A 57,671-nucleotide genomic window follows, 5' to 3' on the forward strand; every position below is an offset into this window, starting at 1 on the left:
TCTTCCAGAATGCCTCTCGCCGTCTCAAGCGGCTCCAAATCCCAGAGCACATAAGGGGAATTGCGGGCGACAAGTTCATTTACTCCGCCGACGGCCAGGACCCGCCCTTTGCTGATAATTGCCACGCGGTCACACAGCAGCTGAATCTCACTGAGCAAATGGCTGGACACGAATACGGCAAGACCGCCTTCAGCCAGCTCGCGGATAAATTCGCGCAGCTCCTTGATGCCTTTGGGGTCCAGCCCGTTCGTCGGTTCATCCAGAATGAGCAGCCGCGGGCGTCCAAGCAGTGCTTGAGCTATACCGAGCCGTTGCCGCATACCCAGCGAATAGGTGCTTACCTTATCATGGATGCGCTGATCCAGCCGGACAATCTCCACCACCTCGGCAATCCGGTCCGTACCTACTCCAGGCTGCATCCGGGCAAAGTGCTGCAGATTTTCCCAGCCAGTTAAATAGGTGTACACTTCCGGGTTCTCTACGATACAGCCAACGTATTGGAGCGCTTTTTCGGGATCACGGTTGACATTGTAGCCGCAGACGGTAATGGTTCCTTCAGTCGGTCGGATCAGATCCACGAGCATCCGGATGGTAGTCGTTTTTCCGGCGCCGTTCGGACCCAGGAAACCAAAGATTTCCCCCTGCTTCACGTCAAAGGTAACATCGTCGATGATCCATTTGCGGCCTATTTTTTTGCGGACCCCATCTACGGACAATACAACGTTTCCGGTGCCTCCGCCTGTCTCTTTTGTCATATCCAACAACTCCTTGCCCGCATTCAATTCTGCATTAAAAACCTCTAATCCTCTTATCGAACAGCTTGTATAATCCGTTCACTGATCCGCTGATAGCCGTCGCCGTTCGGGTGAAAATGATCGCCTGAGAGATACTTGTCCAAATGGCGGTTAAATAAATCAAAGGTTGGCACAAGGGTCATATTGCTGTGTGTATTAATAATATCCATGGCGGCATTATTCCAGGCTGTTACCGCCTGATTCCCGGGCACGAGCAGGTCCTTAATATCTCCGAAGGGATTGTATAGACCCACATAAAATATTTGCGCCTGCGGATTAATCTCGGAAATCGTCTGCAGGATCTCACCCAGCCGCTTCGCGGCATCCGGCAATGCTGCCAGCAGCGATTCCGGCGTTAACTCATCTTCGCCCGGCTTAGGCGTGGAAGTAACCAGAGCGCTGTTTTTCCCGTCAATGGTTCCTGTTGCATGAACTGAGCTTGCAGCATCCTGATTCTCAGCGGCTGCCGATGGAGACGGGCCTGGTGTTGCCGCTCCCTGGCCTTCTGTCGCATTTCCCAGAATCTCCGAGCCCCGGAACAGATCATTACCGCCAATGGAGACGAGAATAATATTGGCCTGCCGCAGGGCGTAACGGACTCCCTCTTCTTTAAGCTTGGTTTGCAGTCCGGCCGTTGTCAGTCCGTTAATCCCCATATTGCCAAGCAGCTCAGCAGATCCTCCGTCAGCCGACAATCCGTCCAGGGTGCGCTTAACAAAACCGCTTCCGTCGTTGTCACCTGTTCCCTTGGCAAGCGAATCACCCAGCGCTAGAATCCTCATCGAATCTCCGGCTGCCGCAGTAGGAACAGCTGTCTCTTGAGGTAAAGCGGTTGACAGAGCTTCTCCCTGGGGGTTAAGAATATCGCCTACTGCAGAAACAAATCCCACAATCAATATTATTGTTGCTGCTATGGAAATCAGGCTCACACTTCGCCAGGTCCATTTGGAATCCTTCAAAGCTATCCCTCCGTACGTTCTATTCTCCATTGTTCCACATTTTACAAACTTCTTAACTATGTAATTAAACATAATTCTTCTATACGCATTTTGCAAATACACGGGACGCCTTCCTACATGCACGGATCCCTCCCTCAGGAGAGCTTACGGCCTTACGAATAAATGCTAATATGCAAAAAATAGGAGCAGCCTATACACGCAGGAAAAAGTGGCCTTCTCTAACGCAGAATTATTGAAAAAGATTAGAGTGAGGAGTACCCTAAAGAAGAAGCGGAACCGGGCATAATCGCTCTGCATTCATAATTACCGGGATTACAAACCGCTACAACACTTTTCAGTTTCTTTTAATATAAAACCTGTATGCTGGAGGAAAACTACGTTCATGAGAGGTGAATGGAATGCCTAACATTTGGATGCATCTGGAGTACGGTAAGCAGCTTGCGGAGGAATTCAGGAATGAATTTTCTTTTCTGGCGGATATGGAGACCTGTCCTGAACTGTACCAGCTAGGCTGCCAAGGACCTGATTTCCTGCTGTATCACAGCTTTCTGCCTTGGAAAAAAGAGACCCGGGCGCTCCGGCTCGGCGATCTTATGCATACTGAGAACTGCGGTCCTGTACTGATCGAATTCTGGAAACGGGCCATGTCCCTACCCCCTGCCGACCTGAAGAATGTGCAGCAATATTTCCTGGGCTTCCTCACCCACCATCTGTTGGACCGTAATCTTCATCCTTATATCAACTGGAAAGCAGGCTACAAGCACCGTGACCATCAGCGTTTCGAGATCGTTCTGGATACGCTGTTCATGAAGCGGCTAAAAGGGATTGATACCTGGCGGCATGCGGTCTGGAAAAAAATCAATGTCGGCTCCCATCTGCCTCTCCCGATTCACACCATTCTTCACGAAACTGCAGCTGCATGGTATCCTGAGACGAAAAAACTGCCGGCTGAAATGTGGCATGAGGCCTATCTCGATATGCTCCTGGCGCATAAATGCCTGTACGATCCGAGGGGCTGGAAGAAATCGCTCCTGCGGGGCAAAGTCCGCCGTCTTTTCTCACAGCAGCTGTCCCCTGCCGAGGAGAAGCTCGATTACTTGAATGAAAAACATGGCGAATGGCGACATTCGGCGCTCTACTCGGAGGTGCGGACCGAAAGCGTCTGGGAGCTGTGGGAGGAAGCACTGTCAGAAGGACGGACGGTACTGCGTGCTCTCGGCTCGTGGCTGAACAGTTCAGTACCGGCCGAGGCTTCCCGGGCACTGGAGAAGTTCAAAGAGGTGCTGGGCGACCGCTCGTATGACACAGGTAAGGATTGCAGCAGCAAGCTTAAAAATCTGTACGCCGAACCGATCTGGGAAGTAGGAATTATCTCCTGAACCACTCTTCTGACTTCCTTAGAAATATCCGTATTAACGAACCGCCCAGCCAAAAAGGGACTGATCCAGCCAGCCATCTTATGGCCAACTGAACAGTCCCTTTTGGGTTCTCCACTTAGTTAGTATTGCTTATTTGCCGATGAATTCCTGTACCCAGTAGTTATTATCATAACCTACACCAATGTAGTTGAAGTTCGCGCTTAAAATGTTGGCACGGTGACCTTCACTGTTCATCCAGGCAGTCATGACCTCCTGTGGTGATTTCTGGCCCATGGCGATGTTCTCGCCTGCTGCCCGGTACGTAATACCGAAAGTCGCCATCATATCAAAAGGTGAACCGTACGTAGGTGAAGTATGGGAGAAATAATTATTCGTACGCATATCTGTTGCCTTAGCAGCTGCCACCTTATTCAGGCTGTCCAGCGCACTGACCGGAGACAATCCGGCTGCGGCACGTTCTTTGTTCACAAGGCCGACAATCTGCTTCACATACGTGGCTTGGGTGCTAACTGCTGCAGCCGGAGCTGCTGTTGCCGCAGGTTTAGCTGTCGGTGCCGGTGTTGCTGCTGGTTTCGCCGTTGCTGCTGGTGCTGGTGTCGCAATCGGTGCCGGTGTTGCTGTTGCAATCGGTGCGGGTGTAGCTACGGGTGCTGATGTTACTACCGGCTTTTCTGTTGCTGCAGGAGCCGTTGTCTTCTGAGGTACAACTACCGGTTTGAATTTAAATACTGTTACTGTCGTACCGTTAAAAGAAAATGCCTTATCGCTATATTGAGTGAAATTTTGCATGAATTGGGCAAAGCTCGTAGTTGTTCCTTCAACTGCGTTGCTAGTTGCAGCGTCCGCTTGTAAGGGTAGAGAAATGCTCAGCGCCATGACAGCTGCAACGCTACCACCTATCATTGCTCTTACAGTCTTGCTCTTCATTCTGCCATCTCCTTGTTCTGGTTGTTGGATTTGCTGTGATGCCAAGAGTGTTGGCGGCAAATATTACAAAGTTGTAATCTGTTCCTCAGTCATTGTAGCATAGATTCTTTTAATTGTGCGCCTCTAAGTTTTTCCATCACTAGACTCTAAGAAGGCTTGTCCGGTTAAGAGAGGATACCTATGCATCTGCACATGGTTAAGAAGACTGTCCTCCTTACACAGGAGCGGCAGTCTTCTCGTCATTTCAAGCTTCTTATTGTATTTATCGGCTCAGCAGACTGTTTCACTTAATGAAAAGACTGCCAGAAGTCTCCTTCGGTGGAGATCAGGCCCATAATCTCCGCATATGGAATACGGAAGGTTGGAAATCCTGCTGCGTAGGGTGCGATCTCATAAGGTGCAAAATACAGGTAAAGCGCAGCTTCATCCACATAAAAAGGCTGATCTGCCGTAATTCCTTTGTACGTATCCGGGAAAACGTAAGAGTACTGCGGGTCGGTAGCAATCTGCTTGCCGACAATCTCGCTGAGCTTCTCCACATATTTGCTGCCCGGCTTGAATAAGTCGCTGAGCGTGTAGAACCTGCCGCTGCTCAGATTGATATGCTCATAGATCCGGGTAGGCATGCCGTGTGCCGCACCAAACGGGAATTTATAGCCGCTGAGCTCAAGTACAAGCAGATTTTTACGGAAGAATTCTACGGCAAAATCACCCGTGTAGCTGAAATCCTGCGCCGGCCCTCCGCTTCCCACCCCCTCGGCAAGGGAAAGGCTGCGCAGCTTGTCATTAACGGCTCTGGAAACTTCTGTGCTGGCAATCCCCTCTATTACCGGATAATAAACCAGGTAGTCCCGGTTTGGTTTATATTTCTTCTCCAGCACGGAGTAAGGCGGCCGGAGCGGGATAACCCCATTTTGGCGCCACACCTGCTTGCCCTTGCGGTCGTAATAGGCTGTCCGCTGATCAACATCTGCGCGGATCAGGCTGCCGCTGAAGGAGAGTGTGCCTGCTCCGGCAATAACGGGTGGCTGCGATGCTTTTTTGCCGCTTTTGTCAATAAAATAGGTGTCTTTAGCATCATACACGGAGGCCAGCCCATGCTGATAATTGTTCACCCCGAGCAGCGGATGATTGCTGAGAATTCTGCCAGTTACGGCATCGGCAATGACATATCGGGACCCGCGGTACGGCTGGTCTGCATAGACCGGAGTTCCTAAAGCGACCCGGTTTTCACCGAGCTGTTGCACTTCATAATAGTTGGCCGGCACAATCTGCTTGCCCTGCTTATCGATTAATCCGTAGGCGTTACCATAATCCTCCGCTGTGTTAATGACCGCTCTTCCCTCCGAAAACGGCATCGCAGCTGTAAATTGCGGTTTGATTGCGACACTGCCATCGAGATTGAGATACCCGTATTTACCGTTCTCCGTCTCCTGATAAGCCAGCAGTCCATCCCCCGGATTGCCGACATAAGGATGTTTGTACGTATGCAGAACAGTACCCTTAGGATCTATCAGCGCATATTCACCCTCGCTTACTTTGACTAGTGCTGTACCGTTCATGAAATCGCCCGCATCCAGATACACCGGGGGCAGGACTTCTTTGCCCTGCGCATTCAGATACCCGTAGCTTGAATTTCCTGTTGTACTCTGTTTAGAAAAAAGCGCCCGGCCTTCGTGCAGCGAATTCAAATAGTCATACCGCGCAGAAGTTACCTCTTTACCTTTTTCATCTATGAAGGTGTAGCCCTTTGCATCCGAAACGACCGCCAGACCTTCCGCAAACGGAGCGATAAACGAATAGACAGGTTTCACTTTCTCGCGCCCGCTGCTGTCAATCAAACCGCTGCTGTCCCTGCGCTGAACAATGGCCAGACCGTTATCCTGAAAATCCTCGGCATAATCATACCTCGGTTCAATCACCGTCCGCCCTTCGTTGTTGATATATCCCCACAGCGTCCCTTCCTTTAGCTTAAAAGGCGCCGGATGGAGCACTTCTGCCCGCAGTCCGCTTCCTTCCCACTCAGTTAGGAGGTAGATTGGTTCCAGCAGTTTTATGGAGTAATCTATACGGTACAAACCCTCCTCTGCGGGGATCGTGACGAACAGATCATCATCCGCACGGATGAAATCCTCATCCTGCTGGGCAACAGCTTCGTTCCACCCGATCCCGTCCCACTTCCACACTTCCGCCTGCAGCGGGCCGCTATCCATTCCTTTTGCCAGCTCATTCAGCTTAATCCTCAGCATTCCAGTCGCTCCCTTACAAAGGCTTTTGCCTATAGAATATGAGGGGGAGGGGGAAAGGGTGTTTATGTGCCTAAGGGGGTGCAAAACGAGATCTGGGGAAAAGATGAGGATATAGCCGTGACTGCGCGGATGTTTGGACTTCCGACCGCTGTTGTCTTCGGATTTCTTCAATTTATACCGCTGGCAGCGGGTGAAATCCGAAGACAAAGGCGGACGCTATCGCTCCTACAGTTCCAAAATCCGCTCCGTCACTTTCCCTCATCTTTGGGGAACGGCTTAAGGGCAGCACAAAAGCACCCTTGTGGTGGGTGTTGGCCGGGTGGGTCAAGGGCAGCTGCGCTTTGCCCTTTCCGGTTAATTGCTAAGATAAGAGTATGGTTGTGACTGCGCGGATGTTTGGACTTCCGGCCGCTGTTGTCTTCGGATTTCTTCAATTTATACCGCTGGCAGCGGGTGAAATCCCAAGACAAAGGCGGTCGCTACCGCTCCTACAGTTCCAAAATCCGCTCCGTCACTTCCCCTCATCTTTGATGAACGGCTTAAGGGCAGCACAAAAACACCCTTGTGGTGGGTGTTGACCGGGTGGGTCAAGGGCAGCTGCGCTTTGCCCTTTCCAGTTAATTGCTAAGATGAGGGGATAGTTGTGACTGCGCGAATGTTTGGAATTCCGGCCGCTGTTGTCTTCGGATTTCTTCAATTTATACCGCTGGCAGCGGGTGAAATCCGAAGACAAAGGCGGACGCTGTCGCTCCTACAGTTCCAAAATCCGCTCCGTCACTTTCCCCTCATCTTTGGGGATGACTTAAGAGCAGCACAAAATAGCTCCAGCAGGGCGAGATAATCACTGACTGTATCTGTCAATTATCATGATGTACACTTCAAGTAGGAGGCGATTCAATTGAACAATAAAAATAATGAAAAACCGCTTATGTTCTTTGGCGAACAACAATCTTTCGAGAATTGGCTTGAGAACAATCATGACACTTCACCGGGAATCCGGTTGCAAATCGCGAAAAAAAATTCCGGTGTGGTTTCTGTATCCTATGATGAAGCACTTGAAAGTGCATTGTGTTACGGATGGATTGACAGCCAGAAGGAAAAGTTTGATGAAAAAACGTGGGTTCAACGATTTACTCCGCGTGGGGATAAGAGCATCTGGTCGAAAGTGAATAAAGAAAAAGCAGAGCTTCTTATCAAAAATGGAAGAATGCAGCTCTCTGGATTCAAAGCGATTGAAGCTGCCAAAAAGAACGGACAATGGGATAAGGCCTATGAATCGCAAAGTATCGCCTCTATGCCTGAGGATTTCGCTATTGAACTGGAGCGTAATCTCAAGGCGAAGGCCTTTTATGATACGTTGGATAGACAAAATAAATATGCATTCCTATTCAGAATCCATAATGCCAAGAAGCAAGAAACCCGTGCGAAACGAATTCAACAGTTTATAATGATGCTTGAAAAAGGCGAAAAAATTTATCCCTAACCAATCATTAGCGATTCTGAAGAGTTCCTTCGAACAACATTACTAAATAATCGATGAATCTATAAATGGGGCTGGAAAAATGAATAATGATAGAAACTGGACCGTTTTATTTATTGGCGGAGCATCAGGAATAGGGAAATCAAGTCTTGCTTATGAAATGGCTCGATTTTATGGCGTGAATGTCTTGGAAGTAGATGATGTCCATCTATCAGTAAAAACAGTTACAACTAAGGATCATTTTCCGGCAATTCATTATTGGGCTTCTGGAGTAGACTGGAAGGACATTGGAATTGACGGCAATGTAAATTGGCTGATTGATGTAAGCAAAGAAATATTCCCTGTCTTAAGAGAACTCGCAAACCGGCATATTGAAGATAAATTGCCTATTATAATTGAAGGCGATTTTATCTATCCTGAATTTACATTATCGTTCGATAACCCAGAGGTAAAATCAATATTTGTACATGAGCCAGACAAAAGCCAAATATTGCAGAATTATTTATCAAGAGAAGGTGGCGAATTCCAACATTTTAGAGCTGAAGTAAGTAGTTCATATGGAGATTGGATAGCAGATACCTGTAATCAGAACGGGATACAATTAATTGAATCAAGACCTTGGGACACTGCCTTAAGCAGAGCCGTAAAGTGTTTATTGTAATGTCTGGTCCTGCCCGTAAGTTTAACGGCATCCACGATTTGACACCTGCTCAATGAAAAAGGGAACAGCTACCGTGATAGTCTGATCCCAGGTTATATTAATTCCCTTTTGTTGACCGCTATCACTACAATGCCTCCAAAACCTTAAGCTGCACTCCTTTTGTATGCGCGCACTGCAAACAGATAAGCGACGATCATTATCCCTAAGCACCAAGCCAAAGCGACCCATATATCATTGCCCACGGGCTGACCGGAGAGCAGCGCACGTATCGCCTCCACGATCGAGGTCACCGGCTGATTTTCGGCAAAAGCGCGAACGGCCTTCGGCATCGAGTCGGTCGGTACAAAGGCCGAGCTGATGAACGGCAGGAAGATCAGCGGATAGGAAAAGGCGCTTGCTCCCTCTACTGTTTTTGCAGACAGACCGGCAATGGCCGCGATCCAAGTCAAAGCCAGTGTAAACAGCACTAGTATACCTGCTACGGCAAGCCAGGACAGTACCCCGGCCGACGAGCGAAAGCCCATAAGGAGCGCTACAAGAATGATGACGGCAACAGAAATGACGTTGGACACCACTGAAGTCAGCACATGCCCCCACAGCACTGTGGAGCGCGCAATCGGCATGGAGTGGAACCGCTCCATAATGCCCCGTTGCTTATCCAAAAACAGGCGGTATGCCACGTAGGCCACCCCGCTGGCAATAGCCATTAGCAGTATGCCAGGCAACAGGTAGTTCACATAATTATCCGTGCCGGATTGGATGGCGCCGCCAAACACATAGACGAACAGCAGCATCATTGCAATCGGAGTGACGCAGACCGTGAAGATGGTGTCCATACTCCGGAAAATATGGCGCATGGAACGTCCGAGCATCACTCTCAAGTCGCTGATAAAATATTTTTTTGCGGCTTCCATTAGATGGCCTCCTTGTTGCCAATGATTGCGAGGAATATCTCCTCGAGTGTCGGCTGTTTTTCAACATATTCTACCTTTGCGGCTGGAAACAGCTTCTTCAGCTCCGCGAGCGTGCCGCCGGCGATAATCCTGCCCTCATGCAGAATGGCAATTTGGTCGGCAAGCTGCTCAGCTTCCTCTAAATACTGCGTGGTCAGGAACACCGTCGTGCCGCTGCCCGACAGCTCCTTAACAATCTTCCAAACCTCGATACGTGCCTCGGGGTCCAGCCCGGTGGTTGGCTCATCAAGAAAAATGACCTGCGGTTTTCCCACTAGGCTCAATGCGATATCGAGCCTGCGGCGCATCCCCCCCGAGTAAGTAGATGGCTTACGGTCGGCGGCCTCGGTTAAGCCGAAACGGTTCAGTAAATCGTCAGCAACTTGACGCGGCTGATCCAGATGCCGCAGCTTGGCAATCATGATCAGATTTTCCCGCCCGGTCAAAATCTCATCCACCGCCGCAAATTGCCCGGTTAGACTAATCGATTGCCTTACGAGATCCGGCTTGGAGGCAATATCGAATCCATTAACAGTGACGGTTCCGCTGTCCGGTTTGAGCAGCGTACTGAGGATTCGGACAATCGTCGTCTTACCCGCGCCGTTAGAGCCAAGCAGGGCAAAAACCTCACCACGCTTCACATCAAAATCTACACCCTTTAAGACTTCATTGTTCTTGAAGGACTTTCGCAGACCTTTAACTTGAATTGCTTTCTCCATCCGAGATTCCCCCTTTACTTTGTTTTATCCGTTGCCTTTTTGATGGCCTTGTTCACTTCCTGGTTAGCGGATTCTTGATAAATATCAGCGTAAGTCTTGGAGTCCTTGATCAGTTCATCGCAGAAAGCGGCCACGTCACTTCCAGTCACTTCAAGCACGCCTCTACCCAAGGCCGCGCCCTCTTCAAAAAGATCAATAATTCCCGATAGCAAACCCGTTCCTTCGGTTAATTCAACAGGGCCGACTTTAAACAGATATTTTTGAATTTCTTTATAGACAATCTGATAATCCTGCGGGAGCGCTTTGACACGCGCCACATGCGCCCGCCACTCTTTTTTACCTTCGATGATATCCCGTATTCTCATTGTATCGTCCTCCTATTTACCTAATTTTTTGGCGACATTATTGTTGAGCTGCTCGCGCCACTTGTCGCGGTAGGACTTAGCCCCTTCTTCGCCGGCAAGCGCCGAACAGAAGCCTTTGATATCCTCACCTAGAACTTCTTGGACACCCTGACCATCTGCCGCCGTTTCTTCCAGCAGGCCAAGCACACCGTCAAGAATGGGCATGAGGTTGCGGCCGGTAAAATCCGAGTGCGTCCATAGATTGACTTTAATTTCTTCCCACGCCGCTTGATAATCTGCCGGCAGTTTTTTGGCTCGTGATTCAAAAGCTTTAAATTCTTTAGTCATGTCGCTGCCCGTGATTTTTTCCCAAAAGTTCATGATCTCTTCTCCTTTAACTCGCTAATTTTTGAGGATACGAACTCCCACTTTTCCCAGAATCTTTGCAGCTCAGCAAGCCCTGAGTCGTTAATTGCGAAAAACTTTCGCGGCGGTCCGATGTCGGACGGCTTTTTGGTGATCTCCACCAGTTTGTTTTTTTCAAGCCGGATCAGAATGGTGTACACTGTTCCTTCTACAACATCTGTGAAGCCGAGAGCGTTGAGCTGCCGCGTGATTTCGTAACCATAGGTTTCTTTGCGGCTGATTATTTCAAGTACACATCCCTCAAGCACGCCTTTGAGCATTTCTGTTATGTTTTCCAATATAATCACCCTTCGCTATTCTGTATGACTGGTATGAAGTATTACTTACTACTACTACACAGTAACACGCAGTAGTGGGTTAGTCAATAGTATTTGCCTAAACACGGATTATTTTTTCCTTACCGTCCGGCCCGTTGGATTAACGACAACAAGGAGCAACTCTGCCGTGGCAAGCTGCTCCTTGTTGTTTATCATCGCGTGATCCGCAAATTTTGTTTAGCTCAATTGTTGTGCTAGCTCCCAGACATGACCCGCCGGATCCGCGAAGGCAACCGTTCGCACTCCCCACGGGCGGTTCAAAGGGCCATTCAGCAGCTCCACTCCGCTTTTCTTAAGCTCGTTAATTTCAGCGTCTACATCCTCTACCCGGATTGTAAACTGAAACCGTGATCCGGCCTCCAGGCTGGCGACTTTGCCCGGCTGGATCAGGCCATCCGCCTCTGAAATCGCAAGAAGATTAATGCTCATATTTCCGAAGCTGAATACCGCCGACACCTCATCCTCATACACGGCAGACAATTTAAATACATCCTGGTAAAAAGTTTTCGTCTTAAGCAAATCCTCTACAAATAACGTAATTACATCAACATTCATCGTTCCTAAATGCTTCATACGCAGCCACCTTTCTGCTTATGGAAGATTATGAGACCGGGTTATTCCTCCCTAAAATAATAATAACATTTGTAGGATTCGCCGGTCATTTAGACAATCCTGCCGTTATGGCTTGAAATCGCCTGCCCGTTCGGTATCGAACTCCAGATTATTCGTTATAGCTGGATTGATCTGGTGGCGCAGCCGCAAGGGATTTATAATAACAGAAGACAGTATCATTCTCTCATCCCCGAGTTGGAGGAATCCTTGTGTTTCGAATTATGATCATAGAAGACGACATTAAAATCAGGCAAATCGTGGCCGATACGCTGCGTAAATGGAAATACGAGGTTATCGAAGTGACTTCGTACGAGCAAATATTGGATGAATTCACCCATGTACAGCCGCATTTGGTGCTGCTGGATGTGAATTTACCGATGTATGACGGTTTTTACTGGTGCCAGCAGATTCGTTCTGTCTCTAAGGTGCCTGTGATCTTCCTCTCTTCCCGCACACAGAATATGGACGTGATTATGGCGATAAATATGGGAGCGGATGATTATATCCAGAAGCCGTTTGACTTGAGTGTGCTTGTGGCGAAAGTTAGCGCGATGCTGCGGCGCAATTATACGTACCAGGATGAGAACCTGCAGATGGCTCACCGTCAGCTTATTTTTAACTTGTCCAACTCCTCCATTCAGTATGGGAATCAGACAGCAGAACTCTCGAGGAACGATTTCATCATTTTACAGACGCTGATGCGCAACATCGGGAAAATTGTTTCCAGGGATGAATTGATGCAGGTACTCTGGAATGATGAACAATTTGTAGATGACAATACATTAACAGTGAACGTCAACCGCCTGCGGCGCAAAGTGGCCTTGCTGGGCATTGAAGATTTTATCGCTACACGTAAAGGAATGGGGTATATCATAGAATGAAATTCTGGCGGTTTCTTAAGTATGAAATGCCATACCTCTATCTCTGTGGCGCATGCTTCCTTTTGACAGTCGCCGTGTTTGGCATAGATCCGCAAAATTCGTGGAACTGGGATAACTTCCTGTATGCCTTGGCGCTCACTCTGCTGCTCATGACTGGCTTCCTACTGTACCGATATCAGAAGAATGTACAGGTCAGCCGGCATCTGGACGATGAGGAAGTGGAGCCGTTGTCACTGGAGGCAGAGGTTTGCCGTGAGTCGATACGTCAGCTCCGGATCAAACACATCCGGTCACTAAATGAGATTCAGGATAAACAAAAAGAAACCTATGACTTCATCATCTCCTGGTTCCATGAAATCAAAACACCGATTGCCGTTTTGCGGCTGATGCAGCAGACAGAGATTAATCCCAGGAGCCTGGAAGAGGAATTATCACGCATTGAGCATTATGTGGATCAGGCTTTATACTACGCCAAGCTCGACAGTTTTAATAAGGATTATGAGATTGTGAACTGTAACTTAGAGCAGCTCTCCAAAGAGGCGGTTAAAAACCATTCCAAAACCTTCATCGCTAAAAAGATCGGAATCCAGCTGAAAGTAGAGCCCACTATTGTGCAGAGTGATTCGAAGTGGCTCCTCTTTATTCTTAATCAACTGATAACGAACAGCTTGAAGTACACCGGTGACCACGGGCTGATCTCAATTACTACACGAATTACACCGTTGGAAAAGCTGCTTATCATCCGTGATAACGGTATTGGCATCGACAGCAAGGATCTTCCGCGGATCTTCAACCGGGGATTTACGGGTACCAACGGGCGTACTTTTGTTAAATCTACGGGAATGGGATTATATCTGGCTCAGGAGCTGTCCAAAAAGCTCGGTCATTATATAACCTGTGAATCTGCAGCAGGACGTTACAGTGAATTTACCGTTCATTTCCCTAAGAATCATGATCCTCACCTGAGTATGCTACAGCAAAACATCAAAAAAACGCATTGACCCCGGAGGCCGATGCGTTTTTTGGTCATGCATTAAGGATTCTCGCTGACAATCTTGTAATACAGTTTCGAGGACGAGAGGTACAGCAGCAGATAAATCAGGAAATAAACACCCATGATGCCCCATACCATGCCGGTAAGGCCGGAATAGCCCTGAACAGAATCGAGAATATAGTATTTAATGATGAACCAGCTATACGTCACACCCAGCAAAAGCGGCGGCAGAAAAACAAATAAAAGCTGCTTGCGGATTACTGTTTTCATTTGCTGGCTGTCGACACCGATTTTGCGCAGAATTGAATATTGAAGTTTTTCATCCGTCGCTTCACGCAATTGCTTGAAGTAAATGATGCTGGCCAGGGCAAATACCGCAATCAGCGCAAGGAATCCGCTGGCGAAGAGCATCAGCGATGAGCTCTCAATCTGCTTCGAATAGACATCGGCAAACGAGGAATAGTAGGCATCCGGCGTCTGGGTAACGATGGCGTGTATTTCTTTAGATAAGGCATCTGCATTCCTGGCATTACTCAGTCCGTAAATTTCAAATGACTTCCGTACTACACTCGATTTACCGGATAACTGTACGTAGGCATCATCAGAGATTACAAGCACGGCAGGCTTATAGAGCATGGAAGTAACCGGGTCGGAGGCCCACCCGAGGTAGGCATAATCCTTGATCTCCGCCAGCTTAAATACCATTTCTGTATCCGTCTTGACTACAAAATCCGGCCGGTTGTCAGAGGCATACACCTTAGGAAAATCAGAGCCCTGTGCCAGGCCAACCGCTTCATCCCCCGACAGTTCTACACTTTCCCCGTCCCCACGCATAGCAACCAGCTCATTGTAGGTGTGCTCAGATACAAGCAGGATATCCGCTGTGTAGTACTCCGGATTCTCCACGATTGCATGCAAATCAGTGACAGGAGAAACCCCCAGCCCCTCTTGCGTAAGGTGGAAGGTAACTTCATGCTTTGAGCTTTTAATAATCCCGTCTATTCTGGTGTTTGTTTCATTGTCCAGAGACTGGAAGGCGAGATCATTCGGCAGATTCCTGCCCACTGCGTCGAACTGAACCTTATAGTTAATCGTCATGAAGCACATAAGCATCATGATGGCTGCACTGAATAAGGAAATGAACGTCAGATTCAAGGTGTTGCCCCTGATTTGGAACCGCAGTGATGAAGTCCACAGCACCGTATTGCCTTCATGATAAGTTCTGCTGCGGCTCAGGCGCTGAAGCAGCCAACCGGCAAATTGGCGGAAAAAGAGGTACGTCCCCCCGATGATCCCGATTGTTACGGATATCAGGCTCCACTTAGAATAATCCTGCCAATATACCGATCCCTTGCCGCTGCTGATCAGAGCAAAGGCCATTACAAGCAACAGCAGTGAGAGCATCGCCATCAGGACGGAGATCCGCACTGGCTTTTCTGATTTTTGCTTAGCGTGGAACAGCTCCATAAGCTGCACCCGGTTAACCATAATGTAGCTTTGTACACTAATTATGACTGCGAGCAGGAAAAACAATCCGGCGGTAGAAGCGATGGCTTCAACAGGGAAGGACAGTGAGATAACCTGCTCATACTGCATAAGCCTCAGCAGCAGCATCCCAAAGAGTTTGGACAAAAGGCCGCCGAGCAGCACACCTGTAAACAGGGAAATCGTACTAATTATCAGCGTTTCGTAGAATACCATCATCGTAATTTGACGTTCGCTGAGGCCATATAACAGGTACATGCCAAACTCTTTTTTACGCTGCTTCATAAAGAACGAGTTCGCATACAAAATGAAGAAAATGATGAATACAAAGACAACCACAGATGAGATAGCAACACCCGTCTGAAAATTAGCACGGTTCTGCAGCGCATTCATAATATCCTCATTAAACATAAGGGAAGAGAACGTAAACTGAATAATAACCCCAGTAATCATGGAAAACAGATAAATGGAATACAGGCGGAAATTACGTTTTACGTTCCGGACCGTCAGATCAAGAAGACTCATCGCAGTCTGCCTCCCATAAGGCTCTGGGTTTCCAGAATACGGTCATAGAAAGCTTTCTGTGTCTGGTCCCCGGCATAGAGTTCATTCACAATAGCTCCGTCCCGCAGAAAAATGACTCTCCTGCAATAACTCGCCGCATAGATATCATGTGTAACCATCATAATGGTTGTGCCAAATATTTCATTCAGGCCCACCAGCTGTTCCAGTAATTGTGTGGCAGACCTCGAATCCAGTGCACCTGTTGGCTCATCGGCGAAAACAATGGCCGGCTCCGTAATTATTGCTCTCGCTGAAGCTGCCCGCTGTTTCTGCCCCCCTGAAATTTCATTCGGATACTTGTGCAGAATCCCTTCAATGCCCAGCGCCTGTACAATAGACGCAAGACGCTCTTCCATCTCCGCGGTCTTGAATTTGCGCAGCGAAAGCGGCAGCAGAATGTTTTCTTTCACCGTTAAGGCATCCAGCAGGTTATAATCCTGAAAAATAAACCCCATCCGCTCCTGGCGGAATTGCCGCAGCGACCTTTTGTTCATATCAAGCAGTGATTTTTGTTCCAGCCACACCTCACCGCCGGAAAAGTGGTCAATCGTTGATAACACGTTCATCAGCGTTGACTTTCCTGACCCCGACGGACCCATGACCGCCGTCAGTTCCCCGGCCTCGACCACCAGATCGATATTTTTGAGCACGGCTGTTGATCCGTAACTTTTGGACAGATTCTTGGTCTCAATAACAGTTGGCATCCTTATCTATCTCCCCTTCCTATTACTCAATATAGCCACTAATTACAGCAGCAGCCATAGAAGTAGCAAGGGATAAAGTGACGTTTCTGTCACTTACCAGATGCTTTGAAGCTGTGGTTTGAATACGTATATCAGAAGCCTGCCACAGGAACCTCAGGTAGGAATCGTAATCCGGAAGGTTGTACCCTTGCCTTTCTCGCTCTCCACCTCTATATTCCCTTTCACCTTATTGATAGCGCTGTAAGCCATAAGCATACCCAGGCCCGTTCCTTCTTCTTTGGTCGAATAATACGGCTTGCCGAGGCGCGAGATTTCTTCCTTAGTCATACCAATTCCCGTGTCGCGGATCGTGATCAGAATGTCCTGCTTCTTTTCCGAGAAATGAATCGTAAGGAGCCCTCCGCCTTTATCTTTCATGGCCTCAATCCCGTTTTTGTATAGATTAATCAGGCCTTGCTGAATTTGATTCTTGTCGTAGCTTATATTCAGCGTATTGCTGAAACTGAAATGGACCTCTACTTTGTGGGTAGTTGCGAAGGGCATGATGATGTTCATGGTATACTCCGCCTCTTCTTTCATATTGGAGAAGACCATGTTGTCGGACTGCGGCTTGGCAAAAGAAAGATAATCACTGATGATCTTCTCCGCACGGTTCAGTTCCAGCAATGAAAACTCCACATACCTTTTTTCCTCGGGCGTGATGGTCTTGGATTTGTTTAACAGCTGCAGAAAGCCGCTGGTCACTGTGAGCGGATTCCTCATTTCATGTGACACACTTGCCGCCAGCTCACTAACGACGTTCAGACGCTCCGATTGCAGTACCCGGTCACGGTTTTTAATATTGGTGATTATCTGCTCTATTAGAATCATAATAATACTCATCACAACCGCATGTGTCGTTAAGGCATACACGGCAAGGGTCCAGAATTGATTATCCAGTGTACCTTTCATCAGCGCGAGGACGATCAGATAGACCCCCATCGTTAACATCGCCAGGATGGTTGCCCACGAGATCCGGCGCCTCGCGCTTAGCTTGATGAACCATTTGCTCAAAAACGGCACCAGCAGCAGCACAGCCGTTGAGAACAGGAAGGATGGAAGGGTCCCGGGCCCTCCAACATAGAACCGGGTCATATTTAATACTACATACAACAGTAGTACGTTCTTATATCCGCCAAAGAGAGCCACAAGAATGAACGGAATATACCGGAGATCGTAGATGTACCCCATATCCAGCTTGATGGGCTTAAACATACACAGAACCATCGTAACGGCAGACATGAGTACAAGGAGTTTTTGATTATAGCGGTTTGCTCTATTTTCGAAGAAAATCACAACAATTAAGACCGGAAATAATAAAAACAGAAAATTCAAAAGTAATGTTTCAAACAAAAGATAACTTCCTCTCAGCTTGTCTACTATGGATGTTCCTAATTCTAAGGAAGCATAAACAATTCCATTATTACAACCAAACGTTTATATTTTCCTGCTATGTTTTATAATTATATAAAATTTCCTGCAATTACACATCATTTTTTACAAGTAATATTCGTATTAGAGTATAAAAAAAGCTCCGTTTCCACAGGTTCGTGAAAACGGAGTCATTTTATACAGCCCCTGTTTGTTATCCAATACTTAGCTTTGCTAGCAGATCATTCAGCCGGTCGAAATTCTGTTCATTAGCCTCCTGCAAAAACGTCCTGGCCTGCTCCACTACCTCCGGCTTCTTAAACACTTGACGAAAAGTCAGGGTTGTCTTGCCGTCAGAATGTTCAAAAGTGGCTGTAGCCTCAAACTCGGGGGCGTTCAGATGACGGATGACAATGCGCTCATGCGGTACGATCTCCACAAACTCACTGTGATTGGGATAGTCCTTGCCATCCGGTCCATGCATGACGAACCGCCATTGGCCTCCCGGCCGAAAGTCGAATTCGTTAAACGTATTGGTGAAACCCTTCGGTCCCCACCAGCGCGCGAGCTGCTCCGGGGTTGTCCAAGCCGCAAAGACCCGCTCAAGCGGATAATTGAACTGCCGTGAGTTCATTACTTCATTGTTCCCTTCAATTCCAGTCATAGCATTGCCCCCTAGAGTATTATTTCTAAAGTATCAAGCATGAATTTGTAGCTATTCCGACTGCGAATCGCTGTTATTATCCCATTCTACTATGACACCGTTGTTCTCTAGATGCTGGATAACCTGCTCCGCCTGCTCACCCAGCGGGTTATTCGACAACGAGACTTCCTGCAGGTTTGGTATCGTTTCGAGCACTTCAATATCGCGGATGAGGTTATCTTCTAGAAAGAGATGCTCCAAGGTCGGATGATTCTTTAACGGCGTCAGATCTTGAATTTTATTGCCGCCCAGAAAAAGCCATTCTAACTTCAAATTCTGAATGGGATTTAGATCCTCCACCTGATTCTTGCTTGCCAGAAGAGAAGTCAGCTGATTCAGATTTTTTAGCGGAACCAGACTTTTGATCTGGTTACCGTCCAATGTCAGAGTTGTCAGCGAATTTAACCCTGCAACCGGTGAAAGATCAGTAAGCTGATTTCCTTCTAAGGCCAGAAACGTTAGCTTTTTCAGCTTGCTCAGGGGTCTAATCGACTTTATTTTTTGATTCGGCAGAAACAGGCTCTGCAGGTTCACAGCATATTCGAGACCTTGTACACTGGTAATTTTAGAACTGGACTCTTGGGGATATAGAGATTTCAGCTTCTGCAGATCAGCTGCCTTCAGCTCCTTTTTCGCCGGTAGCTTCAATTCCGTCCGGATGGCTTTGGCCAATACCGGGTCCGTAATCACGGAAGCGGCCCAAATCGCTGTGGCAGGAAGTAATAAAGCAACTAACGAGAACGAGATAAAACGTTTGAATAGCCTGGTAGACATAAGATTCTCCTTTTAGATGAATAGGTTCATAGGTAAGATATAGTCCGGTTCATATCTGTGATCAAAAAGGGATTGTCCTGCTTCATATTCGCCACTAAACGTTCAGCCTGACTGCTATCCCCTTTCAACACTTCTAATTCACGCTGAGTGATCCCGACAAGCTGGATAAAATCCACTCTTCCATGGATCGTATCTATCCCGTCAGCTTCTGTATCATTAACTGCCAATAGCGCAGTTATCGCGGATTGGGTGCCGATATGAATGGATTGTCCGTTCCCGGCAAGAAATTGATAAGGCTCAAATATTCTTTGCTGGGTGTAGGTGTACCTCGCCAGATTAGACAGCATATTGATTGCCCAAATGCAGTCCTCGGCCTTCTCCTCGTTTAATTTGAGGGTCATCTCATATCCCCAGCCGCTCCATTCTCCGCCAAATGCTTCTTCATTAACGTAGAGCTCGGTCATTCCGTAGGTCAGTACATGTTTATAACCATTCAGAGACTGATAAATGCTATAACCATCCAAATACTCCTCCCCGCCAAACATAGCACGCTTGTGAATCTCAGTCCCGTAATGCAATGGGGTTTGATCCGGATATAGCTTGTCAAACACTTCATCAATCGCATCCCAGCCCGGTGCCCAATCGTCCTCTTCCGCCGCCCGCGCTTTATATTCATCCAGTGTCATCTGCGTTTCTCCTCCTTTGTACATCCCATAATTAAAAAAGGCCATCCAGGGATGACCTCTTCATTATCAAATGATGCAGCAGGTCAGAACATTCACCTTATGTCCGTCCTCTTAGCCCTGGTAATCTCTTTTGGATTCCAGCTCGGCAAGAATATCTTTGTCTTCTGCGTTATCCCTGGTCACTTTCTGAACGCCAATCGCGCTATACGAAATTAACAGAATAACCGCTATGTAATATCCCTTCACGTTTAATTGAAACGGAGCATTGTAAAGACCAATGAAGAACATCGCATACCCGATCACTAACCCGGCGATCGCCATACCTGTGAAAGCCGATGTATTCCTCATCCGGTGTTTTGGGTTTTCCTGGCGGATTTCTCTATCTTCCGTGTTGTCCCGGACAACCTTCTGCATCACGATGCAGCTAATCGTAATTAAGACCATACACAGCAGATAATACCCCTTCACGTTCAGTTCCCAGGTGTCGTTGTACACCCCAAGACAGAATAAGAACAGACCTGCAGCCAGAGCAAAATATGATGCCAATGTGAAAGCAGTGGTATTACGCTTGCGATAATGTTGATTCAAAAATGTTCCTCCCCCAGTGCAAAGTTAAATGGCATTCTTCCTTCTCCACTATACCGTGAAATATTGGTAAAATTCTACCTTAAAATACTTTTTCATGACAAATCTCGGCGCGTTTGCAGCAATTGTAGATTTTGGATTAACTACCTGCCTGGGAATCTATCGCCGCCCCTTTTCGGGTCGAAGCCATAAAACGTCATAACCTAGCTCACTTATAATATCTAGCCCGTCTTGGAACACTATAACGTTGTCACCTGTCCAGCCATTTTCCAGACCATACACTATGAAATCTCTAACGGTTCTTGGATGATGCAAATTATACTTTTCTGTAATGTTGATTTGTTTATTGTTCAAATCAACACCTACTAATATCGGGCTACCCAAAATAAGATCATCCCATGTGCAAAACTGAAAGGTACACGTCAAATTTCTAGAGTCCCGTAAAGATACCTTTAGAGAAATATTGCTTGTGTGCTTCTTATACGCATGATTAATAACATATATGTATTCCGTCCCGCCTACACTAATTTTTCTTGTTTTTCGCTTCATCGTCGCAACACCTATTGATTTTATTTTATTGAATCATGCTCATATATCTTGGTGGGCCGTCCCCATTCGAAGTTGTCCAGCCCTATTTCCCGGAATCCATACTTCTCATAAAAAAGGATATGGTCGGTTGTCAAATAAACCTTTTCATATCCTAATTGTCCAGCGGCCTTTCTGCCATGCTCCAGCATTAATGAACCGAGTGCATTCCCCCGCTCATTCCGGTCAATAAACAAGGGCGAAATCCAAGGCGACAGATCTTTCCGGGTTACATACTCCTGCTCAATCAGCTGATAAAATCCGATTAACACACCGTGTTTCAACAGTAAAAATGTCAGTGGTAAGCTATCCTTTGAGGTGATACTCTCTTGAATAACGGGAAGTACAACATTTTGTACTTTGGGCCACTGTCCTTTGACATATTCAGCAAGCTCATCTTGACGGTGAGGACACTCTTTTAGGGATTGAATATCTGGCATTGGACCGTCCTTTCTGCAATCAATTTTTAGGTTATAAGAATCCTGCATTGTATATTTTTACACATTTTAGGGAAAATAGAAAACTAAATATTGGCTATAGTTAAAGTATATAGATGGACGACGATTGGAACATTGGCTGATTGGTGATTGAACGCATTTATTGATGAGACGAGCGCAGCAGCGGGATTTTCTCCCTCTAAATTCTCATCGTGCGGGTTGTGACAGCCGCTAGTGGGATTTCCTCACTCTAATTCTTCCGATATAGCCCGAAAACAGCTTTTTCCGGGAAATTAGATGGACTTTTTCCATCTATAATCCAATTTCCACCGTAAACGATTTTGATAGATGGAACTTTTCCCTCTATAATCAAATTCCGAGACAGCTCCTGCTTCTTATTATATGGCTGATGATCCGAATATTGGTTTAGATTTGTTTGGTTTAGATTGGTTTTGGTATAGGTTAGTTTCGGAGCGCAGCAATCGAAATGACAAAAAAAAGCGTTTGCTGTATTAGCAAACGCTTCTTGCTGACTTACCCCACCTTGGCGAGGTGACGGGAGTAACGGAGGGAAAGTTTGGAGCTGGCGGAGCGTTAGCGACCGCCTTTGTTCTCGAATTCCCACCGCATAAGCGGTATAGAATCAAGGAATTCGAGAACAACAGCGGCCGGAAGCCCAAACCTTTCCCGTAGTTACGCCCGGTCACCGAGCACCAAGCTATTTTTTCGACGAATATTTCCGCATATCAAACGATACAGCCGCGATGATGATGAGACCTTTGATGATCAATTGATAGTAAGGGCTGATACCGATAAAGGTCAAACCGTAGTTAATGAGGGTGAAGATGATAACACCGACGAGAACGCCCGGAACTGTACCGATACCGCCTGTAGTGGATACGCCGCCGACTACGCAAGCCGCGATGGCATCAAGCTCGTACATGTTACCATAGTTGTTGGTAGCGCCGCCTGTTCTTGCTGCTTCAAGCACACCAGCCAGACCGTAAAGGGCACCAGCGATAGCGTAGATATAGATTAGGTTCTTGGAAACGTTGATACCGGAAACCTTAGCCGCCTGCATATTACCGCCGATGGCGTACATGTTTTTGCCGAGCTTGGTTTTATTGAATAGTACCCAGACAATTGCTGCGACGACGATCGCAATAATGACAATGTACGGAATGGAATATTGACCGCTGCCGATAAAACCGGAGCCGATCTTCGTGAAGTCAGGACGAAGTCCGCCGATAGGCTGCGATTGGTTCGGATCCATATCGAAGTACAGGGAGTTCACACCGTATACGATGAGCATTGTGCCCAGAGTGGCAATAAACGGAGGTACATTAAGCTTGGAAACAATGATACCGTTGATTAATCCGCAGAGGAGACCGGCTACGATTGCGATAGCAATTGGAAGCAGGACATGTACTTGCGGAAGATCCGGGAAGAAACGGCGGGAATAATCCGGAATTTGCAGCATCGATGCAGAGATAACGGCGGTGAAGCCGACCACGCGGCCTGCCGACAAGTCTGTACCTGCTGTAATGAGGATGAAGGCAACCCCCAGGGCAATAATGACGCGTGTTGAAGATTGAATCAGAACGTCACGCAAAGTGTTAATTGACATAAAGCTTGGTTCGTATACGATAATCCCCATGATGAGAATTACAAGTACAATGTAGATAGCGTTTTGGGTTATAAAAGATTGAGCTTTTTTAACGTTCATGAGTAGTGTTCCTCCTTAAGTGTTACGCGAAGTTTATCGTCTCTTTCGTGAGTTGAACCAGCTTTGCGGTTTGCAAAACTGTCTTCGCCGGTCTTTGTGTTACTCCTATCCTAATGCTGTGCGGCGAGACGCATAACTTCGGTTTCCGTAGCCTGGTCGCCTTCTAATATTCCTGTTAGCCGTCCTTCGGACATAACCATAACCCGGTCAGACATGCCCAGCAGCTCCGGCATTTCGGAAGAGATCATGATGATACTCTTGCCCTGCTTCGCCAAGTCAGCAATAATCGAATAAATCTCAAACTTTGCGCCGACATCAATCCCGCGGGTAGGTTCATCTAGCAGGAGAACTTCAGGCTCTGTCAGCAACCATCTGGCGAGCAGCACCTTCTGCTGGTTACCGCCGGAGAGATTCATGATCTGCACCTTGGTCGTTGGTGTCTTAGTACGGAGCTTTTCGATCATTTTATCGACTTCCGCCTTTTTCTTCTTGCCGTCAAGCAGGAAATAAGGCTTCTGATAACGGTCCAAATTGGCAATCGCACCATTCTCATGAACAGATAATACCGGGAAGATACCGGTTACACGGCGTTCCTCGGTCAGAAGAGCCAGCCCGTGCTTTTTGGCGTCCTGCGGTGAATTGATATTTACTTTCTTGCCGTCTATAGAGATACTGCCCGACTTAATTGCCCGCAGACCGAATAATGCTTCGATAACTTCAGTACGCTGTGCGCCTACGAGACCGCCGATCCCGAGAATTTCACCCCGCCGGAGATTAAAGGACACATCCTTAAAGGATCTTGGCTCCGGAGAAGTCAGTCCTTCTACCTTCAGATATACCTCGCCAGGAACATTGGTACGCTCTGGGAAACGGTTCGTCAGATCGCGTCCAACCATTCTGGAGATAATCAGGTCCGTTGTCAGTTCAGCAGACGGCCAGGTACCGATCTTTTTACCGTCACGCATGATCGTTACTTCATCAGAGATTTCGAGAATTTCTTCCATCTTATGGGATATATAGATAATAGCTACGCCTCTTTTTTGCAGATCCCGGATAATCCGGAATAAATGCTCTACTTCCACGCTTGTCAGGGAAGAGGTCGGCTCATCCATTACAATTACGCGGGAATGAAAAGAAACTGCCTTCGCGATTTCAATGGATTGGATTTTCGACACGGACAGCTTGCCTACCAAGGTTTCAGGATTCAGATCGATATCCAGATCCTTGAACAGACTTTCCGTATCCGCATACATTTTTTTGTGGTCAATAAATTGAATCGGCCCGATTCCCCTGGTCGGAAAACGTCCTAGCCAGATGTTCTCCATCACGCTCCGGAAAGGTACCGGATGCAGCTCCTGATGAATCATCGATATTCCATGCCCGAGGGCATCGTTGGAATTGGTAATGTTGGCCTTCTCGCCATCCAGAAAGATCTCACCGGCATCCGGTGAATAAATTCCAAAGAGACATTTCATTAAAGTCGATTTTCCTGCCCCGTTTTCGCCCATCAGTGCATGAACCGAACCCGGTCTAACTTTGAGGCTTACTCCGTCCAGCGCCTTAACGCCGGGGAATTCTTTAGTAATATTGTTCATTTCCAGCAAAAACTCAGCATTAGCCATGTTGTTACGCCCCCTACGCTTTTTTCTTTTTCCATGAGAGGCACAGCGGTTCCATCCTGTTCCCTACCCGTAAGGAATTCCGGGGAGCGATTTCACCCGCTCCCCGGTCATTATATTTATTTAGCAAACCTAGTGAATGTAGACGATTATTGAGCGTCAGCTACGTTGTCTTTAGTGATCTTTTTGTAGGAAATCCATACATATTGGTTGTCAGTGATGTCAAAGCCAACGTTTTCTTTGGTTGGAGTTTCACCTTTAGCCAGCAGGGATGCCAGTACGATTGCCGCTTTACCTTGGTTGTTGGCATCGTTCAGTACAGTTCCAAGCATGGTTCCGTCTTGCAGCGCTTGAACAGCTGGTGCAGTAGCGTCAACACCTACAACCGGCATGTATTTGTCACCAGTGAAGTAGCCTTGTGCTTTCAGTGCTTCAATTGCACCCAGTGCCATGTCATCGTTGTTAGCCAGAACAGCTTCAATCTTGTCGCCATGGGATCCCAGGAATGCAGCCATTTTTTCCTGTCCTTTTACGCGGTCCCACATTGCAGTATCTTCAGCCAGTTTCTCAACCTTGATGCCGGCATCTTCAATGGCTTGGATGGAGTAAGTGGTGCGAAGCTCAGCATCCTGGTGTCCAGGCTCGCCTTTAAGCATTACATATTGGAGCACGCCGTCGCCGTTTTTATCAGCTTCAGGGTGAGCTTTCCAGTAGTCAACGATCAGCTGGCCGGACATAGTGCCGGACTCTTCGGCTTTAGCGCCTACATAATAAACTTTGTCCCATTTCTTCATATCTTCTGGAAGCGGTTCGCGGTTCAGGAAGACAACCGGAATGTCAGCAGCTTTTGCTTTGTCGATGATAACGCCTGCAGCTGTACGGTCAACCGGGTTGATCAGCATGCCGTCGTATTTCTTAGTAACAAACAGGTCAACCTTGTCATTCTGTGTAGGCTGTGAGTTTTGGCTGTCTACGATATCTACTGTTGCAATTCCTTTAGCAGCAGCATCGATCGCGTTACGAACGCCTGTCATGAAGGTATCATCAAATTTGTAAATGGCTACACCGACTTTTGGAGTTTCGGTACTGCCGGAGTTTGCTGTGTTAGTTGCCGCGTTGCCGGCTGGAGCATTCGTTGCTGTATTTTCAGCATTGTTGTTATTGCCACCGCAGCCTGCCAAAGCAGCACCGAGTAATGCACTAGCAAGTAAAACGGAAGTGAGTTTTTTCATTATTAAATGACCTCCTGGTGATGTTTCTTTTTTTATTGTGCACCGTGTCTCAGGTACATCCTTATTATGCCCCAGATGAAAACGGTTGCGAATACAAAATACTACTCTCTTTTATGAAAATTCTAATGTTATAAAAATTCTATCTTACGAAGGGAAACAGCAGTTTCTGGTTCTCCGGGTACAGCATATTGTCGAGATCGATCAGCTTTGTCCCGGTATCTACACGTTCCGGCACTTCGATTCCCTCCAGCGCTTCCACCGCATATTTTACCGCCAGATAGCCGTTGCTGAACGGATTCTGAATGACAGTAGCCTGAACGGTGCCGTCCTGCAGCAACTCCAGCATCGACGGAGAGCTGTCAAAGGCGACCATTTTAATTAGACTGTTAAGTCCCAGACTTTGTATCACTTTTCCCGCTCCCTGTGACGCTGTCTCATTCAATGTAGCGATTCCCCGCAGGTCAGGGTGATTCTCCAGCATTTGCCGGGTCAGCTCCTCCGCCTCAGCAGTGCTGGAAGAGGTATAGGAGATCTGCACAACATGAATATTCGGATAACGGGCCGCATAATTCAAAAATCCTTTCTCCCGTTCGTCCGCATCCCGTGCCCCGTAATCAATAGAAGCACTGTTAGACTTCTGATCCTGTAAAGAGGCGCTGGTAAAATTGAGAATACCGATCTCACCCGATCCGTTCAGCAGATTAATCAGCCGTTCAGCGGATTTCTGCCCGGCCTCATAACTGTTCGATCCGACATAGGTACGCACACGCGCAGAACCGACCTCTGCATCGACGGAAATCACAGGAATTTTATAATAGGCGGCCTGATCTACAACCTGGGCCAATCCCATATAGCTGCTGGCAGCGAGGATGATGGCATCCGCACGCAGGTTAATCGAATCCTCCACCATCGCGATCTGCTCATCTATTTCGCTTTCCGAATCCGGCGCTTTGAAGGTCAGCTTCACATTGAATTCCTTCGCGGCAGCTTCAGCACCCAGCTTCACCGTGTTCCAGTAATCGCCCTTGTTCATCTTCACAATCATGTGGATATTGCGTGTTTTGTTCGTAGTGATATAAACAGGTGCTCTGTTGAAGCAGGAGGTGACCGTCAGCCAGACCAGAGCGCACATCAATAATGTCAGCACTAATCGTTTTGTCTTCAAGACGTTTCCCCTCCCGCGGTATTCTCTTGACCTTCATTCTGTCCAATAGCCGGGAAGATGATCGTAATCGTTGTCCCTTCCTCCAGCTCACTTTCAAAAGTGAGGCCGAATTCCCGCCCGTAATACAGACCGATCCGTTCATTCACATTGCGTACTCCGACGCCGGAGCCGCCGGCACTCTTACTGCCGCCGTTTAGGATATTATGAAGTGTTTCTTTGGACATCCCGATGCCATTATCGCTGATCCGGATCACGATCAGGTTGTCCTGCAGCTCCGCGCTGATAAGGATGAGTCCTTCATCCGGCGACATTTCAATACCATGATAAAGGGCATTTTCCACAATGGGCTGCAAAATCAGCTTAATCGTCTGTAACGGAAGTACTTCATCCTGCGCTTTAATCTCAAAGCGGAATTTGTTTTTGAAACGGAAGCTCTGGATCACCAGGTAATGGCGGATATGATCCAATTCTTCCTGTACTGTAATGATATTATTCCCCTTGCTCAGACTGATCCGGAAAAACTTAGAGAGGGACTGGATCATCGTGATGACTTCTTCATTTTTTCCCCGCTCGGCAAGCCGGATGACAGAATTCAGCGTATTATACAAAAAGTGTGGATTGATCTGTGACTGCAGCACTTCCAGCTCACCTTTGCGTTTCGTCTCCTGCTCATAGATAATCTGATCCATCAGCTGGCGGATCCGCTGCAGCATCAGATTAAAGCGTCTCGACAGCTGCTCGACCTCATAAGCGCCGCTGACATTGATCGGGGTATTGAGATCCCCTTCGCCCACCTGCTTGACGGTTCGCTCCAGCTTGCGGATGGGACTTGCAATCAGCCAGGACAGGAATACGGAAACAGCAATGGCGCAGAGAATGACAGCCGCCAGAAACCAGAACAGAAACTGGTTCAGATCGCGTTTGGTCGTTACAATCTCATCGTAATAGGCAACGCCAACGATTTTCCAGCCGGTTTCTTCCAGGGTCCGCACAGTAATAAAGCGCTTCTCACCCGTTGATTCATCCAGATAGCTGCGGAAGGAATAGGCAAGCACCGGCTCGACATTCTCATATTTCAGGCCGGCATAAATCAGCTGCTGCTGCGGATGATATACGATATTCCCCAGGGAATCGAGGATGTAAGCGTAACCTCTTTTCCCGAGTTTAACCTGGCGACTGAGCTGGTCGATGGTGCGGAAGTTAAAATCGATCAGCAGAATCCCGCGCTTCAGCTCCCCGTTCTCCTTGTACTCTATCATCTTACTGATTGAAACCACCCAGTTGTACTGGCCTTTGAACAAATTCTGGATATGCGGTGCAGAATAGGAAATGTCCGTGGTTTTTTGGGCATTCGTAAACCAGCTTTGACTTTGCAGCTGTGTATTGACCCGCATGTTCTGTCCTGGTGTGCCGGTAACATATCTCCCTTGCGGGGTGAATAAAGCTATGGATACCAGGTCCTCCCGGCTGCTCATCAGCGTATCCATCCGTTCATAGAGCAGCGGTGAGTCAATGGAGGGGCTTGTCGTAACTTGTTCCTCGGCCGTTTCAAAGATATTGCTCATGCCCTTCACATACAGCTCCAGATTATAATTGACCTGCTCGATAATCTGCTGCATATTCAGGTTGGCGTTCTCCTCCGCGGTTTTAGCAAATTTGTTGTACAGCATGGAGCTGACTATTACTGCAACAAGTACGGCTACTGCCGTAAAAGAGAGCGTAATAATCAGCTGAATGCTGCGCAGCTTAGCGGACAGGCGGATTCTGCCGCGTGTACCGGGCTGCGGCCGCAGCGGAAAGAAATAAGCCTTTGATTTGGTCATGGCTAACCTCCCCGGGCGCTGTTCTTATATTCTTTAGGCGATTGGCCATATTTCTTGCGGAAACAGAAGCTGAAGTAATTCGGATCGGCAAAACCGATTTTTTCGGCGATTTCGAAAGCTTTGAGCTCCGTGGAGCGCAGCAGCTCCTTAGCCGCCTCTAGACGGATCTGCAGCAGATAGCTGACAAAGGTCATTTTCATCTCTTTTTTGAAAATACTGCTAAAATATCCCGTGCTGATATGCAGATGCTGGCAGACCCTGCCGATAGATATATCTGATTCCTCGTAATGGCTGCGGATATATTCCTTAGCCTGATCAATGAGCTGCTTATAGCTGGACTGCCGCCCGGAGGCAATAGAATCCATCAGTCCGGTACATACATTAATAATCCACTGTTTGGCTTCGCCCATATTGTTGAATTTATTCATATCCGTAAGTGTAGCCATGTTAGGAACCATAAAATCAGCGGTCTCGCTGCCTGACTCCTTGGCTACACGCAGAATCGAGGTAATAATCTCCAGCAGAAAAATCTGATAATCCTGTGTAGAGACATGGGCCGTATCAAGTCCTCCGAACAGCTCGTCCATGACCTCCTTCAGTTCCTGTACCGTCCCGAGCTTAATCGTACGGATCAGCGATTGCTGTGTCAGCTCATCGAAGACCAGCATCTGATTGGATCTCGATTCAACGTCTTCAATCCAGATCACTCTATTGTTGCCGAGAATTAACCGGTAATCCAGCGCCTGCATTGCATCAGAGAAGGAGTTAAACAGCATGGATGCAGACTGGCATACCGTCCCGGCCCCCGCTGTAACCGTCAGCTTCAGAAAGTGCTGTACATTCTGGCGGATCTCTTCAAGGATGGCGAAGGTATGGCCGGTAATTTCCGTTTCGTCCGGCTCTTTGCTGACCGAGAGAAGCACAACTTCATCCCGGTGGATGAAGACTCTGCCGGTGCCATGCTTCTGGCATATCTCCTCGGCAATATTGAGGATAGCGAACAGCTGCAGATTATGGTCGCCGGTATCACGCAACGATACAGGCCGCCCCGCAGCAGCCTCCCGGCTCTGCCCCGTACGGATATAGTCAATGCTGATCACTGAAGCCTGAAATTGCTTCCCGTCAAGGTTAATGCCGTATTCCGCGCTCTTATCAGTGATCTCCTGGAGCGGTAGCCGGCGGGACACCAATGAGGAAAGAAACTGCTCCCGCAGCACAGGCAGACTCTTGCGGTAATGCTCGCTAAGCACATACACATTTTCCTTCTCAGCGATTTCCGCCTCAATGGTTGCCTTTACCTTAAGCAGAACATCAATCAGCTCCTGTGATGAGAACGGTTTCAGGATATACTCATCGATCTGCAGCTTTATCGCCTTCTGGGCATATTCGAATTCATCATAACCGGTCAGGATAATGATCTTCGTGTTAGGATGACGGGCGCGAATCCATTCCGCCAGCTGAAGCCCGTTCATAAACGGCATCTGAATGTCAGTAACAACTACGTCCGGCAGCAGGCGGTCAATGGCTTCTGTCGCCTCACGCCCGTTTTCGGCCGAGTCCACCACTTCAAAGCCATACTTCGCCCAATCAATCTGGGCAATAATGCCTTCCCTTACATCTTCTTCATCTTCGGCAAGAATTAATTTATACATGCTTCATCCCTCTTCGGATAATGTTATAGATATTCTAAAACCATTCTAGCACCCTGCCAGCTTTCGTTGGATAAGCAGAGGCTTTATTATCCGCCAGCATGACCTTTAGGGTACGGTTCCCGGAGCGTATAATATACGCCGCCTGATTCACGCCCCTCTATCCCTGTTTAAATAAACATGTCTGCAAATACAGCGGGCATTTCACTATAATATTAGTCTGTCCGTTTGGCAAGGGTCAACTTTAAGAATGCACATAATGGCTCTATCCCTTACATAGTTGAACATAAAAAAAACCATCCCGTAAGACCGGGATGGGGATGATTGCACGTATAAGATTTACAGCAGGGCTTTGCTGAAGCGGTAGCCTGCGCTTTTCTCGAATCCGATATGACGGTAAAAAGCATGTGCCGGCGCGCGTTCAACGCGGTTGCCGCTTCTTAGGAACAGCTGGCAGCAGCCATTCTGGCGGGCCCAATCTTCTGCTGCGGAGACCAATCTTTTGCCAAGGCCGTTCCCTCTAAGTTCCTCTGATACGATCAGCGCGGTAATTTCCGTAATACAGTCTGCTTGCTTGTAATAGGATTTCACCTGCCGAAGATCAATCATTCCCACAACTTCGTTGTCCAGTTCTGCAACCAGTGTGCAATGGAACGGATTATGCTCCATGCCTTCCATTCTCTCTTTCATCACGCTAAGCGTTGTCGGATAGCCGAATTCCCGCAACAGGGCTGTAACTCTCTCCAGATCACTTGTGCCCCATTTGCGAATTTGCAGTACTTGCTCCTGAGTACTACTGTTCATCCCCATATACCTCCACTTTTAGCATAGACGCTGCCTGTTTGGCCGCCGTCCGCGCGATTTGTACATCTTCCGCGGCACTTAGAGTCACTGCCATCCGCCGTCCCGGGCGAATTTCAGGTTTACCGAATACCCTTACCTGCGTGCGTGGAAACGCCAGCGCTTCACTGATGCCGGTTATGGCAAAAGCTTGTCCGGCCTCTTCCGCTTTCAGGGTAGCCGATGCTCCCGGTGTCAAAAGCTGCACCGAATCCAGCGGAAATCCAAGAATGGCTCTGACATGCAGAGCAAATTCCGATAAATCCTGTGTGATCATGGTCACCATACCGGTATCATGGGGTCTCGGCGATACCTCGCTGAACAATACACCCTGATCCGTTAGAAACAGTTCGACTCCGAAAATACCGAGTCCCCCAAGCTGATCCGTCACGGCTCTGGCGATGGACTGGGCTTCGGCCAGCTGCGCTTCACTCATGTGATGCGGCTGCCAGGACTCCACATAATCGCCGTCCTTCTGGATATGGCCAATGGGAGGACAGAATACCGTACCGCTTACCGAACGGACCGTAAGCAGTGTAATCTCACTCTCAAAGGTTACGAATCCTTCAACAATAACACGGGTTCCTTTGGCGCGGGCGCCTTCAAGCGCCGTATTCCAGCAGTCTTCCGCATCCTCAGGTTTCCGGCAAATGCTCTGGCCTTTACCGGAGGAACTCATAATCGGCTTAATCACACAAGGTGTGCCGAGTTCTTCCACCGCAAGGCGCAGCTCTTCCAGACTATCAGCGAACCGGTAAGCCGCCGTTGGTAAGCCAAGCTCTTCGGCAGCAAGCCGCCGGATGCCTTCGCGGTCCATAGTCAGCCGGGCTGCACGGGCAGTAGGAACGACAACGAATCCTTCCGCCTCCAGTTCCAGGAGTGCATGTGTGGCAATCGCCTCAATCTCCGGCACAATGAGGTCCGGCTTCTCGGCGCGGATAAGCGTCTTAAGTGCCTCCGCGTCAAGCATATCGATAACATAGGAACGATGAGCCACGCCCATCGCAGGTGCATCTTGATAACGATCCACAGCTACGGTCTCTACGCCAAGGCGCTGAGCTTCGATAATGACTTCCTTACCCAATTCGCCACTGCCCAGGAGCAGCAGCTTACGGCTTTGGGCTGAAAAAGGAGCTCCCCACATTGTCGATTCCAACCTCTTTCGCAAATTTGACTGCTGTATTTTCTTTGTTTCTGTAAACGCAGCAGTTTCATTGTAAATTTCCAGGCTTCTTTATTTTCTTCCATTAACGGCTAATTTGCAAGTGTTCTTCGACATTTTCCTACAAACTTCACAGATCATTGTCCACGATATCGTCGAATGAATGTTCAAGACGGCGCAATTGTAAAGCAACTTCGCTCCAATGCTCCGCAGAATCACCTCCTCTCAGCAGTTCTGACATGGCCTCTTCCCGCTCGTTTAACTCTTCGCGCAGTCTGTCTGCTGCCCGTCCTAGTGCCTTCTCCAGAGCATCCGCATAGAAATCCAGCAGCAGCTTCTCCTGCACTGCTGCCGCCCCGGCGACAGCCTCTTTCAGCAGCGGCTCGGCTTCAGCGCGCAGCTCAGACCGGCCCGGCCCCTCGAAGAAATAGCGGGGGGATTTGAAGCAGCTCCAGAGCGACAGCCAGTCAAGCGGATTCCAAGAAGCTTCCAGCGTATCCGGTGATGGCCACTCATCCTTCTCATTCTCCAGGAACTGCAATTCCTGCGGAGAAATAGACAGTTCCTCTGCTGCAGACTGAACAGCCAGTTGGACGAACCGGTGTCCTGCTGCTTCGAGCCGCAGCGTGGTTGCCCACAATTCCTGCTCCAGTTCCCGCTGCAGGGTACGCTCCAGCTCTCTGCCGCAGGCGGTGAAGATGTCTTTCAAGTTGCGGGCATCTTCACGCAGCAGCGATGGATGGAAGGATTCCTGGAAGAACCGTCCCAAGGCGAAGCCGATCCGCTGCCGGACATGATACAGCAGTTCCTCCCCTTCACGCCGCAGATCACGGACAGGCCTTGCTTCTGCTGCAAGCAGCATGAGCCGCTTCCCGACTGCAGCTTTACGCTCCTGCAGCTCCTGCATGCCTGCTTCCCGCCGCCCAGCCTCCATGGCAGCGAGCTCCTGCCATTCTGTTGCCCGCAGACGGACAGCGGTTATGCTCTCCCTCGCTGCGGCCAGCGAAAGCTGCGGCAGTTCGCCGCCGGCGAATTGTGCCAGCGCATCTTCGAAACTCCGGAACCGGGACGCGTCATATCTGTCCCGATCCCTCCCTGTCTTGCCTTCCAGCGCCAGCAGACTCGAGAGGGCATAAATGCGCGGCGAGGTTAGCCCGCCGGCCCGTAGGTTCTGCGCGACATGCTTTTTAACCTCCTCCAGCTCCTCTTTATTACTTGCCAGATCAGAGGCATTGATAATGAAGAACATTTTATCCAGCGCAAAGCTGTCCTTGATTCTGCCCAGCTGGGCCAGAAGACCACGGTCCGCCTTGGAGAAGGCATGATTGTAATAGGTCACGAAACAAATGGCATCTGCATTTTTCATGTAGCCAAACGTCACGCCGGTATGCCGCGCATGCAGAGAATCTGCTCCCGGCGTATCGACGAGCACAATGCCGCTAGCGGTAAGCGGACAGTCATAATACAGGTCAGTCCCCTGGATAAAGCAAGCCTGTGTCTCATCTGCGACCAGACTGCGGTACTCCTGCAGATCGACCGTGCGGACCGTACCCAGCAGGCCCTCCGCCTTCTTCCACCCTGCCGCTGCGGCCCGCAGGAATCCGACATGCGGCAGAGCCGATGGATGCAGTCCGCTGACCTGCAGGCCTGCGGCAGCCGCAGTCCAGGATTGCCGCTGCGGCGGCGCCAGCTGCAGCACACCAAAGGAATGGAGAATATCTTCCCAGAATTCCTCAGCCGATTTCATCGTCACCACGGCTGTAGCATGGCGGAACCCGCCCTCCGGCGCAAGAATCCGCCCCACGGCGGCCGTGGCGGGATGCGGAGACACGGGCAGCACGTCTTCGCCAAGCAGCGCATTGGCGAACGAGGATTTGCCGGCGCTGAACGCTCCGAACAGCGCCATCGTAAAGCGGCCGCCGGCGAGATCCGCCGCCCGCGCCGCCAGGCTGCGCGCCACCGAAGCCATCGCCGGCTCGCCGCGCAGCAGCTCTACCGCAGCGTTCAGCACCGCTGCGGCCTCCCCCAGCCTGCGGCGTCCGCCCGCAGGCGTTGCCCCCGCCGCCCAGCCTTCGGCGGCGGGGCCTTGGGTGCCAGCCGCGGCGCCTTGCTGCGGCTGGGCTTCACGCGGCGCTGCGCTAGGCGCGGCCGCGGTTGCCCACACCCCCCGCACCCAGCCGGGGGCGAGGGTGCGGCAGAAATTAAGCAGCGCCTCGCCGCCAGTCCCCGTTCCCGGCTTCACTGCAGCCGCCAGCCACTCCCGGCTCACCGCCGGGAGGCTGTCCTTCAGCCGGGCTTCGGCCCCCTCTTCCCACAGGCCGAGGGCTTCTGCCCATTCCCTGACCAGTTGAAGAATATGCCAGTCCAGCTGGCCCGAAATCTCCCGGTTCTGCAGCGCGTGCCAGGAGACAAGCCGGTTCGCCTGCTCCTTCTCCCGCTTGGCGGCAGTGAACAGGAGACCTCGTCGGAAGCCGGGGGCACAGCTCTCAATATAAGCCCCGGCAGCCTCTCTAACATCTGCAGGCATAAGATTGCTGTTGCCCAGCAGGGAGTCAAGTCCGCTGCGTAGGCTTCCCCTGGCCTGGCCGGGCAGCTCTGCCAATTCATCCCTTTCTGTGGCGCAGGCAGCGATTTCCCGCTGCACCGCAGCTTCATTTGCCCCCTCTGCTTCTTCGAGCAGCGGCTCCCGTTCTTCCCGCTGTTCTTCATGATAAGCAGCCATCAGCGTATCTGCGATATGATGTGCAGATCGGGACAAGCTGTATTGCAGCAGTTCCTCCCGCTGCTCCAGTAGCCGGGTAATCAGGCTTAATAATTCATCCCACTGGTTCAGCGGATGCGCCTGCACCTTGAGCGAAGTAAACAGCAGTCCCGCTGCCTGAATTCCCCAAGATTCGAAAGCGCTTTCCAATTGCTGCCGGTAGGCTTCGATAGTAATTTCCTGCTCACGGTGCTTGTCGATCTGATTGACAATAAGATACAGCGGTTTTCCCCAATCACTGAGATTTTTGGCGAAAGCCAAATTATTCTCCGACTGTACATGATTGTAGTCCATCACATAGAACACTACATCAGCCAGATGCAGCGCCGAACGTGTCGCCGCCTGGTGCCCGTCATCCGTGGAATCGACACCAGGAGTATCCATCAGCACGCCATGAGCTCCAAGCAATGGAACCGTTTCCCATACCTCAATTGCCGAATACTCATTACCGCTGCGGCAATATTCCTGCAGCCGGTCAGGAGTCGTCTCCCAAGGAACCTGCTTATCTGTGACAGGATACAACAATACACGCGGCGCCCCGCTGCGGATGGATACCACATTTGCGCTTGTGGGTATAGGTCCGGAAGGCAGCACTTCACTGCCGCACAGCCTGTTGATCATGCTCGATTTCCCTGCAGAGAAATGCCCGCAAAAGGCAAGCGTCAGCTCATGCCTTTGTTCCTTAACCTGCAAATCAGCAATCACCCGGGACGTTTCCCGTTCGCCCCACTGATCCATTAATGATTTAAGCGATGTCAGCCCTGATTCCTTTATCTGCTCCAGCTTCGCTGGTTCTGCTCGCACAAACGTCCACCTCCGCCGTCTTCTATAATGTCTTTACACCTATATCTATGTACTTCTCCGCTGATATGGCCGCTAAATTCGGGACCATTTTACATTTTCTTCCTCATTAATATTTAAAAACCGTTATCTTTAAATTTAAAGTGTACAAGAATATCTTCATTCTATCACCAGTTTGTCATAAATCAAATAATCACAGATTACAAAAACAGCTATAATCCCTTACAAAATTCACTTATTGTAAACTTTCCGGGGATACTCTTGACAATGCAAAACATTGCAGCCGAACAACTGACCGATTCGGCGTACTACATCCTGTTGGCCTTATTTTCTCCTAAACACGGTTACGCGATAATGAAGTATATCGAAGAGCTTACAGACGGAGAGGTCAAGATCGGACCGGCAACGCTTTATACCTTAATCAAGAAGATGCAGAAAACCAATTATATATTACTGAATGAGGACGAGGATGAGCGGAGATTAAGAATGGCACGGCACGGGCATGCCGCAATCCATACTTTGAAGGAGGAAGGATTACATGAAGAACGTCCGGCTGCTTCAGAATTTTTCCTTTGTGGCCCTTATGCTGTGCGTCACGGTACTGGTACCCTCCCTAATGGTCAATATTGCTTATTCTTTAAGGCTGAGATCATTCTCGTCATAGCACTCAAGTTAGAGAGAATAATCATCCTTTCCACTAGCCATGCTCCACAAAAAAGAGCCGCCCCTAAAGGGACGGCTCTTTGAGTAGAATAATATTAAGCTGTTTCCAATACTGGAAGCAGAATTTCAAATACTTTGCCATGCTGGAGAATCGTCAAGCCGCGGGACTTGTCCTTCATTACGACAACCTCAGGCTTCTGGGACATACGCTCCAGGTAATGCTCAGGCACATCGCCGGAGTGGCTGATTGTGATGCCTTCTACTTCCTGCTCTTCGTTTTCTTCAAGCGGACTTTCAACTACACGGTCAAAAATATCGGAAAACGCCTCAAAATTATCAGTATACACAGAAATGCACTTCATCTCTATCCCATCCTCTTCTTCATCTCTAACTTTTTACTTGCTCCCGCTGTAATCTTATCTTTCCTGATTACGGCGGTTTTCATACGCTTCTTGCCTTCACGGCACACATCGAGCAACGGACAAATCTGGCATGCAGGATTCTGGGCCTTGCAGTGATATCGTCCAAAAAAGATCAGCCGGTGATGTGTAAGCGTCCATTCCTCACGGGGGACCACCTTCATCAGTTTCTTCTCTACTTCCAGCACAGAATCCTTCCAGCCTGCTAGTGCGAGCCGTTTTGCTACACGTTCCACATGAGTGTCTACGGCTATGGCCGGGACACCAAATGCGTTGGAAACTACAACATTAGCCGTTTTGCGTCCGACACCCGGTAAGGTTACCAGTAAGTCATGCGCCTGCGGCACTTCACCGCCGTATTGTTCAATCAGAATCAAACAGAGGTTGTGAATGTGCTTGGCTTTGTTGCGAAACAACCCGATGCGCCGGATGTCATTCTCCAGCTCCTCCAAGGGTACAGAAACATAATCCAATGGAGTTTTGTACTTTTGAAACAGGTCCTCGGTCACTTTGTTTACTGTTGCGTCCGTACATTGGGCTGATAGCAATACCGCAATCGTTAACTCGAAGGCGTTCTTGTGGTTCAGTTCACAATGCGCATCAGGAAACAAGTCTCCAATACTATCCAGAATGTGGCGGACCTCTGCAGCTTTCATAGCGTCCCCTCCACGGAGTATTTACACTCGAACCATGCAGAAACGGATGACCTGTCTACAAAAGGAGGTATTCGTTTCAATTGCGAGCGTATCTTCTCATTGTTTACCGAAATATAAGTATACATAATGGTGAGCATTCTATCTATTCTTATATTTCAAAAAAAACGTCTTGACGCAGTATTTCCTCTGCGTCAAGACGGTGTTTCACCCGGAAATCCACCATAACTTTATTGTTTCACAATTTCAACGATAACATCATTATTGAAATACATTATAATATTATCATTTTCTTTGAGAGATTGCACGGATAAAGTCGTGTCACCTTGATGAATATATACATTGGAAGCAAAGGTGTAGCGGTAAGGATCGTTCAGATTAGAGCGTTTGACCTGCAGCTCATTACTGCTGCTATCTACACGTGAGAATGCCCGGCTCAGCTGGGTCAATACACGGATAATGATTGCTCCATCAGCATCCTTGCGAACTTCCACACGGTCTGCAGTTGTAATATTTCCAAGCGCTGTTGTCGTTACTCCGTCCCGGATGATCTTTACCCCGCCGGCGGCCGAATAGGTCTGGGTGGCTCCAGTGTAATCCTTCACCGTTAGAGTGCTTGCTGTAGTATCCAGTGCAGCCACCTGTCCAAGGCTAACCTTAACTGCTTGGATGGAGAGCGCTGCACTTCCTTCGAACTTCACATTTACAAAATCTCCGGCTTTCAAATCACTTACAGTAATTTTCTGTCCGGCTTCATTTGTCATTGGAATAGTTAACGTGTACAGCTCACTCGTACCGCCTGACCATTTCACACCCAGCTTATTCGTAGTACTGTTTACTGAGGTTACTTCAAGCTGTGCCGATGATTGAACCCGGAGAACAGAAATAACATCCTGGCTTCCGGAGAGCACCGCTGTGACTTGACTGTTAAGAGAGACATCAGTAATGGCAGCTGAAGTCTTACCAAAGTAATCTACAGATAAAGGATAAGGCAGTGTCAGCAACTGGCCATTGCTTAGCTTAAGCACTATCGTTTTGGTTGAGGTACTCACTGAAGCCAGTGTTCCGCTGTATTTGGTTGTACTTTCTACAGACAACGCACGCTCATTTATCGAAACCACATCAACTTTACGGTTTTCAGTCAATCTTGTCGCCATGTTAATCAGCGAAGTGGTTGGCGCACCATCATAGGCAAGCTTCGTATTGGCATCAATCTGAACCACATGTGCTTTGTTATTATTGTCCATAAAGGTAAGCAGCTGTGATTTCGTATTATATGCAATAACCGTTGATCCGCTATATTGCTCAATCTGCCGGCTGGTCACTTCAATTTTGGTAACCTGATCGCTGCTGTTCAGTGTAAGCTGAACATTGTCCCCCCCGGTAGCATCGGCGATAAGATCCCCGGCAACCGGAGCTGCCACATTAGGAATTATTATGGTTGGGGAGGTTGCGAGCAGCCTAACTTCACGTGTACCATCTGCTTTTTTATACACTATAGTTGAGCCTGTCATTTCAACAATCGAACCCTGCACCGTTCGTTCTGTTCCTGATGTCACTTCAACAGCTGCAATAACATTATTCTTAATCGTATATTTCACGGCTGCATTGACCTTGAGGTCGGCTGGCTGCAGTACAGCGTTTTGGGAGCTGAATAGTGTGGCACCCTCTTCCCAGTTGTAGGTTTCCACCGTTCCGGCTGCATTTTTGAAGGTTATGCTTTTGGCTGCCAGGTTAATGCTTTGAAGTGTTCCCGTGGTTGTCTTGTTTACAATCCCCGAGGTTACCTGGAGCTTAACCACTTTGTGTGAACCGCTGTATGTTTCACGCACAAGCTTAATCTTACTGCCTGCTGTAATAGACGAAGCCGTGATGGCAGCGTCGTTCACATCAACAAAGACTGTATTAGCATCATAGCTGTACTGGTCATAACCGGTTGCCGAATCCACCCAGATAATTCCCTGCGTAATTTTGGCGAAGGTACCTTCAGCAGTCTCTATCTGCGGAGTAGCATCAGTCAACTCTACATAGGCCGCATTATAAGTAGCTCCGATGACAGTAACCTTTGTATAGGGCTGAATATCACTCAGATTGATTCTTGTGTCGGAAGTGCTGTTGAAGTAAGCTGTGTTCGGACTCAGGTTATAGACAGAGGAAGCGCCGTTGCTGTAAACAGTCATTTTCCCGTCTTTTAACGCACTGATAGTGCCCGATACCGTATTGTCGTACTGCAGGGTATTATGCGCTTCTGCCCGGCTGAAAAAAGTCGCCAGCTGAGCACGGGTTACCGCTCCTTGCGGATCAAACCGGTTGCCGACCAAACCGTTAGCCAATCCCAGATCTACCGCAGTATTGATATAACCGCGTTTATTCGCCGAAACCTTAGCATCATCGGCAAAACCGGTTGGCTCATTAGCCACCGATGCTGCCTGCGAGCTTTTGCCCAAGGCTCTAATCAGCAATTCAGCAATCCACTCACGGGAAGCTTTGCGTTCACCCCAGGAGGTTTTGAGATTATCCGCTGCCATCTCTACGGTCTTATCCAGCAGTCCTGACTGGAAAGCTAGCACAACGTACGCCTTATAATAATTCGAAACCTGGAAATTGGTTGGAAGCACTACATCCGTTGTACTGCTTATATTGCCTTGCAGCTTCATGAAGCGGAGTGCCATCAGTACAGCTTCCTGCTGAGTGACCGAATCCCCTGGACGGAACAAGCCGTTATTGCCGACTACGATTCCCTGCGAAGCTAGCTTGTAGATATGTTTCTCGGCCCAGAAGCCAGTTTTCACATCACTAAAAATACCCGAAGATACCACAGCAGCTTGAGTCGTTGCAGCTGCAGAAGTAGTAGCCGGGGTAATCGCAGTATCTGCAAAAGCAGCCCCGGCTCCGCCGAATGCCATAGCACCGGCCAGAACAGCTGATGCCGCTTTGGTTGAATAAGCCTTAATCGAATGTTTTGATCTTTTTTGACCGGACAATAGGTTATTCCCCTCTCAATGATCCATGTAAATGTTCAATTCATTATTCGCGGATTCATGCTCCGAATCCTGCACAGAATTTAGAGGCCGCTGTTCTCTCTGGTCAACGGATGCTCCAGATCCACATGCCCCATCAGACTTTCCACCTGCTCACCATCGACCAGAAGCTCTACCGATTTCACTTCTTCAAACTGGAAGAGGGTCTTGGCCAGCGCACTTATCGCCAGAGACTCACCGCCTGCGCCAAGCTGGGCTTCATCCGGTTTGTGAATATCCATCACAATCTGCCCGTCTTTGAAATCCAGCGATTTAAGCTCAATACCGCTCCAGAGTGGCACTTGCTCCGCATTGCTGCTGCTCTGAAGCGTTTTGAATGCCTCGCTGTATTTCTCGCTTTCACTCGCAAAGCTGATCGTTCCAGTAGCAGCAATCAAATTCATCTGCTGAGGATCCGTATAATAAACTTCAATATCCTGAGACTGCTTGGCCGGTTCGGTTGGCTTAGCGGTCGCTGTAGGAGCAGGGGTTGCCTCTGCCGACGGAGCAATGGAAGGTGTAACCACCTCGCCTCCGCTGTTCTCCGAATTCCCTCCAGCCGCGCTTACAACCGAATTATTACCTTGATCTGCATTTGCATCCGGAGAGGCTGCCGGCTTCTCTCCGCATCCGGCAATTACCATCAGAAGAACGGCTGAGACCGCTGTATACGTTAATTTCTTGTTCATCAACATTACCCCCTCTAGATGAATACGGGCAGACAGAACTGCAAAGCCTGTTCAGCCTGCTATGCTGGCCTTTCCACGCTTTGCGGCTCTTATCTGCCGCTTGGCTGTTATTTTAATCCGAGATATTCTTTGATCCCGCTCACGATCCCAGCTGCGACTCTATTCTGCAGCGCTTCTGAGAACAGCAATGATTCATCGCCTTTATTACTTAAATAACCAACTTCAAGAAGAACGGCAGGCATAGTCGTTTCACGGATAACATGGAAATTCCCGTACCGTACGCCGCGGTCGCTGAGTCCGGTTGCCTGCACAAGATACTTATGCATCACACTTGCGAGAGCTTTGCTAGAAGCACGCTGGTAGTAGGTTTCTGACCCTGTAGCAGCCGGTGAAGCACTGCTGTTCGCATGAACCGAAATAAAGAGATCCGCATGCAGATTGTTAGCCATTGCGGCACGGTCCTTCAGTTCAAGGAAGGTATCATCACTGCGGGTCAGCACCACGTCAATGTTACTTTCTTTTTTCAGCAGCTCAGCTGCTTTCAGAACAACGGCTAAATTAAAGTTCTTTTCATATTTCTTCGTAACACCTATTGCTCCTGAGTCCTTGGCTCCGTGTCCGGCATCCAGCACAATCAGCTTCCGCCCGCTGTTGCCAGGCTGGGTTGCTGTATCACCTGTGCTAACGGCATTCAGATCAATGACAACCAGCTTGGAGGTATCTCCAGAAATATCAACGCTATAGTTCTTCGGAGTTTTTAAATCAATGACAAAACGGACGGTATACGGATCAGTGCTATACAGGGAGTAGCGCACTCCGGATACATCGGGATAATCCGTTACACTAAGACTGCCGTTAAGGTTAGGATCCAGCACCTGCCCGGTTCCGAACAAATCGGAGAAAGTAGCATTTGGCAGATCGACCACAATCCGGTCCGGACCGCTCACCTTCGATACCTTCGGAACGGCATTACCTTCCATCGCGATGGTCAGCCGGTTCTCATTAAAGCTGATGCCGTTCACCATGGTCAGGTTATTTGTCGTTTCAGCCGGCGGTACGTCAACGCTTGTTCCACCGTCACTAGCTCCACTGTCTGAACCAGTGTTATTACCGCCGGTTTCGGGGGTAATAAGGTTTACAATCTTTTGTGTGTTGTCCCAGCTGACAGTCAGCCCGAACTGCTCGCTTATGAAGCGGATCGGTACCAGGGTAGTCCCGCTCCTGTTAAGAGGAGCATTGGTAAGTATGACCGTTTTGTCATCTACAGAAGCTGTCGTCTGATCTACGATCAGCTTAACGGTCTTGCCCTGCTGTTCAATCGTAACTGTCTTGCTTGTCTGATTCCAGCCAACCTTGTAGCCAAGGTTCTCAGCAATCATTCTTAGCGGTACCATAATGGAGCTGTTCACATTCTCAACAGGAACCTCTTGACCTGCTGTCAGTTCCTTTCCATCGAGAAAAATCTGGTTGTTTCCGGCAGCAGCCTGTCCATGCTCCGGTAAAATCAATACAAAGAGCATTAGCAACAGCATAAAAGCAAATTTCTTCATTCTTCACCTCTAAGAATCTAGTATTCCGCCGGAAAACCGGCGTTCATGATGACCTGGCCATAGACAACCTTCGACATTGTTTAGACGCCGCTTCAGTTTAAAAGTTGCGAATTAATTCCAACCGGCGCCTAAGTTTCCTCATAATCTATCAGTAATCTGCTGCATTTACAGACCAAGATATTCATATATTCCGGCAACAATTTCCCTCGCCAGATTATTTTGCAGCTGTTCGCTGAGCATGGCGGATTCGTTCGCTGCAGAGCTCATATACCCTACTTCCAGCAGTACAGCTGGCATGCTGGTCTCCCTTGTGACGTGCAGGCTTTTAGTTCTGATTCCGTTATCCTTAAAGCTGGTGCCCGCTACCAGATGCTTGTGCATAATCTGGGCCAGGGGCAGACTCTCAGTCCGCGAGTAATAGGTTTCACTGCCGTTAACTTTCTCCCGGTTAGGATAAGCTTCCGGAAGAGAATTGCCGTGTACTGAAATGAACAGATTCGCATTGGCTGCCTCGGCGATATTTACACGGTCCTGCAAGCCTAGCGTTATATCATTAGTTCGCGTAAACACAACGTCAACCCGGCCATCCTGTATTAGCAGCGCTCCCACTTTATTGACGATCGCTAAATTAATGTCCTTCTCCAGCTTTCCTGTGAGACTGACAGCCCCGGATTGCTTGCCGCCGTGACCGGCATCAAGTACTACAACTGGTTTCCCTGAAGAAACTGCACCTCCACCAGCACTTCCGCTGTTGCTTGTTGCATTTAAATCAATGGTGACAAGTCCTGTACTGTTATCGGTACTCAGCTGATAAGGCTGGCCCCCGACCGTTTGAATGACAAATCTGACGGTAGAGGGGCTTGTACTAAACAGCGCATACCGCACTTCAGATACAAGCGGGTATCCGGCAACGTCCAGCTTGCCTTGCGGAGTGCCGTTTGCAGCAACACTTGGCAGACTGCCAACGAAATCCGGTGCAAAGGCAGCTCCGGGAAAATCGATCACGATCCGTTCCGGATTGCTGATCTTCGTAACCGTCGGTTTAGCGCCTCCTGCTACCGCAACGATGAGACGATTCTCACTGAATACGGCACCCATGACCTGCGGCGTAGTCACCACTGTACCGGCACTGCCCGGAATCGGTGTGGCGGTTGGACCAAGCGTTCCTGTCCCCAGATCATCGTCAGCCCCTGGTGTTATTACTGAAGCTGTTGTCGCACTAGGACTAGGACTTGGAGTTGGAGTTGCCGCCGCAGGCTGCGGAGTCGGACTGAGAGACGGCAGCGGATCCACGGAGGTCTCAGAACCGCTGGTCTGGCTGCCGCTGAGATAAACCGTTTTGTCATCGTTATCCCAGCCGACCTTCAGGCCGAATTGCTCACTGACAAAGCGGATCGGCACCAGGACTGTTCCGCCATTCTGCTTGGGAGCGGCATTCAAGGCGAGACTAACTCCATCGGCTTCAGCAATTTTGCTTCCAACCGCTAGCTGAACCGTTTTGCCATCCTGCTGAACGGTTACCTTTTTCGATTTCTGCTCCCATTGCACCTGAAATCCCAAGTTCTCCACAACTACGCGGATAGGAATCATAACGCTTCCATTTACGTTTTCAAGCTTGATTCCCTGTGGTAATGCCAGCTCCTGGTTGTCCATAATAATCCTGCCTGCGCCGTTTCCGGCAGCGGCGGCTTCACGGCCGGCGAATGATAGCAATAGCAGTGGCAGCAGCAAAAGAAATAACACCCGTTGTCCGGCTCTTCTCATCCCTTACTCTCCTTTTGGCAAATAATAGATACAAATACATACACAGATAAGGTTTAGACGACAGAACTCTCCAAAAGTTGCCTCTATAGGCAATGAATATATCGATTATAGCAAAAAAACTTCTATTTCCGACACCCGGAAATAGAAGTTTTGTGTAAAATTTGTAAAGTTTGCGGATATCTGTGTCTTAATTAAGAGAACAGCTTCGCCGCATGACGCTCTTCATAAGCTGCGATTTCATCCGCATGCTTCAGTGTCAGGCCGATATCATCAAGCCCCTGCAACAGGAACTGGCGGCGGTGCTCATCCAGCTCAAAGCTGATGGTGAGTCCATACTCATCACTGAGCTTATTGTTCTCCAGATCCACTGTCAGGCTGTACCCTTCATGCTCAGCAGTACGGTTGAACAGTTCATCCACCTGTGACTCCGACAGTTTGATCGGCAGGATGCCGTTCTTAAAGCAGTTGTTATAAAAAATATCGGCATAGGATGGTGCAATCACCACTCTGAAGCCATAGTCCATAATTGCCCATGGCGCATGCTCCCGCGAGGATCCGCAGCCAAAGTTAGCCCGCGAGATCAGCACGGATGCCCCCTGATAGCGTGGTTTGTTCATTTCAAAAGCGGCATTGTCATTGCCGGCTTCGTCAAAACGCCATTCATAGAACAGAAATTGTCCGAAACCGGTCCGTTCAATCCGTTTCAAAAACTGTTTTGGAATAATAGCGTCTGTATCCACATTTACCCGGTCGACCGGGGCAACGATTCCCGTTAATTTTTTGAAAGCTTCCATATTGTTATTTCCTCCCGCTCTCTCTCAAAGTTTCTATGCGTTGACGGCTTCCGTCTTGTAATTCCAGTCACGTACGTCAGTGAACCGTCCTTTGATTGCCGCCGCAGCCGCCATCGCCGGAGAAACAAGGTGCGTACGTCCGCCGCGTCCCTGGCGTCCTTCAAAGTTGCGGTTCGAGGTCGAAGCACAGCGCTGTCCAGGCTGCAGAACATCAGGGTTCATTGCCAGACACATACTGCAGCCTGCTTCACGCCATTCGAAGCCCGCTTCGGTGAATATCTTGTCGAGGCCTTCTTTCTCCGCCTGCATCTTCACACGCCCGGAGCCGGGAACAACAATTGCCTTAACTCTATCAGACACCTTGTGGCCTCTTGCTACCTGAGCGGCAGCCCGCAGGTCTTCAATCCGACCGTTGGTGCAGGAGCCGATAAAGACATAATCGATGCCAATTTCAGAGATCGGCGTACCTGGTGCCAAATCCATATATTCAAGCGCCTTTTCAGCAGCTTTACGTTCATTTTCGGTGGTGAAATCTGCAGGGTTAGGCACACTCGAAGTGATGTCCGTACCCATACCCGGACTAGTACCCCAGGTTACCTGCGGAATCAGTGTTTCCACGTCGAATTCAACAACAATATCATACTGGGCACCTTCATCGCTAACCAGGCTTCTCCAGGAAGCAACAGCAGCATCGTAGGCTTCGCCTTGCGGCACATACTCACGTCCGCGCAGATATTCAAAAGTTGTCTCATCCGGTGCAATCAGGCCAGCTCTCGCTCCGCCTTCAATCGACATGTTGCAGACGGTCATCCGTTCTTCCATCGACAGCTCACGGATCGCTTCGCCGGTATATTCAATAACATAACCGGTAGCAAAATCAGTGCCGTATTTAGCAATGACGCCGAGAATCATATCCTTGGCAGTTACTCCCTTATTGCGTTTGCCGGTGAAGCGGACTTCCATTGTTTTGGCTTTGGACTGCTGCAGACACTGGGTAGCCAGTACATGCTCAACTTCACTTGTTCCAATGCCGAAGGCCAGTGCGCCGAATGCCCCGTGTGTGGAGGTGTGGCTGTCGCCGCAGACAATCGTTTTGCCGGGATGGGTCAAGCCGATTTCCGGTCCCATAACGTGCACGACACCCTGGTCGATATCGTTCAGGTCAAACAGTCTGACTCCGAAATCGCGGCAGTTCTGCGACAATGTGTCAATCTGCTGCTTGGAGATCGGGTCTGTAATATTGAAACGGTCCTTAGTTGGAACATTGTGGTCCATAGTGGCAAAGGTCAATTCCGGGCGGCGGACCTTGCGGCCGCTTAAGCGGAGTCCTTCAAAAGCCTGCGGAGAAGTAACCTCATGCACCAGATGCAGGTCAATATAGATGATGCTAGGTTTGCCTTCCTCTTGATGAATTACGTGATTATCCCAAATTTTCTCAAACATTGTCTTGTTGCCCATGGTTTCACCTCATATAGTAGAATCGTTCATTTGGAAGAGAGCGTGGAGTCTCTCTTGAATGATCTAAATATAACATCGTGTTGTTTATAATTCCAAGATATGATTTCTATAAAAGCAATAGGTTTAACCTATAAGCTAACGCTTAATATGAAAGAGCTGATGTCACATAGTAGACTATATTAAAACAGGTTTCTATAGGCTATACTTATAAGTAATCTATATCAATCGAGGAGTAAACTATGGAACTTAGACAATTGCAGTATGCGCTGCAAATTGCAGCGGAGCGGAATTTCTCACGTGCTGCGGACAAGCTGCATGTAGCCCAGCCCTCACTCAGCCAGCAGCTGTCCAAGCTGGAGAAGGAGCTTGGCGTTATGCTGTTCCAGCGCAATACCAGCTCTGTGGAGCTGACATATGCCGGAGAAAAGTTCGTTGAGCAGGCTGAAGCAATAATCGACGCGGTAGAGCTGCTGCGGCAGGAAATGTCTGATATTTCACAGCTGCGCACCGGCCGTGTAGTGGTCGGAAGCATGCCGATTACCGGAGCACATCTGCTGCCCCATGTACTGCCCGTGTTCAAACGGAAATATGCGGAGCTTGAGATTTCACTGCTTGAGGACTCTTCTATGAATCTTGAAAAGCTGACCGCCAGCGGCCAGACTGATTTAAGCCTGCTCTCCCTCCCCCTGGAGATTCCAACGCTGGCCTATGAAGTGCTTGGAGAGGAACGGATCGACCTGGCGGTGCCTCCAGAACACCCGCTGGCTTCCCGCAGTGCCCAAGGGATCCGAACAGCTCTGGAGGAACTGAAGGACGAGCCGTTTATCGTGCTGAAAGAAGGGCAGGGCTTCCGCAAAATGACGGTAGAGCTATGCCGTGAAGCCGGGTTCGAGCCGCGGATCGTCTTCGAGAGCAATAATATGGAGACAGTGCAGTCGCTCGTCGCCACAGGGATGGGAGTTACACTCGTGCCCCATTTCATCGCGCGGGCACCGCGCAGTGAATTCGTGCCTGTCTACTTGCCGCTGGCCGAGCCTGTACCCAGCCGTACACTGGTAATCGCCTACCGCCGTGGCCGCTATTTGTCCAAGGCCGCTGAGGTTTTTATTGAAACCTTCAAAACAACCGTGGCCAGCCTGACGGACGTGTAACAAGCCCAAAAATATTCCAGTATACACCCTTTGCAAACGGCACACTGCCATGGTATTCTAAATGTCAAATAGTGAAACGTGCAGACGGGACCAGTAAGAAATGTCTCTATCCGTGAGCAGAGAGTAAATTCCGGAAGGCTGAGAGAATTTACCACGGTTGTTATTTCTGAATCCTACCCCCGAGCGGCCTGCCTTCTGCAGGACGGAAACTCCCGTTATGAGAATGAAGTCGGATGATCCCTCATCAATGAAGGTGGTACCGCGGAAGTTAATCATGCTTTCGTCCTTTGCTAAGTCTTAGGATGGGGGCTTTTTGTCGTTTTCAGGTTTATGTTTTTTATTCTGAAAGGGAAGTGAAGATAATTGACGACACGTATTGTAGTCAAAATAGGCAGCAGTTCGCTCACCGGCCCTGAAGGCGGATTAAACCGCGAGGCCGTGGCCTTCTTCGCCGCAGAGATTGCTGCACTAAGGAAGGACGGCTGTGAGGTGCTGCTGGTGACCTCCGGAGCGGTAGCCGCCGGCTTCCGCGGTATCGGCTATCCGTCCAGGCCGAAGCTGCTGCACGAGAAGCAGGCTGCAGCCGCAGTCGGACAGGTTATGCTGATGCAGGCCTATCAGGAGGCTTTCGGACAGCATGGCCTGCCGACCGCCCAGATTCTGCTGACCCGCACCGACTTCTGCAGCCGGCGGGCGATGAACAACGCTATGATGACGGTGGAGGAGCTGCTCCGGCAAGGCGCTGTTCCCGTATTCAATGAGAACGACACCGTATCGGTCGATGAGCTGAAGTTCGGGGACAATGATACGTTATCAGCGCTGGTCGCGAACCTCCTGAAAGCCTCCCGCCTCCTGGTGCTGACGGACATGGACGGATTATACAGCGGCGATCCCCGCAAGAATCCCGATGCCGTCCGCTACAGTCACGTGAAGGAGATCACTCCTGAAATCTATGCCTTCGCAGGCGGAGCAGGCTCTAGTGTAGGGACAGGCGGCATGCGCTCCAAGATTGACGCTGCCAAAATCGCCACCAGAGGCGGAGTACCTGTGTTTATCGGCAGAGCCACCGAACCAGGAGATCTACGACTGGCTGCAGCAGGAACGGGTAAGGGGACGTATTTTGATACCACGCTCTCTTCATTGCCGGTCAAAAAGCAGTGGCTCGGTTTCATGTCGACCCCGCTCGGATCTTTATATGTGGATGAAGGTGCCGTTGAAGCGCTGCTTCACGGCGGCCATAGCCTCCTGCCGGTCGGTGTTAAGCGCATCGAAGGCAGCTTTCACTCCGGAGATGTGGTTGAAGTGCTCGGGCCCGATGCTACCTTGCTGGGCCGGGGCATCGTAAACTATGATGACACCCAGCTGCGCAGCATTCAGGGTCTGCCCAGCCGCGAGATTGTCCCGAAGCTTGGTGAAGTCCACCGGCTCGAGGTGATTCACCGCGATGAATGGATTACGCTACGATAAACAATGTACAGGAGGGAAAGATATGAGTGAAGTCGTTACTAAAGCCTCTTTGGCGAAAGAGACCACAGGGATACTTGCAAGCCTAACCACAGGCCAGAAAAATGAAGCACTGCTTATCATGGCTGCAGCATTGCGGCGAGAAGCCTCAGCTATTATTGCCGCCAATCTGGAAGACCTGGAGCGCGGGCGTCTCGCCGGCACTCCGGAATCGATGCTGGACCGTCTGGCACTGGATGTCAGCCGGATAGATGCCATTTCGGAGGGATTGCAGCAAATCGCTGTCTTGCCTGACCCTATCGGCGACACACTCGAAACGATTGAACGTCCTAACGGTCTATCGATCGAGAAAATCCGCGTCCCGCTTGGGGTTATCGGCATTATCTATGAAGCTCGTCCTAATGTGACGGTTGACGCAGCCGGGCTGTGCCTGAAGACCGGGAATGCCGTGGTCCTGCGCGGCGGATCTTCCGCCCTCTCGTCCAACCGTAAAATTGTCGAAGTACTGCATAACGCTTTGGCTGAAACGGCAATCCCTGCCGCAGCTCTGCAGCTGATTGAAGATCCGAACCGTTCCTCTGTGGATGAGATGCTCAAGCTGAATGGCCTCCTCGATGTCATTATTCCGCGCGGGGGCAGCTCTCTGATCCAGAATGTTGTCCTCAATGCTACCGTGCCGGTGATTGAAACAGGAGCAGGCATATGCCATACTTATCTGGATGCAGGCAGTGACCCGGAAATGGCTGAACGGATCAGCCTTAACGCCAAAGCCCAGCGCCCTTCTGTCTGTAATTCAATGGAAACGCTGCTTGTCCACCGCGACTACGCCGCTGAACATATGCTTTCGCTTGCCGAAGCCTTTCGCAGGGTAAATGTTGAATTACGCGGCTGTCCGGAAACTATAGCCCTAATTCCGTGGGCAGTACCGGTAACTGCGGAAGACTATGCAACTGAGTATAATGACTATATTCTAAATATCCGGATTGTCGGCGGACTGGATGAAGCCTTACGCCATATTGCCGAATTCAGCACCAAACATTCCGAATGCATCGTAACTGAAAATGCTGAGCATGCTGCACGTTTCCTGCAGGAAGTAGACGCTGCTGCCGTTTATCATAATGCCTCTACACGTTTCACGGACGGCTTTGAATTCGGCTTCGGCGCCGAAATCGGAATCAGCACCCAGAAGCTGCATGCCCGCGGCCCGATGGGTCTGCCCGCACTCACCTCCTGCAAATATAAAATCCGCGGCAACGGTCAAATTCGGGGATAACAGGCATACTACCGCAGAAAATTTGTCGATACAAATCAGCGGTAGTATGCTGAACAATACATTTAGGGGGAACTTATTGCATGTGTCAGCAACCGACTATTCCACTTATTAATGATAAAATCGTCTTCTATGGCGCCGGATCGATGGCCGAAGCAATTGTACGGGGCATGATTGCCCGCAGCGTAATTTCTTCTGAGAACATCACCATGCTTAACCGCAGCAGCAGCGAACGGCTGGCTGAGCTGCGCAGCCGCTACGGCGTACGGGGCAGCAATGACCCAGGGCAGAAAGCGGAAATCCTGGCAAACGCTAATGTGATTGTCCTGGCTATGAAACCGAAGGATGCTGCCGAGGCGCTTCGCGGACTCGCTCCGCTGCTCTCACCCGGTCAGCTCATTGTCTCTGTTATCGCAGGCCTGACGATCCGTACAATTCAAGCCCTGCTCGGCACAACACAGCCTGTAGTACGCACGATGCCCAACACCTCGAGTACGATCGGACTTGGAGCGACCGGCATTGCCTTCTCCAAGGAAGTGGACGACTCCGGCCGCCGCCTGGCGCTCAATATTTTTGAATCGGTCGGCATCACTTCCGTGATTGAAGAGGAACGGATGGAAATTCTGACCGGGATCTCCGGCAGCGGACCAGCTTACATCTACTACATGATGGAAGCGATGACCGCCGCGGGTATCCGGGGCGGACTCACACCGGAGCAGAGCGCAGAATTAACCGTGCAGAGCGTATTGGGGGCAGCCCGTATGGTACAGCAGACAGGTGAAGAACCGGCTGCCCTGCGGAAAAAGGTTACGTCTCCAAACGGTGCAACGCAAGCCGCGATTGAAACCCTCGAAAAAGGTGATTTCTTCGAGACGGTCATTGCAGCGGTGAACAGCTGCGCCGAGCGCTCCCGTGAAATGGGCGCAGCTGTTGAGAAAGAACTGCTCTAACACCTTACCTCTCGATGGCCTTTATTTACTAGAGGCAGCGGGTTCTGATGTAACAGCTTATAACAAAGAAGCCCGCATGTGACTTCCTATATGGAATCATCTGCGGGCTTTCTTGTATATGTTACTGAACCCATTCTGGACTTATACAAGAGGGCTAGTAAGAGGTTCATCAAGTATTAAACGGAAGTGTGCCTCTATAGCAGAATGATTCTTGATGTAAACACGATAGTCGCCGTCTTCCGGCACCGTAATCGTAACAGTACCCGTTCCGCTAGGGACGGACTCACTGTAAATTTTATCGCTCGATACAGAAATAATTCCGATTTCAAGCTTGATCTCCTGGTCAGATTCCACGCTCATCGTTAGAGTCTCGTCCTGTTTTCTACTCATGACCGCGAAATTGTTGTCTCTGCCTGCCGCCAGCCAGATTGTCAAATCTTTACCGTCCTTGGTTTCAATCCCACCAGATACGATAACACTTTCTTCTGGTGTCTGCGTTACGGAGGTTTGCTCCTGAGTTGTGACTGGGGACAAGACATCCAATGTGACCGAATTTTCCTCAGGACCTCTAAATAAAAATGCCGTTATTATTGCTGCGATACCAACAACTACTACAACACCTACGGTAATTGCAATGCCAGCGGCCTTCTTTTTGAATTTATGATGAGCGGGAATTAACTTTATCCGCATGAAAGTCCTCCAAGATTAATTTTATTCTCCTTCAGTAAAATTTTACCTCAAAAGGTTTTTTGTCGCAAATATTTGTACATGCAAAAAAACCTGTTGAACTTGGTTTCCCAAGCCAACAGGTTTTTAATTATTCATGCAGCTATCTTCCACGGAAGTTCTGTGAGTAGTTCTTCACATCCTGGGCATTCTTTACCCGGTTACGTGCCCATTCGAGCAAAATCCGGTCGATGTAGCGGAAGTGTACCTTCCCTGCAAATACAGATTCTTTGAGCGCAAGCAGAATGAGCTCCTCCGGATAACGGTCCTGATCTACCCAGCCGGATATCGTCTCACATTCCATCGGCGACAGCGGACGGCCAAATTCCTTCTCGAAAATACTGAACAGGTTGCGGCTCTCCTCGACTTCTCCGGGCGCTGCAGCAGCCGGATTGCCGGAATATCGTCCAGCGGTCCGGCTTGTCTGCGCATGGCCCGCAGTCTTGCCTTGAGCAGCTTCCTGTGCAGCCTCGGCAAGGTAAGCACCAAGCTTGCTGTACAATCCTGAGAAATTGTACTGCTCATAATGAATATCTCTCAGCTCGTCATTATCTCCGTCGATGCTGATAAAACCTTCCTTCATCAGCTTCTGCAGCTCCCCGGCGATTACAGATATGCTCCGTCCGGTCACATTTTGCAGTTCCTCCAGCGACGGGAATTCGATGCCTTCCACCTGCCGGAAAGACAGCAGATGGATAAGCAGCATCGCTTCACTGCCGCTAAGATTCAGCTTCCGGTAATATTTTAAGAGTGCATAAGGAATGACGGCCATCCCGTTCTGAAGACCGAAAGCTGCGCCTTCACCCCAGGTATTCCATCCTTTGCCGTCCATACTCCAGCCCCCTTTGCGTTATTTACGGGTAGAGACGGTACAAGGTACGCGGGAACGGAATCGTTTCACGCACATGATCCAGGCCGCAGATCCAGGCTACCGTACGCTCAAGTCCAAGACCGAAGCCGGAGTGAGGCACAGAACCGTAAGTCCGCAAATCCATGTACCATTTATAGGTATCCATTGATAGATTATGCTCTTTAAAACGTTGCTCCAGCAGTGCAGGATCGTCGATACGCTGCGATCCGCCAATAATCTCACCATAACCCTCAGGTGCGATCATGTCTGCGCAGAGTACAACCTCTGGGCGCTCAGGATGCGGCTTCATATAGAATGCCTTGAAGGAAGCCGGATAATGCGTAATGAACACCGGTTTATCATTCGCTTCCGCAATTGCAGTTTCATGCGGTGCGCCGAAATCATCGCCCCAGGCAATTTCATGGCCATTCTCATTCAGGAACTTAATCGCATCATCATAAGTAATCCGCGGGAACGGTGCTTTGATATTCTCCAGCTTGGAGATATCGCGGCCCACCGCTTCAAGCTCAGCGCGGCAGTTGGTTAATACGGATTGCACGATAAAGCTGATGAAGTCTTCCTGCACCTTGAGACTTTCTTCGTGATCAGTGAAGGCCATTTCAGGCTCGATCATCCAGAACTCAATTAAGTGACGGCGGGTCTTCGATTTTTCCGCACGGAACGTCGGCCCGAAAGAATACACCTTGCCCAGTGCCATCGCAGCAGCTTCCATGTACAGCTGGCCGCTCTGCGTCAGGTAGGCATCCTCATCAAAATACTTCGTGTGGAACAGATTCGTGGTTCCTTCAGCCGAGGTTGGAGTCAAGATCGGCGGATCCACCTTCGTAAAGTCATTCTGATTGAAGAACTGCTGAATCGCACGGATGATCTCCGCACGGATAACGAGTACCGCACGCTGCTTCGCGGAACGCAGCCAGAGATGACGGTGATCCATCAGGAAATCCACGCCATGCTCCTTCGGGGTAATCGGATAATTTTCGGTGAGATGCAACACTTCTATTCCGGTAACAGTCATTTCATACCCGGATTGGCTGCGCGGTTCCTCACGGATAATGCCGGTCACATACAATGAGCTTTCTTGGGTGAGGCTTTTCGCATCGTCCCAGACCTGCTCAGGCACTTCCGATTTCACCACAACACCCTGGATATAGCCTGTACCATCCCGAAGCTGCAGGAATTGAATTTTACCGCTGGAGCGTTTGTTGTTTACCCAACAGCCGATAACAACACTCTCTCCGACATGCTCATTCACATTCTTGATTACACTCTTGTTAGCCATGCCTAAGATCTCTCCTCTAATTTAGCCGTTAATTCCTTGCACAAGGCGATAGGTATCGCGTGCAATGACAAGCTCTTCGTTTGTCGGAACCACCAGCACCTGTACCTTGGAATCAGCTGTAGAGATGCGGCGCGGATCGCCGGAACGAACCTTGTTGGCCTCAGCATCAAGCTCAATGCCAAGGAAGGTAAGATTATTCAGTACTCTTTCGCGCAGCAGCGATGCGTTCTCGCCGACACCTGCTGTGAAGACGATGACGTCCACACCGTTCATAGCGGCTGCATAAGAACCGATATATTTGCGCAGACGGTATTCATACATTTCAAAAGCAAGCGTGGAGTTAGGCTCGCCCTTCTCCGCACCGTCAATAATATCACGCATGTCGCTGCTCACACCGGAAATAGCCAAGAGACCGCTGTGCTTATTAAGCATGGAGTTCACTTCGCCGACGGACAGCTCTTCCTTGTTCATCACATAAGGAACGATAGCGGGATCAAGGTCACCACTGCGTGTACCCATCATCAGACCTTCAAGCGGGGTCATCCCCATCGAGGTATCGATAGATACTCCGCCTTGAACCGCAGTTACGCTTGCGCCGTTACCGATATGGCAAGTAATGATCTTCAAGTCCTCGAGCGGACGGTCCAGATATTCGGCTGCAGCTTTGCTGACGAAATCATGGGATGTGCCGTGTGCGCCGTAGCGGCGGACTTTGTATTTGTTGTACAGCACTCTAGGAATTGCGTACATATAAGCTTTTTCAGGCATAGTCTGATGGAACGCAGTATCGAAAATAACAGCCTGCGGAACACCCGGCATATTGATTTCAGTAGCTGTGATCCCCATTACTGCAGCAGGATTGTGCAGCGGTGCAAGGTCAAACAGCTGGCGGATCTTCGATTTGGCATCGCCGTCCACCAAAGAGGATTCCTTGAAAAATTCTCCCCCGTGTACAACACGGTGGCCCACAGCATTGATTTCATCAATGGAGCCAATTACACCATGCTCACTGTCAGTCAGACACGCGAGTACTTTGCGGATCGCCGTATTATGCTCCAGGATTTCACTGACTTCCGTCACATCCGGTTTGCCGGTCGGTTTGTGGGTCAGAATGGACGAATCCATCCCGATACGTTCTACCAGACCTTTTGCCAGTACGGATTCATCCGTCATATTGTACAGCTGATATTTTAAAGAAGAACTACCCGAGTTGATTACTAAAACGTTCATATCCGGTCACCATCCTTGTCATACTTGAAGAAGCCTTCGCCCGATTTTGCACCCAATTGTCCTGCACGCACCATTTTCTTCAGAATAGTCGATGGACGGTACTTCAGTTCACCGTATTCACGGAACATGTTTTCAAGTGCGGCAAGCACGGAATCCAATCCGAAACGGTCAGCCATTTCAAGCGGTCCATGCTGGAATTGATAACCGATGCGCATTGCATCATCGATATCCTCAGGAGAAGCAACACCTTCTTGAAGCACATGCATAGCTTCGTTAATGAACAAGCAAATGAGGCGTGAGGATACAAATCCCGGGGATTCGTAAATCATTACGCCCTTTTTATCAACAATTTCATCAACAAAGGCTTTGGTATCTTCAAAAGTGCTGTCGGAAGTTTTCAGACCGCGCACGATTTCAACAAGGTCCACCTTACCTACAGGATGTATAAAGTGCATGCCGATTACGCGTTCCGGATACATTGTAGAGCTGGCAAGCTCTGTCAAGCTGAGTGTCGACGTGTTGCTGGCCAGAATAATGTTGCTCGGACACACTGCATCCAGCTGATTAAATACTTTTTGCTTCGCTTCCAGGTCCTCGGTAATGGTCTCAATCACCATATCACACGAGCTGAGCTCCGCGAAATGTGTCACTTTTTGAATACGGCTCAGAATCAGTTTCTTCTCAGCCTGGGTAATTGCCCATTTCTCCAACTGTTTGTCGAGACTTGTCTCGATCATTCCGTAAGAGTAATCCAGTCTTTCAGAGGTTTTCTCCACCAGCAAAACATCCAGGCCCTTGGCTGCCAGCATTTCAGCAATCCCTTGACCCATGGTTCCGCCGCCGATGACGCCGATTTTTTTAAAATTCATGTAAAAGTCTCCATCCTTTCAGGTATCTATACTTTTGTATTGTACCTTGTCTGTCGTAAAAAATATGTAGCCCGACATATAATAATATCTTAGCATGTCTGAAAAGTAAAAAAAAATAACCGGCATAAATAATTATGCCGGTAATTTCACACTGTCACGAAATTGACAACGAAATTGCTCTCCGGAGAGGACTTCCTCCTTCATTAATATATCCAAAGAGTAGTCAAACACATTTCTCTGTTTCTCCAGCAGGTCTCGGGTGCGAATCATGAGCTCATCTAATATTTTACTATTTTCCTTCATTAACTCTTCCGTGGTAACCATTTCCAGGTTGGCGATGCCAAGTGAGGTAAGTCCGGATTTCATCATCGTCTCTACAATGTTCAGCGCCTGGTCAAAATCGCCTCGTGAGCCGGTGCTTCGTCCGCCGTAATACATCTCTTCC

At 49.2% G+C, this 57,671-nt stretch carries 51 protein-coding genes and 1 pseudogene (2 of these 52 cut by a window edge); 10 read left to right on the forward strand and 42 right to left on the reverse strand.

Features of this window, described 5'->3' with window-relative positions; all coding sequences use genetic code 11:
• Both L6H70_RS07485 and L6H70_RS07490 read right to left on the reverse strand, forming a co-directional pair.
• Positions 1-755 carry the 5' portion of an ABC transporter ATP-binding protein gene (locus tag L6H70_RS07485; protein ID WP_236331490.1) on the reverse strand. Its footprint begins 226 nt before the window's first position, so 755 of the gene's 981 nt are visible here — the first part of the coding sequence; the start codon lies at positions 753-755; the stop codon falls past the left edge of the window.
• A 53-nt stretch (positions 756-808) separates the two neighbouring features.
• Complete coding sequence (locus L6H70_RS07490) at positions 809-1,753, reverse strand: GDSL-type esterase/lipase family protein (protein WP_236331492.1); 945 nt, start codon at positions 1,751-1,753, stop codon at positions 809-811.
• A 398-nt stretch (positions 1,754-2,151) separates the two neighbouring features.
• Here L6H70_RS07490 and L6H70_RS07495 point away from each other — a divergent pair, with 398 nt between their 5' ends.
• Complete coding sequence (locus L6H70_RS07495) at positions 2,152-3,132, forward strand: zinc dependent phospholipase C family protein (RefSeq protein ID WP_236331494.1); 981 nt, start codon at positions 2,152-2,154, stop codon at positions 3,130-3,132.
• 129 nt (positions 3,133-3,261) lie between these two features.
• On the opposite strand, the gene L6H70_RS07500 is transcribed toward L6H70_RS07495, so the two are convergent.
• A complete protein-coding gene (locus L6H70_RS07500; RefSeq protein WP_236331496.1) occupies positions 3,262-4,059 on the reverse strand; it encodes a CAP domain-containing protein in 798 nt (265 codons plus the stop codon).
• Positions 4,060-4,346: 287 nt separating this feature from the next.
• Complete coding sequence (locus tag L6H70_RS07505) at positions 4,347-6,308, reverse strand: WG repeat-containing protein (protein WP_236331498.1); 1,962 nt, start codon at positions 6,306-6,308, stop codon at positions 4,347-4,349.
• An 898-nt stretch (positions 6,309-7,206) separates the two neighbouring features.
• Here L6H70_RS07505 and L6H70_RS07510 point away from each other — a divergent pair.
• Positions 7,207-7,791, forward strand: a complete 585-nt coding sequence (locus L6H70_RS07510) for a YdeI/OmpD-associated family protein (protein ID WP_236331500.1) — start codon at positions 7,207-7,209, stop codon at positions 7,789-7,791.
• A gap of 79 nt (positions 7,792-7,870) precedes the next feature.
• Positions 7,871-8,449 (forward strand): hypothetical protein, encoded by a 579-nt coding sequence (locus L6H70_RS07515; RefSeq protein ID WP_236331502.1) that lies wholly within the window; start codon positions 7,871-7,873, stop codon positions 8,447-8,449.
• A 143-nt stretch (positions 8,450-8,592) separates the two neighbouring features.
• Here the strand turns inward: L6H70_RS07515 and L6H70_RS07520 are convergent, their stop codons facing one another.
• The 6 genes from L6H70_RS07520 to L6H70_RS07545 all read right to left on the reverse strand — a co-directional run bounded on the left by L6H70_RS07520 (position 8,593) and on the right by L6H70_RS07545 (position 11,781).
• Entirely contained in the window at positions 8,593-9,363 is a 771-nt protein-coding gene (locus L6H70_RS07520; protein WP_236331504.1) for an ABC transporter permease, read from the reverse strand.
• Positions 9,363-10,121: an ABC transporter ATP-binding protein gene (locus L6H70_RS07525; RefSeq protein WP_236331506.1), complete on the reverse strand. Its 759-nt coding sequence runs from the start codon at positions 10,119-10,121 to the stop codon at positions 9,363-9,365. The genes L6H70_RS07520 and L6H70_RS07525 overlap by 1 nt, the downstream gene beginning before the upstream one ends.
• Before the next feature lie 14 nt (positions 10,122-10,135).
• Positions 10,136-10,486 carry a DUF1048 domain-containing protein gene (locus L6H70_RS07530; RefSeq protein WP_236331508.1) on the reverse strand — a complete coding sequence of 117 codons (351 nt, stop codon included), beginning with the start codon at positions 10,484-10,486 and terminating at the stop codon, positions 10,136-10,138.
• Between the two features lie 12 nt (positions 10,487-10,498).
• The gene (locus L6H70_RS07535) at positions 10,499-10,846 is read right to left on the reverse strand and encodes a DUF1048 domain-containing protein (protein WP_236331510.1); all 348 of its coding nucleotides are present in this window, start codon (positions 10,844-10,846) and stop codon (positions 10,499-10,501) included.
• Positions 10,843-11,151, reverse strand: coding sequence for a PadR family transcriptional regulator (locus L6H70_RS07540; RefSeq protein ID WP_279306749.1), 309 nt, complete (start codon positions 11,149-11,151; stop codon positions 10,843-10,845). Before L6H70_RS07540 ends, L6H70_RS07535 begins: the two co-directional genes overlap by 4 nt.
• A 234-nt stretch (positions 11,152-11,385) precedes the next feature.
• Positions 11,386-11,781 (reverse strand): VOC family protein, encoded by a 396-nt coding sequence (locus L6H70_RS07545; RefSeq protein ID WP_236331513.1) that lies wholly within the window; start codon positions 11,779-11,781, stop codon positions 11,386-11,388.
• 260 nt (positions 11,782-12,041) lie between these two features.
• Between L6H70_RS07545 and L6H70_RS07550 the strand changes: the two genes are divergently transcribed.
• Positions 12,042-12,701: a response regulator transcription factor gene (locus L6H70_RS07550; RefSeq protein WP_341482711.1), complete on the forward strand. Its 660-nt coding sequence runs from the start codon at positions 12,042-12,044 to the stop codon at positions 12,699-12,701.
• A 62-nt stretch (positions 12,702-12,763) separates the two neighbouring features.
• The gene (locus tag L6H70_RS07555; protein ID WP_236331517.1) at positions 12,764-13,702 is read left to right on the forward strand and encodes a sensor histidine kinase; all 939 of its coding nucleotides are present in this window, start codon (positions 12,764-12,766) and stop codon (positions 13,700-13,702) included.
• A 32-nt stretch (positions 13,703-13,734) separates the two neighbouring features.
• Here the strand turns inward: L6H70_RS07555 and L6H70_RS07560 are convergent, their stop codons facing one another.
• From L6H70_RS07560 to L6H70_RS07640, 18 genes and pseudogenes are all read right to left on the reverse strand, one after another.
• Positions 13,735-15,705, reverse strand: coding sequence for an ABC transporter permease (locus L6H70_RS07560; RefSeq protein ID WP_236331519.1), 1,971 nt, complete (start codon positions 15,703-15,705; stop codon positions 13,735-13,737).
• Positions 15,702-16,448 carry an ABC transporter ATP-binding protein gene (locus L6H70_RS07565; protein ID WP_236331521.1) on the reverse strand — a complete coding sequence of 249 codons (747 nt, stop codon included), beginning with the start codon at positions 16,446-16,448 and terminating at the stop codon, positions 15,702-15,704. Before L6H70_RS07565 ends, L6H70_RS07560 begins: the two co-directional genes overlap by 4 nt.
• Positions 16,449-16,601: 153 nt before the next feature.
• Positions 16,602-17,783 (reverse strand): ATP-binding protein, encoded by a 1,182-nt coding sequence (locus L6H70_RS07570; protein WP_236333190.1) that lies wholly within the window; start codon positions 17,781-17,783, stop codon positions 16,602-16,604.
• A 289-nt stretch (positions 17,784-18,072) separates the two neighbouring features.
• Positions 18,073-18,522 carry an SRPBCC family protein gene (locus L6H70_RS07575; RefSeq protein ID WP_236331523.1) on the reverse strand — a complete coding sequence of 150 codons (450 nt, stop codon included), beginning with the start codon at positions 18,520-18,522 and terminating at the stop codon, positions 18,073-18,075.
• A 51-nt stretch (positions 18,523-18,573) separates the two neighbouring features.
• Positions 18,574-19,335 carry a leucine-rich repeat domain-containing protein gene (locus L6H70_RS07580; RefSeq protein WP_236331524.1) on the reverse strand — a complete coding sequence of 254 codons (762 nt, stop codon included), beginning with the start codon at positions 19,333-19,335 and terminating at the stop codon, positions 18,574-18,576.
• Positions 19,336-19,361: 26 nt separating this feature from the next.
• Positions 19,362-20,021 (reverse strand): suppressor of fused domain protein, encoded by a 660-nt coding sequence (locus L6H70_RS07585; RefSeq protein ID WP_236331526.1) that lies wholly within the window; start codon positions 20,019-20,021, stop codon positions 19,362-19,364.
• A gap of 111 nt (positions 20,022-20,132) precedes the next feature.
• Positions 20,133-20,435: a YiaA/YiaB family inner membrane protein gene (locus L6H70_RS28790; protein ID WP_423802809.1), complete on the reverse strand. Its 303-nt coding sequence runs from the start codon at positions 20,433-20,435 to the stop codon at positions 20,133-20,135.
• Positions 20,427-20,609: pseudogene (locus L6H70_RS28795) on the reverse strand (YiaA/YiaB family inner membrane protein); the annotation flags it as partial. The pseudogene L6H70_RS28795 and the gene L6H70_RS28790, both read right to left, overlap by 9 nt.
• Before the next feature lie 566 nt (positions 20,610-21,175).
• Positions 21,176-21,631, reverse strand: a complete 456-nt coding sequence (locus tag L6H70_RS07595) for a GNAT family N-acetyltransferase (RefSeq protein WP_236331531.1) — start codon at positions 21,629-21,631, stop codon at positions 21,176-21,178.
• A 715-nt stretch (positions 21,632-22,346) separates the two neighbouring features.
• Positions 22,347-23,354 carry a galactose/methyl galactoside ABC transporter permease MglC gene (mglC, locus tag L6H70_RS07600; RefSeq protein ID WP_236331533.1) on the reverse strand — a complete coding sequence of 336 codons (1,008 nt, stop codon included), beginning with the start codon at positions 23,352-23,354 and terminating at the stop codon, positions 22,347-22,349.
• A gap of 110 nt (positions 23,355-23,464) precedes the next feature.
• On the reverse strand, positions 23,465-24,976 hold the full coding sequence (locus L6H70_RS07605; RefSeq protein WP_236331536.1) for a sugar ABC transporter ATP-binding protein: 1,512 nt from the start codon (positions 24,974-24,976) through the stop codon (positions 23,465-23,467).
• A gap of 146 nt (positions 24,977-25,122) precedes the next feature.
• On the reverse strand, positions 25,123-26,208 hold the full coding sequence (locus L6H70_RS07610; protein ID WP_370656275.1) for a galactose ABC transporter substrate-binding protein: 1,086 nt from the start codon (positions 26,206-26,208) through the stop codon (positions 25,123-25,125).
• Between the two features lie 136 nt (positions 26,209-26,344).
• Entirely contained in the window at positions 26,345-27,370 is a 1,026-nt protein-coding gene (locus L6H70_RS07615; protein WP_236331539.1) for a substrate-binding domain-containing protein, read from the reverse strand.
• On the reverse strand, positions 27,367-29,193 hold the full coding sequence (locus L6H70_RS07620) for a sensor histidine kinase (protein WP_236331541.1): 1,827 nt from the start codon (positions 29,191-29,193) through the stop codon (positions 27,367-27,369). Before L6H70_RS07620 ends, L6H70_RS07615 begins: the two co-directional genes overlap by 4 nt.
• 2 nt (positions 29,194-29,195) lie before the next feature.
• Positions 29,196-30,845, reverse strand: coding sequence for a response regulator (locus L6H70_RS07625; protein ID WP_236331544.1), 1,650 nt, complete (start codon positions 30,843-30,845; stop codon positions 29,196-29,198).
• A 336-nt stretch (positions 30,846-31,181) separates the two neighbouring features.
• Positions 31,182-31,646 carry a GNAT family N-acetyltransferase gene (locus L6H70_RS07630; protein ID WP_236331546.1) on the reverse strand — a complete coding sequence of 155 codons (465 nt, stop codon included), beginning with the start codon at positions 31,644-31,646 and terminating at the stop codon, positions 31,182-31,184.
• Entirely contained in the window at positions 31,636-32,826 is a 1,191-nt protein-coding gene (gene purT / locus L6H70_RS07635) for a formate-dependent phosphoribosylglycinamide formyltransferase (protein WP_236333192.1), read from the reverse strand. Before purT ends, L6H70_RS07630 begins: the two co-directional genes overlap by 11 nt.
• A gap of 148 nt (positions 32,827-32,974) precedes the next feature.
• Positions 32,975-36,409, reverse strand: coding sequence for a dynamin family protein (locus L6H70_RS07640; protein ID WP_236331548.1), 3,435 nt, complete (start codon positions 36,407-36,409; stop codon positions 32,975-32,977).
• 264 nt (positions 36,410-36,673) lie between these two features.
• On the opposite strand from L6H70_RS07640, the gene L6H70_RS07645 reads away from it, so the two are divergent.
• Positions 36,674-37,153 carry a PadR family transcriptional regulator gene (locus L6H70_RS07645; protein ID WP_236331550.1) on the forward strand — a complete coding sequence of 160 codons (480 nt, stop codon included), beginning with the start codon at positions 36,674-36,676 and terminating at the stop codon, positions 37,151-37,153.
• A gap of 11 nt (positions 37,154-37,164) precedes the next feature.
• On the opposite strand, the gene L6H70_RS07650 is transcribed toward L6H70_RS07645, so the two are convergent.
• The 8 genes from L6H70_RS07650 to leuC all read right to left on the reverse strand — a co-directional run bounded on the left by L6H70_RS07650 (position 37,165) and on the right by leuC (position 47,416).
• Positions 37,165-37,431 carry a hypothetical protein gene (locus L6H70_RS07650; protein ID WP_054941305.1) on the reverse strand — a complete coding sequence of 89 codons (267 nt, stop codon included), beginning with the start codon at positions 37,429-37,431 and terminating at the stop codon, positions 37,165-37,167.
• A 2-nt stretch (positions 37,432-37,433) separates the two neighbouring features.
• Positions 37,434-38,144, reverse strand: coding sequence for an endonuclease III (gene nth, locus L6H70_RS07655; protein ID WP_054941306.1), 711 nt, complete (start codon positions 38,142-38,144; stop codon positions 37,434-37,436).
• A gap of 227 nt (positions 38,145-38,371) precedes the next feature.
• Positions 38,372-41,125, reverse strand: coding sequence for an S-layer homology domain-containing protein (locus tag L6H70_RS07660; protein ID WP_236331552.1), 2,754 nt, complete (start codon positions 41,123-41,125; stop codon positions 38,372-38,374).
• Between the two features lie 80 nt (positions 41,126-41,205).
• Entirely contained in the window at positions 41,206-41,850 is a 645-nt protein-coding gene (locus L6H70_RS07665; protein WP_236331554.1) for a GerMN domain-containing protein, read from the reverse strand.
• A gap of 107 nt (positions 41,851-41,957) precedes the next feature.
• On the reverse strand, positions 41,958-43,400 hold the full coding sequence (locus L6H70_RS07670) for an N-acetylmuramoyl-L-alanine amidase (protein ID WP_236331556.1): 1,443 nt from the start codon (positions 43,398-43,400) through the stop codon (positions 41,958-41,960).
• Positions 43,401-43,565: 165 nt separating this feature from the next.
• On the reverse strand, positions 43,566-45,164 hold the full coding sequence (locus L6H70_RS07675; protein ID WP_236331558.1) for an N-acetylmuramoyl-L-alanine amidase: 1,599 nt from the start codon (positions 45,162-45,164) through the stop codon (positions 43,566-43,568).
• A 191-nt stretch (positions 45,165-45,355) separates the two neighbouring features.
• On the reverse strand, positions 45,356-45,958 hold the full coding sequence (gene leuD, locus L6H70_RS07680; protein ID WP_236331560.1) for a 3-isopropylmalate dehydratase small subunit: 603 nt from the start codon (positions 45,956-45,958) through the stop codon (positions 45,356-45,358).
• 33 nt (positions 45,959-45,991) lie between these two features.
• Entirely contained in the window at positions 45,992-47,416 is a 1,425-nt protein-coding gene (gene leuC / locus L6H70_RS07685) for a 3-isopropylmalate dehydratase large subunit (RefSeq protein ID WP_236331563.1), read from the reverse strand.
• Between the two features lie 239 nt (positions 47,417-47,655).
• Between leuC and L6H70_RS07690 the strand changes: the two genes are divergently transcribed.
• The 4 genes from L6H70_RS07690 to proC all read left to right on the forward strand — a co-directional run bounded on the left by L6H70_RS07690 (position 47,656) and on the right by proC (position 52,251).
• Positions 47,656-48,567, forward strand: coding sequence for a LysR family transcriptional regulator (locus L6H70_RS07690; protein WP_236331565.1), 912 nt, complete (start codon positions 47,656-47,658; stop codon positions 48,565-48,567).
• Positions 48,568-48,930: 363 nt separating this feature from the next.
• Complete coding sequence (gene proB, locus L6H70_RS07695) at positions 48,931-50,034, forward strand: glutamate 5-kinase (protein WP_054941315.1); 1,104 nt, start codon at positions 48,931-48,933, stop codon at positions 50,032-50,034.
• Positions 50,035-50,056: 22 nt separating this feature from the next.
• The gene (locus L6H70_RS07700) at positions 50,057-51,304 is read left to right on the forward strand and encodes a glutamate-5-semialdehyde dehydrogenase (RefSeq protein WP_236331567.1); all 1,248 of its coding nucleotides are present in this window, start codon (positions 50,057-50,059) and stop codon (positions 51,302-51,304) included.
• 80 nt (positions 51,305-51,384) lie between these two features.
• A complete protein-coding gene (gene proC / locus L6H70_RS07705) occupies positions 51,385-52,251 on the forward strand; it encodes a pyrroline-5-carboxylate reductase (protein ID WP_236331569.1) in 867 nt (288 codons plus the stop codon).
• A 141-nt stretch (positions 52,252-52,392) separates the two neighbouring features.
• On the opposite strand, the gene L6H70_RS07710 is transcribed toward proC, so the two are convergent.
• The 6 genes from L6H70_RS07710 to L6H70_RS07735 form a co-directional block, all read right to left on the reverse strand.
• Positions 52,393-52,941, reverse strand: a complete 549-nt coding sequence (locus L6H70_RS07710) for a hypothetical protein (protein WP_236331572.1) — start codon at positions 52,939-52,941, stop codon at positions 52,393-52,395.
• A gap of 139 nt (positions 52,942-53,080) precedes the next feature.
• Positions 53,081-53,809 carry a DnaD domain-containing protein gene (locus L6H70_RS07715; RefSeq protein ID WP_236331574.1) on the reverse strand — a complete coding sequence of 243 codons (729 nt, stop codon included), beginning with the start codon at positions 53,807-53,809 and terminating at the stop codon, positions 53,081-53,083.
• A gap of 22 nt (positions 53,810-53,831) precedes the next feature.
• The gene (gene asnS, locus L6H70_RS07720) at positions 53,832-55,127 is read right to left on the reverse strand and encodes an asparagine--tRNA ligase (RefSeq protein WP_206100803.1); all 1,296 of its coding nucleotides are present in this window, start codon (positions 55,125-55,127) and stop codon (positions 53,832-53,834) included.
• A 21-nt stretch (positions 55,128-55,148) separates the two neighbouring features.
• Positions 55,149-56,357: an acetate/propionate family kinase gene (locus L6H70_RS07725; RefSeq protein WP_236331576.1), complete on the reverse strand. Its 1,209-nt coding sequence runs from the start codon at positions 56,355-56,357 to the stop codon at positions 55,149-55,151.
• Entirely contained in the window at positions 56,354-57,226 is an 873-nt protein-coding gene (locus tag L6H70_RS07730) for a 3-hydroxyacyl-CoA dehydrogenase family protein (RefSeq protein ID WP_236331577.1), read from the reverse strand. Before L6H70_RS07730 ends, L6H70_RS07725 begins: the two co-directional genes overlap by 4 nt.
• A gap of 132 nt (positions 57,227-57,358) precedes the next feature.
• Positions 57,359-57,671 carry the end of an AAA family ATPase gene (locus tag L6H70_RS07735; protein WP_236331579.1) on the reverse strand. It continues 1,190 nt past the right edge of the window, so only the last 313 of its 1,503 coding nucleotides appear in the window; the start codon falls outside the window, past its right edge — the gene reads right to left on this strand; its stop codon occupies positions 57,359-57,361.

This window comes from Paenibacillus auburnensis (assembly GCF_927798115.1).
Lineage (GTDB): Bacteria > Bacillota > Bacilli > Paenibacillales > Paenibacillaceae > Paenibacillus_AQ > Paenibacillus_AQ auburnensis.

What these genes read in the sequence shown, in the direction of transcription:
- L6H70_RS07495 (WP_236331494.1), top strand. Translation starts at nt 2,152, where the DNA reads ATGCCTAACATTTGGATGCATCTGGAGTACGGTAAGCAGCTTGCGGAG.
- L6H70_RS07500 (WP_236331496.1), bottom strand. Translation starts at nt 4,059, where the DNA reads ATGAAGAGCAAGACTGTAAGAGCAATGATAGGTGGTAGCGTTGCAGCT.
- L6H70_RS07505 (WP_236331498.1), bottom strand. Translation starts at nt 6,308, where the DNA reads ATGCTGAGGATTAAGCTGAATGAGCTGGCAAAAGGAATGGATAGCGGC.
- L6H70_RS07515 (WP_236331502.1), top strand. Translation starts at nt 7,871, where the DNA reads ATGAATAATGATAGAAACTGGACCGTTTTATTTATTGGCGGAGCATCA.
- L6H70_RS07520 (WP_236331504.1), bottom strand. Translation starts at nt 9,363, where the DNA reads ATGGAAGCCGCAAAAAAATATTTTATCAGCGACTTGAGAGTGATGCTC.
- L6H70_RS07525 (WP_236331506.1), bottom strand. Translation starts at nt 10,121, where the DNA reads ATGGAGAAAGCAATTCAAGTTAAAGGTCTGCGAAAGTCCTTCAAGAAC.
- L6H70_RS07530 (WP_236331508.1), bottom strand. Translation starts at nt 10,486, where the DNA reads ATGAGAATACGGGATATCATCGAAGGTAAAAAAGAGTGGCGGGCGCAT.
- L6H70_RS07535 (WP_236331510.1), bottom strand. Translation starts at nt 10,846, where the DNA reads ATGAACTTTTGGGAAAAAATCACGGGCAGCGACATGACTAAAGAATTT.
- L6H70_RS07540 (WP_279306749.1), bottom strand. Translation starts at nt 11,151, where the DNA reads ATGCTCAAAGGCGTGCTTGAGGGATGTGTACTTGAAATAATCAGCCGC.
- L6H70_RS07545 (WP_236331513.1), bottom strand. Translation starts at nt 11,781, where the DNA reads ATGAAGCATTTAGGAACGATGAATGTTGATGTAATTACGTTATTTGTA.
- L6H70_RS07550 (WP_341482711.1), top strand. Translation starts at nt 12,042, where the DNA reads ATGATCATAGAAGACGACATTAAAATCAGGCAAATCGTGGCCGATACG.
- L6H70_RS07560 (WP_236331519.1), bottom strand. Translation starts at nt 15,705, where the DNA reads ATGAGTCTTCTTGATCTGACGGTCCGGAACGTAAAACGTAATTTCCGC.
- L6H70_RS07565 (WP_236331521.1), bottom strand. Translation starts at nt 16,448, where the DNA reads ATGCCAACTGTTATTGAGACCAAGAATCTGTCCAAAAGTTACGGATCA.
- L6H70_RS07575 (WP_236331523.1), bottom strand. Translation starts at nt 18,522, where the DNA reads ATGACTGGAATTGAAGGGAACAATGAAGTAATGAACTCACGGCAGTTC.
- L6H70_RS07580 (WP_236331524.1), bottom strand. Translation starts at nt 19,335, where the DNA reads ATGTCTACCAGGCTATTCAAACGTTTTATCTCGTTCTCGTTAGTTGCT.
- L6H70_RS07585 (WP_236331526.1), bottom strand. Translation starts at nt 20,021, where the DNA reads ATGACACTGGATGAATATAAAGCGCGGGCGGCGGAAGAGGACGATTGG.
- L6H70_RS28790 (WP_423802809.1), bottom strand. Translation starts at nt 20,435, where the DNA reads ATGCAGAAGGTTGTCCGGGACAACACGGAAGATAGAGAAATCCGCCAG.
- L6H70_RS07595 (WP_236331531.1), bottom strand. Translation starts at nt 21,631, where the DNA reads ATGCCAGATATTCAATCCCTAAAAGAGTGTCCTCACCGTCAAGATGAG.
- mglC (WP_236331533.1), bottom strand. Translation starts at nt 23,354, where the DNA reads ATGAACGTTAAAAAAGCTCAATCTTTTATAACCCAAAACGCTATCTAC.
- L6H70_RS07605 (WP_236331536.1), bottom strand. Translation starts at nt 24,976, where the DNA reads ATGGCTAATGCTGAGTTTTTGCTGGAAATGAACAATATTACTAAAGAA.
- L6H70_RS07620 (WP_236331541.1), bottom strand. Translation starts at nt 29,193, where the DNA reads ATGACCAAATCAAAGGCTTATTTCTTTCCGCTGCGGCCGCAGCCCGGT.
- L6H70_RS07625 (WP_236331544.1), bottom strand. Translation starts at nt 30,845, where the DNA reads ATGTATAAATTAATTCTTGCCGAAGATGAAGAAGATGTAAGGGAAGGC.
- L6H70_RS07630 (WP_236331546.1), bottom strand. Translation starts at nt 31,646, where the DNA reads ATGAACAGTAGTACTCAGGAGCAAGTACTGCAAATTCGCAAATGGGGC.
- purT (WP_236333192.1), bottom strand. Translation starts at nt 32,826, where the DNA reads ATGTGGGGAGCTCCTTTTTCAGCCCAAAGCCGTAAGCTGCTGCTCCTG.
- L6H70_RS07645 (WP_236331550.1), top strand. Translation starts at nt 36,674, where the DNA reads ATGCAAAACATTGCAGCCGAACAACTGACCGATTCGGCGTACTACATC.
- L6H70_RS07650 (WP_054941305.1), bottom strand. Translation starts at nt 37,431, where the DNA reads ATGAAGTGCATTTCTGTGTATACTGATAATTTTGAGGCGTTTTCCGAT.
- nth (WP_054941306.1), bottom strand. Translation starts at nt 38,144, where the DNA reads ATGAAAGCTGCAGAGGTCCGCCACATTCTGGATAGTATTGGAGACTTG.
- L6H70_RS07665 (WP_236331554.1), bottom strand. Translation starts at nt 41,850, where the DNA reads ATGAACAAGAAATTAACGTATACAGCGGTCTCAGCCGTTCTTCTGATG.
- L6H70_RS07670 (WP_236331556.1), bottom strand. Translation starts at nt 43,400, where the DNA reads ATGAAGAAATTTGCTTTTATGCTGTTGCTAATGCTCTTTGTATTGATT.
- L6H70_RS07675 (WP_236331558.1), bottom strand. Translation starts at nt 45,164, where the DNA reads ATGAGAAGAGCCGGACAACGGGTGTTATTTCTTTTGCTGCTGCCACTG.
- leuD (WP_236331560.1), bottom strand. Translation starts at nt 45,958, where the DNA reads ATGGAAGCTTTCAAAAAATTAACGGGAATCGTTGCCCCGGTCGACCGG.
- leuC (WP_236331563.1), bottom strand. Translation starts at nt 47,416, where the DNA reads ATGGGCAACAAGACAATGTTTGAGAAAATTTGGGATAATCACGTAATT.
- L6H70_RS07690 (WP_236331565.1), top strand. Translation starts at nt 47,656, where the DNA reads ATGGAACTTAGACAATTGCAGTATGCGCTGCAAATTGCAGCGGAGCGG.
- L6H70_RS07700 (WP_236331567.1), top strand. Translation starts at nt 50,057, where the DNA reads ATGAGTGAAGTCGTTACTAAAGCCTCTTTGGCGAAAGAGACCACAGGG.
- proC (WP_236331569.1), top strand. Translation starts at nt 51,385, where the DNA reads ATGTGTCAGCAACCGACTATTCCACTTATTAATGATAAAATCGTCTTC.
- L6H70_RS07710 (WP_236331572.1), bottom strand. Translation starts at nt 52,941, where the DNA reads ATGCGGATAAAGTTAATTCCCGCTCATCATAAATTCAAAAAGAAGGCC.
- L6H70_RS07715 (WP_236331574.1), bottom strand. Translation starts at nt 53,809, where the DNA reads ATGGACGGCAAAGGATGGAATACCTGGGGTGAAGGCGCAGCTTTCGGT.
- asnS (WP_206100803.1), bottom strand. Translation starts at nt 55,127, where the DNA reads ATGGCTAACAAGAGTGTAATCAAGAATGTGAATGAGCATGTCGGAGAG.
- L6H70_RS07725 (WP_236331576.1), bottom strand. Translation starts at nt 56,357, where the DNA reads ATGAACGTTTTAGTAATCAACTCGGGTAGTTCTTCTTTAAAATATCAG.
- L6H70_RS07730 (WP_236331577.1), bottom strand. Translation starts at nt 57,226, where the DNA reads ATGAATTTTAAAAAAATCGGCGTCATCGGCGGCGGAACCATGGGTCAA.